The sequence below is a fragment of the Flaviflexus huanghaiensis genome (assembly GCF_014118685.1).
Classification (GTDB): Bacteria; Actinomycetota; Actinomycetes; order Actinomycetales; family Actinomycetaceae; genus Flaviflexus; species Flaviflexus huanghaiensis.
This window is the reverse complement of record NZ_JACFAK010000002.1, coordinates 57,091-114,606: the sequence shown is the minus strand read 5'-3', so window position 1 is coordinate 114,606 and position 57,516 is coordinate 57,091. Positions and strand designations below refer to the sequence as shown.

Genomic DNA, 57,516 nt, shown 5'->3' with positions numbered 1-57,516 from the left:
CCTGTCGAGGGCTTCTTCGCGGCCACGCTCACGGGCACGGTGACCGGCTCTTTCGACGGCTGGCGAAACGAGCTTATCTCTCCAGCCACAGCCCTTCTCATTGATGCTGCCCTCACCTGGGGTCCTCTGGCCGAGGACGGTCCAGCACTCGTTGTCACCGACGTCGACTCGACCTTCATTACCGCCGAGGTCATCGAACTGCTCGCCAGGCATGCGGGCCGTGAAGAAGAGGTTGCCGCGATCACCGACCGCGCCATGAGAGGCGAGCTAGACTTCGCGGAATCGTTGCAAGAGCGCGTCGCCACCCTCAGAGGGCTACCCGTCTCTGTCATTGACGATGTTGCCGGGGACATTGAGATGACACCGGGTGCTGAGCGTCTCGTCGCACTTGCTCGTGCGAATGGTTCTGCCTTCTGTCTCGTTTCAGGCGGGTTCACGAAGATACTCGATCCGCTCGCCACGAGCGTCGGCATCGACCGGTGGATCGCCAACGAACTCGAGGTTGACGGCGACGTCCTCACGGGGCGCACCATCGGCCCTATCGTCGGCCGTGAGGCGAAGGCCCATCAGGTCACGGCATGGGCAAAGGAGCTCGGGGTACCTCTTGAGCGCACTGTCTGCGTGGGCGACGGCGCCAACGACCTTGCCATGCTCGCCATCGCTGGTCTCGGAGTTGCATTCCAAGCGAAACCTGTCGTCCGCGAGCAGGCCGATACGACCGTCTCCTTTAACCGGCTCGACGCTGTAGGTGCCCTCCTCGGGTGGGCGTGACCATTCTCCGCGGTGAGAAGCGCGCAGGAAGTTATGGTGTCGGGTAGGTGCACACGAGGTGTGATTGAGCCTCATCACACCCCTCAGAGCCCGGTACCGTCAGGATCGGAGGACGTCGACGATGTCGCCGGGGCCCGACCAGCCGTCGAGTTCAAGGATGATAGCGGTCGCCGTCGGCACGCCGACACGGACCTCGTGAACCCGCGGTGACGACGATCCGAGTATCGCAGCCGTGTGGGAGATCGTCGGCTCATGGCCGATGATGAGGACGTCATGTGTCGATTCGGGTAACCCCCGCATCATGTCGATGATCGTCTCGTGCGAGCCGAAGTAGATCTCCTTGTCAAAGGTCACCTCTGGAACGGTTATGCGGAGGTTCTCAAACGTCTCCCTCGCCCGCGCCGCATCCGATACCAGGGCCAGCTGAAAGCCGTAGTCCGCGAGCTGGCTACCACGCTCGCGCGCCTGGCGGCGGCCGGCTTCCGTCAGCGGTCTGGTGAAGTCAGATGAACCGTCGGCGGCTTCCGCATGGCGCATGAGTACGAGTCGCATGCCATCATTCTAGCGGGGTGGTCCTGTCCCCCGGGTCGGCGGCTCTCGTGCGCCGGCAGCTGATTGGGGAGTAGACGCTCTGGCGATTCGGACACGGTGGCGTAATCTTGGTGCATGCGCAAAAGGGCTGCGAAGATCATCTCCGTGACGTCGGTGCGGCGTGCCCTTGACGAAGACATTAAGGGCCGGAGTCAGCGCTATCTATTCTCCATGATTGTCCGCACCATCTTCTTCATCCTCGTCATCATCGTCCCCTCGTGGCCACTGAAAATCGTCTTCGGCATTTTCGCGGTTATCATCCCTGCCGTCGCCGTTCTCGTCGCTAACGCTGGCCGCGAGAAGGGCCCTGCTCCCATCAGGGTCGAGCAACACGGCGCCATCGAACGCTACGAGGGCCCTACCCTCGGCGAGGGAGAGTTCCTGCGCTGATGGGGGCATATTCATTCCTTGCTCAGCCGCGCTGGATCGGGCTCATCGTCCTCATGATCATTGCCTCGGCGGTCAGCGTCATGCTCGGGGAATGGCAGTACGGCCGCTATGAAGAAAAAGTGGCGGCCGCAGAACAGCTGACGAACACGTGGGACAACGCCGCCGTCAGCCTCGATGACATCACCGATAGCAACGATGAGTGGCAGCTGACGGAGCTGACCGGCGAGTTCGTCGAGGGCTCCCAGGTGCTCCTGCGAGGGAGATCGGTTAACAGCTTGCCAGCTCTCCACGTCATCGCGCTTATGACAACCGAACAGAACGGCGATCCCCTCACTGTCATTGTCGACCGCGGCTGGGTCTACCAGGATCAGGCCGAAGGTGACGGCGAAAACGAAGGATACGTGCCCGAGCCGCCGTCAGGGGTTGTGACGATCGACGCCCGCATGAGGCCACCAGAGGATGCGTTCGACCGCGATCCGCCCGAAGGCTACATCTACACCCTCAACCCGGGGCAGGTGCTCGCCGGGATTCCCACTGAGGTGACCGCTGGCCTACCGGAGGTGTTTGCCGGTCGGTTCGTCATGGTCGAGGATCAGCCCGGAGGTGATGTTGACGGGGCGCCTCGTCCCTACCCGAAGCCGTCAACGTCGCTCGGTAGCCACCTGGCATACACGTGGGAGTGGCGATTCTTCGCGGTCGCGGCCCTTGCGGTGGTTCCGATCCTCGCCCGCCGCGAGGCGGAGGATAATGCGTGGGTCGTCGACGGAGTCGACCTTCGGAGCCTCGACCTCTCCGATGAGGAGAAGCTCGATCTGGGACTTGTCAAGAAGAAACAGACGTCTCGCAGGTCCCGGCCGACGGATGAAGATGTCGAGGATGACATCCTCGATCAGGCGAGCGCGATCAGCTCCAAATAGTCATCGGACCACAGGTCCTCATCTCCGTCTGGAAGCAGGAGTACCCGCTCCGGGTTGAGCGCCTCGACAGCGCCTTCGTCGTGGCTGACGAGAACGACTGCCCCCTCGTATGAACGCAGGGCACGGAGGATCTCTTCACGGGAGGCCGGGTCAAGGTTGTTCGTCGGTTCGTCGAGCAGGAGCACGTTCGCGGCCGAGACGACAAGGGTGGCAAGCGCTAGGCGCGTCTTCTCACCGCCGGATAATACTCCCGCCGGTTTGTCTGCATCATCTCCGGAGAAGAGAAAGGACCCGAGAACGTTGCGGACGTTCGTGTCGTCCAGGTCGGGCGCCGCTCGCCGCATGTTCTCGTACACGGTCCAGTCCGTGTTGATTGTCTCGTGCTCCTGTGCGTAATACCCGATCTTCAGCCCATGGCCGGGATGGACGACGCCCGTGTCGGGCTGCTCGATGCTCGCGAGAATTCGCAGCAAAGTCGTCTTACCCGCGCCGTTGAGGCCAAGGATGACAACTTTAGAGCCGCGATCGATTGCGAGGTCGACACCGGTGAACACTTCGAGCGACCCATACGTCTTCGAGAGATCGTGCCCCGTCAGTGGTGTCTTCCCGCAGGGAGCCGGATCCGGGAACCGCAGGTTCGCGACCCGGTCCGCGGTACGGACATCCTCCAGCCCTTCCAGCATTCGCTGGGCACGGCGCGCCATGTTTTGAGCCGCGACGGCTTTCGTCGCTTTTGCCCTCATCTTGTCTGCCTGCGCCATGAGTGAGGATGCCTTCTTCTCAGCGTTCGCGCGCTCACGCCGACGTCGCTTCTCATCAGTCTCACGCTGGGTGAGGTAGCTCTTCCACCCCATCGAATACACATCGAGAACGGCCCTGTTCGCGTCGAGGTGCCAGACCGTGTTGACCGTGTCCTCGAGCAGGTCAACCGAGTGAGAAATGACGACAAAGCCGCCCGAATATGAGCGCAGGTAGTCACGTAGCCACACGATCGAATCGTGATCAAGATGGTTCGTCGGCTCATCAAGGAGGAGCGTGTCGGCCTGCGAAAAAAGGATACGGGCAAGCTCAACTCGCCGGCGTTGACCACCGGATAGGGTCTCGAGGGGCTGCTCGATAACGCGGGAGGGTAAACCGAGGGCATCCATGATCGTCGCGGCCTGCGAGTTTGCCGCCCATCCGCCCGCCGCGGTGAATTCGGCGTCGAGTCGAACGTAGCGCTCCATCGCCTTCTGCTGCCTCGCACCGGTCGATGTTCCCATCTCGATTTCGGCCTTGCGGATCCGGCGTATCGTGTCGTCGATACCACGAGCAGACAACACGCGGTCGCGGGCGAGCACCGAGAGATCACCCGTGCGGGGGTCCTGCGGAAGGTACCCGGTCTCGCCAGAGCGCGTGATCTGCCCCGAATGTTCGATGACATCAGAGGTCACGCCCTCCCCCGCGAGTAGGCGGGTCAGTGTTGTCTTCCCAGCACCGTTACGGCCGACGAGGCCGATCCGCATGCCCTTATCGATGCGGAAGTTCGCATCCCGTAGAAGTTCGCGGGTGCCGATGCGCATGGAGACGTTCTGGCCGTTGATCACCGAAACAGTCTACCCGCGGCTCTACCTCTCGGGCACGTGGCCTTGCACTCGACGGCTGACGCCCACCGCAACGCATGAGGCGCACCCGGTGACGCCATGGTTCCCCGACCATCGCAACCGTGCCAATCTAGGGGCCGCGTCGGCCGTGACTTCATGCGCCTCGGCGAACAGCACCGCCGCGTGTCGTGATCCGATAGCCGTGGCGATCGAGCGCAAGGCCGCAACTAGTGAAGGTCGCGTTCGAATCGCCGGCTAGCGCCAATCCAAACCGATCGCTGACAGTGCGACTGCGGAAAGGTCCCAACGCCAGCGCCACTTCGAGCGAGGCATTGACATCGTGCTCGCTCGGAGAAGGCAGGGCCGCACATCGTCGGCTGGGCGCGATGACCACGGCACGGCATCGGTCGTGTTGGTGACGTACGAAGAAGGACATGAGGCGGGGACCAGTTCAGTGCCCCGGCCTCATGTCCTTTGAGGTTGAGTTAGGCGCCGGCCTTTACAAGGGAGCGGAGGACGTACTGGAGGATTCCGCCGTGGCGGAAGTACTCAGCCTCGCCGGGTGTGTCGATCCTGACGCACGCCTCGAAGACGACCTCGTCGCCGTTCTCCTTCACGGCGGTAACGGTGACGGTCCTCGGTGTGGTGCCCTCGTTAAGTGCCGCGATTCCGGAGACCGAGAACGTCTCGGTACCGTCCAGGCCGAGCGTGTCGGCGGTCTCTCCCGCAGGGTATTCGAGAGGAAGGACTCCCATGCCGATGAGATTGGAGCGGTGGATGCGCTCGAAGGATTCCGTGATGACGGCCTTGACGCCAAGGAGCGCGGTGCCCTTTGCTGCCCAGTCGCGGGACGAGCCGGAGCCGTATTCCTTACCACCGAGGACGACGAGGGGGATGCCGGCCTCCTCGTAGGCCATGGCGGCATCGAAGATCGACTCCTGCTCACCGGTGAGAAGGTTCTTCGTATATCCGCCTTCGACATTGTCAAGCATTTGGTTGCGCAGTCGGATGTTTGCGAAGGTGCCGCGGATCATGACCTCGTGGTTACCGCGGCGAGAGCCGTAGGAGTTGAAGTCCCTGCGTTCGATGCCGTGCTCGGTCAGGTATTTTCCCGCCGGGGAATCGGCCTTGATTGCACCTGCGGGGGAAATGTGGTCGGTCGTGACAGAGTCGCCGAGCTTGGCAAGCACACGAGCACCCTCGATGTCCTCGACCGGCTGCGGTTCTGCCGTCATCCCGTCAAAGAACGGAGCCTTGCGGACGTAGGTCGAGTCCTCATCCCATTCGAACGTGTTTCCCTCTGGTGTCGTCAGCGAACGCCAGCGCTTACCCCCTTCAAAAACGGAGGCATAGTTCCGGGTGAACATGTCGGAGCCGAGAGTCGACTCGATGACCTCTTCGACCTCGTGCTGAGACGGCCAGATGTCGGCGAGGTATACGTCGTGACCGAGCTGATCCTGGCCAAGCGGTTCTGTCTCGAAGTCGAAATCCATTGTGCCCGCAAGAGCGTAGGCGATGACGAGCGGTGGGGACGCGAGGTAGTTCATTTTCACGTCGGGGTTGATCCGGCCCTCAAAGTTGCGGTTGCCAGACAAAACGGAGACGACCGTGAGATCCTCGTCGTTGACGACGCGGGAAATGTCCTCCGGGAGCGGGCCGGAGTTGCCGATGCAGGTTGTACAACCGTAGCCGACAAGGTGGAAGCCGAGTGCCTCGAGGGAAGGCCACAGGCCCGCCTTCTCGTAGTAGTCAGTCACAACCTTGGAGCCCGGAGCCATCGACGTCTTGACCCACGGCTTCGACTTCAGTCCAAGATCCGCAGCCTTCTTCGCGAGCAACGCCGCCGCCATCATGACCGACGGGTTGGAGGTGTTCGTGCACGAGGTGATCGACGCGATGACAACATCGCCATGATCGAGCTTTGTTTCCGTCCCATCCGGCATCGTGATCGGCACCGTGCGGTGCGGTCGGTCCCCGGCGGTCTCCGGCTCGACTGGCGCATTTGCCTGCGTATCGTCAAGGCTGTTGACGGCAATCGGGTCTGAGGCGTCCATCGTCATCTCGACCGCACGGTCGAGCTCGGTCTGCTCGAGTCCCTTACCCGAGACATACTCGGGCAAAGTGCCCGCAAACGCGGCTTTCGATTCAGACAACGGAACGCGGTCCTGCGGTCGCTTCGGACCCGCAATCGACGGCACGACCGTCGAGAGGTCGAGTTCGAGGTATTCGGAGTAGCGCGGCTCGGCGGCCGGATCGTGCCACAGGCCCTGCTCCATGGAGTACGCCTTCGTCAGGGCGATCTGGTCCTCCGTGCGGCCGGTGAGCCGCATGTAATCGAGGGTGACATCGTCGATCGGGAAGATCGCAGCGGTGCACCCAAACTCGGGCGACATGTTGCCAATCGTCGCACGGTTCGCGAGCGGGACCTCGGCCACACCCTCGCCATAGAATTCAACAAATTTGCCGACAACCCCATGCTCGCGGAGCATCTCCGTAATGGTGAGGACAACGTCGGTGGCGGTCGTGCCGGCCGGGATTTCGCCCTTGAGCTTGAAGCCGGCAACACGTGGGATCAGCATGGAAATGGGCTGGCCAAGCATGGCAGCTTCAGCCTCGATGCCACCGACGCCCCAACCGAGGACGCCAAGGCCATTGACCATTGTCGTGTGTGAGTCGGTGCCGACACAGGTGTCGGGGTACGCGAGAAGCGCACCAGTGTCCTCCGCCGTCATCGTCACGCGGGCGAGATATTCGATGTTGACCTGGTGGACAATGCCGGTCCCCGGGGGGACGACCTTGAAGTTCTTAAACGCACCCTGGCCCCAGCGGAGGAACTGATACCGCTCACCGTTGCGCTCGTACTCGCGCTCGATGTTGATGTCGAGTGCCTGGCTCGTGCCGTAGGCATCGATCTGTACCGAGTGGTCAATGACAAGCTCGGCGGGGTTGAGTGGGTTGATCGCCTCCGGATTACCACCGAGCTCGGCCACGGCCTCGCGCATCGTCGCGAGGTCGACAACGCACGGCACGCCGGTGAAGTCCTGCATGACGACCCTGGCCGGGGTGAACTGGATTTCCTTGTCCGGCTCCGCGTCCGGATCCCATGAGGCGAGAGCGTTGATGTGCTCCTTCGTCACGTTCGCACCGTCCTCGGTGCGCAGCAGGTTCTCGCCCAGAATCTTCAGGCTGAAAGGTAGCTGCTCCATGCCGGGAACCGCGTCCAGTCGATAGATCTCGTACCTCTGATCCCCGACCTCCAGGGTTGATTTCGCTTGGAAGCTGTCGACGCTCACGTTTCACTCCTCAATTCCATTCGGCCCACGGACCGCGAATATCTCGATTTCAAGATATCTTATTGGCGCACCTCGATCAACTGAGTGCACATGTCACCAGTGTATGCGGCGGGTCGGCAAAGGGTGTCGATATCAGCTGAGAATGGTCACGACTTCCATATGAGTCGTGTGCGGGAACAGATCAAAAGCAGCGAGCGACATGACCGATCGGCCGTTTTCCACCATCGTCCGCACATCCCGCGCCATCGCCGCCGGATCGCACGAGACGAGTGCAATTGCCTGGGCACCGGAGGCGGCGAGCGCAGCCGCGCCGGGAATGCCGAGCCCTGTCCGCGGTGGGTCGGCGATGACGACGTCAGCACCTTCCGAGCCGCGAGCGAGCAGAGCTGGAACGATCGACGCCTTCGTGATCTCGGCCTTCGGTGCATTCCTCTGCGCGTCACGCACAGCACCTGCCGTGCCCTCCCACATGCGGACAGCCTTCGCGCGGTCGGTCAGCGGGAGTGTGAACAGTCCCGCGCCCCCGTAGAACTCGGCGACCCGATCACTCTTTCGCAGGCGCGTCCCCTTGAGGACCGCGTCAAGGAGGGTGACGGGTGCCTTCTCGTGTGTCTGCCAGAAACCGGTCGCGGTCACCTCCCACGAATAGCCGGCGGCCCGCTCAATGACACGGGGTCCCGTTTTTGATCCCGGGGCTCGATACACGTCCTTGCCGACCGCGACAACGGGGCCTTGGCCGGTGGGCGCGACTAACCGCACCCTATCCCCCGGCCGCCACGTATTGGACCACTCGTCCTGGGCTGCGAGGATCTCGTTGATTGCGGGGGCCGCGAGCGGCATGCGGTCGATCGGGACGAGAGTGTCGCTTCCTCGCCTGTGCATGGCGAGCCTTCCCTCGTCGTCGACGTCGACGTCGAGCCGCGTTCGGGTCCCGAGCCCTGGCCCGACCTCACGAACCCGGATGCCCAGCCCAGCGTCTTTCAGGTGTCCGTCGAGAGGTCCGCCGAGGTGCCCGATGGCGTCCTCGAGAACCGCTGTCTTCCACGCGAGCTGCGCTGAGCGTTTGAGGTAGCCGAGCTCAGCGCCGCCAGCAACATCCCACACGTGCGGTACTCGGTCGGGGGAAGGTTCGATGACATCGGTGACTGTCCCCGTCCACGGCTTGGCCGTCTCGTCGACGTCGACCTCGACGGTCTCGCCGGGTGCCGCGCCCTCGACGAGGATCACCCTGCCGTCGACTCGAGCGATTGTGTACCCGCCGTGTACGGGGCTGCCTGCCTGTAGTCTCACTGTTCTTCGATGTCCTCGATCTGGTAGGGAACCTCGGCGACGATAACGCCAGGTTCAAGCTTGAGTTCTGACAGCAGAGCCGGCGTCGAGTGGCTGACAAAAAAGCGTTGCCACGGCGCAGACGATGACACGACTCTCGGAGAGTAAATGATGACGATATCGCGCGGCGACGACCGTCGCAGGCTCTGCACGTGCTCGATGACGGGCCTGCGAGCCGCCCCGCGGGGCGTGCCGAGGATCGTCAGCTCAACCGGAAGGTCTGCCGCCATCCAGTCCTTTGTCAGCCTATCGGTGGCGACGGGGTCGACGTCAACGACAAGGCCCGTCATGGTCGAGGGGCGGGTTGCTCGCACGAAGGTAATCGCCTGAAGGGTGGGACGGTCGAGACGCTCAACGAGGACGATAGCGTGGACGCGGGTTGGCAGGGACCGGCCAGCTGACAGATCGTCCGCAGCGAGCGTTGCTCCAACTCGGCCCATGCCCCGGCGCAGGACGAGCAGAGCGATTGAGGGAATGGCGAGCGCAAGTGCGCCGACCAGTGTGAAGTGAGGTTCGACGGACACGGAAAGCGCGAGGATGGCGGTCGCAATCGCACCGAGCAGAAGCCCCGCGATTCGCGACTTCCCGGCATCCACCCGCTCCGTGAGCTCGGTCGACTGCCGTCGTATGGTGCGCGATCGGACAACGAGCGCAGACATTGTCAGCAGCATCGACACGGACATGATCGTCACGACAATCGTCGCTCCGCCGAGCGGGGAGCGTGCCAAAACCACGGCGACGGCTCCGGCGCCGGCGAGAGTGGCAACGACGGCTCGTCGGGCCCCGTAGGCATCCGCCGCCGCGATATGACGAGGCAAAATTCCGTCCGCCGCGAGCTGCCTAATGAGCTGGGAAACCTGGATAAAGGTTGCCAGGGCGACCGCCGCACCCGCGACAGCGAAGGCGACACCGATGATCGTGACGACGATGCCCGGGAAGAACACTTCGGCGAGTGCGAGGACCGAGGGCGATGTCGTCGCCGGGGGGAGGTGGGTGATATGGCTGAGATAGAGCAGGGCCGCGATGGCCACGAGGACGGGGAGGATCGCGGTGAGGAGCCGCCGGGATGTAATCCGACGGCCGCCCGTCTCTCCGAACGACCGCTCTGTTGCGAGTCCCAGGACTGCTGCCGGGAACAGCGCGCCGAGGACCGCCTCCCCGAGTGGCCACGGTATGCCGGCAGTCGGTTCTGCAACGGTCGTCTCTGGAATCGTCGTCAGGCCCCCCGCCAGCTCGATGACGAGCCCGCCGACAATGATGACGGCGATGGCGAGCGCCGCTGGCGCGAGCGCACCAATGATGACCCGAGCACTTGGCTGGCGACCAATCATTGTCGGCACAGCGAAGATGAGAACGGCGGCCGCCTGAATAAGAGGCAGAACGGTGCTGGTCGGACCGATGAGCGGGGTGAGGGAGCTGACAGCGAAACCTGCCGCGATCGCAACAATCATGACGTAGGAGATGAGCTTCGCTGCGGCGGTGATCGCCGAGAACGGCTCCGAGATGTAGCGGGCAACGAGCTGATGGTCGGCCGTGCGTGGAACGATGCGGGACAGCATCCGGTACCCGAGGCCGACGGCGACAAGCACGCCGGCACCTATCGCGAGAGAGATCCCGTACTCGCTGTCGAGGCGCGCTCCGCCCCCCGCCTGGATGATCGTCTGCGGGGTGTGGAGAAGGACAAGTAGTGCGAGGCTTGCAGCACCGGCAAGCCTCAGGCTTCGACTGGTCGCGGTCATGATGGATTCAGGCTACGCCACGGCGCGGTTTCCGGTAGCGTGACGTACCGTGCACTACGTCATTATGGGCTGCGGTCGGGTTGGCGCCTCGCTCGCAGCAGAACTGTCTGATCGCGGCCATTCTGTCGCCATTATCGACCAGAATCCAGCCGCGTTCTCGCGCCTGCCCGATACATTCGAAGGTCAGCAGGTGACCGGTGTCGGATTCGATAGAGAAGCGCTTGAGCAGGCGGGGATTGAGCAAGCGGCAGGGTTCGCCGCCGTCTCATCCGGCGATAATTCGAACATCATCGCCGCCCGTGTCGTTCGCGAAACCTTCGGGGTCTCCAACGTTGTCGCCCGCATTTACGACCCCCAGCGGGCGGCCATCTACGAACGGTTCGGGGTGCCGACTGTTCCGACCGTGTCGTGGACGACGGACCAAGTTCTCAGGCGAATCATTCCCCTTCCTCCGCAGGTTGAGATGCGTAGCTCGGCGGCTGATCTCGGAGTCTATTTCGTTCAGGTCGGAACTCCGTGGCTCGGCCGCTCCGTCGCAGAGATCGAGATGCACCTGCCGCTCAGAGTCGCGTTCCTCGTCCGCGGCGGGGAGGGCGTTCTCCCCCGCGACACAACCGTCATCCAGAAAGGCGATCAGGTGCGGGTCATCGCATCACCGGCCAGCATGTCCCTCATCGAGTCCGTCCTCGCCGAGGGTCCGAAGGAGCGAGACGAATGAAGGTCATCATCGCAGGTGCAGGATCCGTTGGACGGTCGATCGCCCGTGAGCTGTCCGGCATGAGTCACGACGTGACCCTCATTGACAAGGAACCGACCGCGATGCGGGTTGCCACCGTTCCCAACGTTGAATGGCAGTTGGCGGACGCGTGCGATCCAAACGCGCTTCTCGTGGCAGGAATCGACGACTGCGACATTGTTGTTGCAGCCACTGGCGACGATAAGTCGAACCTCGTAATCTCAATGCTGTCGAAACTCGTCTACGGGGTTCCCCGAGTCATCTCCAGGGTCAATAACCCACGCAACGAGTGGCTGTTCGACGAAAGCTGGGGCGTCGACGTTCCGGTATCAACTCCCAGAATTATGACGTCACTCGTCCAGGAAGCGCTGTCAGAGGGCGACCTCGTTCGCATGACCCGCTTCCATCGCTCCGGGGCCTCCATGTTCCAAACCCATCTGCCACAGTCCGCTCCGGTCGTCGGCATGACGGTCGGTGAGATCGTCCTCCCGCCCGGAGCCGTGCTCACCGCAATTGTCCGGGATGGAATTCCACTCAACGCCGAGCGTGACCTCACGATCGAGACTGGCGACCAGGTTCTCATCATCCTGTCCGATGAGGCGGAGAAAGACATCGACCTTATCGGAGAGCTCATGGGTGCCGGCTCGCACGGCGACGAGCTCTCAACATAACGTCGCCCGGGTGGCGACGGTGCCGTCAGGTTTGTCGGTCCTCATCGTCAGGACCGACAACAATCTGGGCTGAGGGCTCGCGGCACAGCATCCACGTCAACCATGCGATAAGAGCGAAAAGGAACGGGCCCATGATGACGCGGGCAACGCCAAGTGCGCCGACCTGATCGCCCGCGAGGTAGAGGGGTAGCTGGACGGCGAGCCGGGCGGCAAACAGGCCCACCCACAGCCAGGTCGCCGTGTAATAGCGGCGCCTGCGGGGCCGTTGGCTCGGATCGGTCCGCCACGTCTGCTTGTCACCACGCAGTAAAGCTACAGCGACACCGATCAAGGGCCATCGGACGATGATCGACGTCAGGAGGACCGTGAGGTAGGCGCCGTTGGTCCACAACCCGATAGCGAAGTAGTTGGCGGCCTCGCCGCTCCGCCACGCCCATACGGCTGAAATGGCGACTCCGAAGGCGCCGCCAAGCGCGGGGCTGAGATCAATGCGCTGAACAATGCGGGCGATGATCGACAGGGCAACGATGCTGATGGCCGTGATGACCGCAGGCACCGTCTCACCAGTCATGGTGAAGACGATGACGAAGAGGAGAGAGGGAAGAACAGTTTCTGTCAGGCCGCGGATCCCGCCCACAGCCTGCCAGACGGAAAAGTCCTCGGCTACAACGGCCGCAAGGCCCTTTCGATCAGCGATCTCCTCGAGACGCTCTCTGTCATCCTGCTGGTCGCTCATCGGTTTCCGCCTCCAGCCAGTAACGTGGGTTGTACATGCGCGACGGGGCTGACAATCGGCCCCGGGCAGTGATGTGGCGGCCGACCTGGAATCCTGGAAGCGACCGGCTACCGACGAAGATGAGCTCCATCGCGCCCTCACTGTTTTCGACCTGGACTTTGAACGTGGGGTGAGCGCCCACCCCCGGCAGGGTGAGTGCGTGAATTCGGCCGGTGAATTCGGCCTGTCCTCGTGTCACCGTAGTTCGGGCAACTCCGGCCCGGACGATTTGCGAGCTACAGGTTTTCCAAGCTTTTCATCGACCTGGGCCCGCGCGGAATCCGGCATCGAGAGCTCGATGATATCGCGCACGGGGTGCGGGTCGCCGCCCCGATCGACAACAACCTTCGTGAGGAAATCGTAGAGAGCCTGCCGCGCCTGCTGATCGGTGACAGCCTGCCCGGCGATCTCGGCTCGCAGCATCCAGCGCGGCCCGTCGACTCCAACAACGCGCACGTGGCGGGTCTCGTTGACCTCAGGCTTCGGAATGAGGGCCTCGACTTCAGGTCCGAAGGGACCCTCCCGGAGGCTTGCAGTGCCGCCCCCGTCCTTGATCGAGTTCACCATCTCGTCACGAACATCCGGCCAGAGGGTGTCCGACTTCGGAGCCGCGAGAACAGTGAGTGTCATCGAAGAGCCGACCATCTGGACGAGCGCGCCGATCGCGGCACGGGTCGCCCGGTTGATCGTGAACTGCACACGGACGCCAGCCTCGCGCGGCAGGTGGAGAACCCCAAGATCGAGCATCCCGTCGACCTTCGCATCGGCAATATCGAACGGTCCCTCAGTCTTCGGCTCCGTCGCTTCCTGCTCAATTGATTCCTGCGTCTCGCTGACCGATTCGGTCTTATTCTTGCGCGAGAAAAGTGCCACTGTGTCGTGCCTTTCGAAGATGAACGATACAACCCTACCAAGCAGAATCGTTTGTTGGACGGCCGCGAAGGTGGGATGCTGAGAACGTGACGGACTATTCAGAGAGACTGACGCCAAAGGGAACGGTTTTGCTTGGCGCGGGAGTGTTCGGTGCGACCGTCGGGCTCCTCGGCTTAGCGTTCTCCTTGACGGCAACCCTCATTGCGATCGCCGTTCTCGGAATCGGCATTCCGCTCGTGCTCTGGGCGCTTTCGCCAGTGGTCCGCGTGACCGAAGCGGGGGCCGGTCCCACCGGCGTCGAGCTGCGGTGCGGTAGCGCTCACATCGACCTCGCCTACCTCGGTGAAGCAAAGACGCTGTCAGAATCTGAGTTCCACGCGAGGATCGGTATCGAGGCTTCCGAGCGCGACTTTGTGTGCTTCTCCCCGTGGGTGCACACTGCCGTCGCCGTTCAGAACACCGATGAGACGGATCCCATAGCAAACTGGGTGGTCTGCAGCCGGCATCCGGAACGCTTGATCGACGCTCTTAGGAGGCGCACTCCGAGCAGATAAGCAGGCCGTCCTTCTCGTATGCGAGCTGGGAGCGGTGGTGCACGAGGAAGCATTCGGAGCAGGTGAACTCGTCAGCCTGGGCTGGCAGGACGGAGACGGTGAGCTCGACATTCGACAGGTCAGCACCCGGAAGCTCGTACGAATCCGCGGCTTCAGCCTCATCGACGTCGACCGAACCGGACTGATGGTCAGCCCGCCTTGTCTTCAGATGCTCGAGGGAATCCTCTTCGATATCTTCGTCGCGCTTGCGCGGTGCATCGTAATCAGTCGCCATTATCTACTTCCATAAAGAGAGGCCGCCGGACGATTCGGGGCGCATGTGCTATCGCCGCGATCCAGGGCATTATGCAACTGTCACCCGCCGCGCGTCAAGCGCCCCCGATACAATGGTGAACACTCCGGGTCTGATGTCGGCTTTTACACCCCCAAGCTGGCACCCTTGGAGGTGATGTCATCTAGGAGGACGCACATGCTCGAGCTCGAGTTCCTCGGGATACAGCCCGACGGAAACCACATGACGCTGAACGACTCGGAGGGCAACCGGTACTCACTGCCAATCACCGACGAGCTCCGAGCCGCCCTGCGCCGCGACCGCATGACGAACCCGACGGAAGAGCCTCGTCCGATGTCCCCGAAGGACATTCAGGCTCACTTCCGGGCTGGCCGCTCCCTCGAGGAGCTATCGGAGATGGCGACGATGCCAGCTTCGCAGCTCTCACCGTATGAATATCCGATCCTCGCCGAACGCGAATATACAGCGAATCAGGCACGCTCCTACAGGATCGGTCACGAGATCGGCTCTCTCACTGTCGATGAGCTTGTGACGTCCCGGCTGAAGTCCCGGGATGTCTCCCCCTCCGACATCGCATGGTCTGCCATTCGAAGGCCTGGCAAGCCCTGGACTCTCACGGCGACCTACACGGTCGCGGGTCGTGAGACGACAGCGGAATGGACGATCAGCCAGGAGACGAGCTCTCTCATCGCGATCAACGATGAGGCTAGGTGGCTGTCTGAGACGGAAATCCCTGTGAAGGATTCTCCTTGGCGCCCGCTCGCAGCGGCACGAGCACACGAAGAGGCGGAGGAGGACAAGAGTTCCGAAATTGTCTCCATGCTCGACACGCTCTCGGCTCGGCGGGGTACGAAGCAACCGATGGTTATCGATGACGATGACGCCTATCCGCCGGCCGCTCACCCACCAGCGTCCCGCCCCGATGAGGCGACAGACGCAACCGTGCTCTCTTTACCGCCACGTCCTGATCGTTCTGTCCGCGCAGCGGAGTCCGGTGCTGAGGACCCCTCCGAGGCCGCTTCGGTCTCCCCGGACGAGGACAGCCCACAGGATCAACCCGCGAATGAGATGCCAGCTGAAGAACACGGTGTCAGCGCGAGTAAAGAATCTGACCCGGGCGAGACGAATGTGGATGACGGCGGCGACGATGCCCTGTTCTCAGATACGGGCAAAAAACGAGCGCGGCGCAGGCGCTCTGGCGACAGACCTGCGATGCCGTCCTGGGACGAGATCGTCTTCGGCCATCCCAAGGAATAGCGGCGAGAGACCTTCAGCCGAGGGGCAGGGCGTCCTCTGAGTAGGGTGGGGCCTCAGCGGACGTGGCTGTCATCGACGCCATATGGTGCTTACGGCAGAGGACTTCGTAGCTCACGACATCGTCTGTGCCAACATCCCCGACAACGATCTGTTCGCCTTCGGTCACCATGACGCCGTTAACCGTGCGGGCGTTGTGAGTCGCGCGAGCCCCACACCAGCAGAGGGCTTCGACCTGGAGCCTCTCAACCCTGTCTGCCAGTTCGATCATCCGCGCCGATCCGGGAAAGAGGTTCGCACGGAAGTCGGTCGTGATCCCGAAGCCGAACACGTCGATGCCGATCTCGTCGACGATCCTGGCCAGCTGTTCGACCTGGTCCACGGAGTAGAACTGGACCTCGTCGCAGACGATGAAATCAACCTTCTCTCCCGCCATGCGCCGCTTCGTTATAAGTGCCCAAATGTCGGTATCCTCTTCAACCTCGATGGCGGCCGCGTCAAGCCCGAGCCGGGATGACAGTCTGCCCTCGCCCGCCCTGTCGTTGCGGGAGAAGATGAGTCCCTCGAGGCCCCGGGCCTTTCTGTTGTAGGCCAACTGAAGTGCGAGCGTCGACTTGCCGCAGTCCATCGTTCCCGAGAAAAAGACGAGCTCGCTCACGACGTCACCTCGATCAGGCAGGGCACACACATCTCCTCATCCGTGAGCGAGCCGTGGAGGCCGACCATTCTTAGCGCACCTGCGCTCATGAATCGTGAGTCGCCGATTCCGAGCCGACCGTTCGCAAAGGCGACGACGTCACCAATAGCCGAGGCGGTCTGGTCCGTCACGTCACCGAGCAAGCCCGATGATATCCACTCTGCTTTCGTGTACACGAGTGCCCGGTCCCCCAGATAGTCGCGCCAGCGGGCCGCGAGAGCGTCGGGCTCCCGGCTGTAGATTTGGGCGGCACGTTCCTCTCCGGCGACGAGGTCGACGCCCTCGGATAGTTGCGGCACCTGTGCGATGTCGATCCTCTCCTCGACGTCGATCATGCCGTGATCTGCGGTGACGACCATGAGAGTGTCGGGCGGGGCGAGGCGGGCGAGGCGCGAAAGCTCCGCATCGAGCAGTTCGAGTTCCGCCGTCCAGGCCTCCGACTGCCATCCACGATTGTGTCCGACATGGTCGAGCTCGCCCCAGTATAGGTAAACGAAATCGGTGCGCTCGAGCGCGGCGAGCGCGGCGTCGACGCGCTCGGCAAGCGACTCACCGACGACGGGTAGGCCACCCCTCCAGGCGGCGTTCGTCAGTCCCGAACCGAGGAATTTCGAGGGTTGGACAACGGCCAACTCCCGTCCATGACGATCAAGCCGCTCGCCGATCGTCGGTTGCCTCTGCCAGTCCTCGGCGCGTAAGTCTGTGTTCCAGGAGATGAGGCTAAAGGGCTCGCCGGTATTGGGGTCGCGTAACGAATATCCGGCCATAGCTGTCTGTCCAGGCGCCAGGCCGGTGCCAAGACCTGTCACGGCGGCTGCCGTTGTTGAGGGCGAGACCGTGCTGATTGGGTCCGGCCGGTGTGCCAAGCGGCGGCGAAGGAAGGGCGCGTGGCCTGACCGCGACGCGAGGTTGTCATGGCCAAGCCCGTCGACGAGGACGACGATGAAGCGGCGGGCTTCGGGAAGGTCAAGCCGGTTCATCGAACCGCGCGTGTCGAGCCCCTCGAGCTCGCAGCCGAGTGCGCCGACAGCTCCGGCGAGAACGTCCGTCAGTGTCGAGGTCATGCCGGCAATCTTAGCGGGTGATCGTGTCCACTCTCGCGCGGCGCCTGTACAGAACCCACCGCGGGTCGTGGGAGAATACCCAAATGGCACGAACCAGGAACACTCCCGCGCACGAGGCGATCGCCGAGAACATCGTCGATATCGACGTGTCGGACGAGATGAAGGGGTCATTCCTCGAGTACGCGTATTCGGTGATCTACTCGCGCGCACTGCCGGACGCGCGCGATGGACTCAAGCCCGTTCAGCGCCGCATTCTTTACCAAATGGGAGAAATGGGGTTGCGACCGGACCGCGGTCACGTCAAGTCCTCCCGCGTTGTTGGCGAAGTCATGGGCAAGCTCCACCCGCACGGTGACTCGGCGATCTACGAGGCCATGGTGCGCCTTGCCCAGCCGTTCACGCAACGCCTGCCCCTCGTCGATGGGCACGGCAACTTTGGGTCCCTTGACGACGGACCCGCCGCTTCGCGCTACACCGAAGTACGCCTGACGACTGCGGCGCTTGCCATGATCAAGGACCTCGACGAGGACACCGTCGACATGGTCCCGAATTACGACAACTCCTACCTCCAACCGGAGGTCCTTCCCGCGGCAATCCCGAGCCTTCTCGTCAACGGGACGACGGGCATCGCCGTCGGCATGGCGACGAACATGCCTCCCCACAACCTCGGCGAGGTTATCGCGGGTGCTCGCTATATGCTTGCCCACCCGGACGCGGCCCTTGACGACATCATGCGCTTTATCCCCGGGCCCGACCTTCCGGAGGGCGGCAAGATTGTCGGCCTCACGGGAGTGCGCGATGCATATGCGAACGGCCGCGGCATATTCCGCACGAGAGCCACCGCCCGGATCGAGAATGTCACGGCACGAAAGAAGGCAATCGTTGTCACCGAGTTGCCTTACCAAGTCGGCGCTGAGAAGGTCATCGAGAAGATCAAGGCCGCTGTTCAAGCGAAGAGGATCCAGGGCATCACGGCCGTCCAGAATCTGACGGACCGGCACCACGGGCTACGGCTTGTCATCGAGCTGAAGAACACGGTCAACCCTGAAGCTGTCCTTGCGAAGCTCTACAAACTCACGCCGATGGAGGACACGTTCGGCATCAACAACGTCGCTCTCGTCGATGGAAAGCCCCAGACCCTCGGACTCGTTCCACTTCTCAAAGTCTTCCTCGACCACCGGATTGACGTCACCCGGCGGCGCAGTGAGTTCCGGTTGGGCAGGGCGAAGGACCGTCTGCACCTCGTCGAGGGCCTCCTCATTGCCATCCTCGACATCGATGAGGTCATCGCCGTTATTCGAAGCTCTGACGACACGGCTGCGGCCCGCAGCCGGCTCATGACTGTGTTCGACCTGTCTGAACTCCAGGCCGATTACATTCTTGAGCTTCGGTTGCGCCGTCTAACGAAGTTTTCCAGGCTCGAGCTCGAAGCCGAGAAGGACGAACTTCTCGCGACGATCACCGACCTCGAGGAGATCCTGTCCTCAGAGGAGCGCCTCCAGCAGCTCGTGTCGAGCGAACTCGCCGACGTGGCAACACAGTTCGCAACACCCCGCCGCACGATCCTGCTCGAATCTGATGGCAGGGAGCAGACACCGATTGAGGACGTCGAGGTTAACGACGAGCCGTGCTATGTCATGCTGTCAGCCACCGGTCTCGTCGCCCGCTCAGCAGAGTCTCCACGGCGCGAGAGCAGACAGTCGCACGACGCAATATCGTCTGTCATCGCAGCCACGACTCGTTCACAGATTGGTGTCGTGACTGCGACGGGCGACGTCCACAGGCTTGAGGTTGTCGACACACCCGCCCTGCCTCCCGGGTCAGACTCCCTCGCTGGCGGTGTTCCGCTCCGAGAGCTCATGCCCGTCGGGACCGAGCCAGTTGGACTGATCTCTCTCGACGAGGACGCTGCCCCAATCGCGGTCGCCACCTCACTCGGCAGGATCAAGCGGGTGACGCCCGTCCACCCCAAGATGGAGACGTGGTCGATCATCACGCTCACCGACGGAGATACCGTTGTCGGCGTGGGACATGCGGGCGATGACACCCAGCTCGTCCTCGTCGCCTCGGACGGATATTTGCTCCGCTTCAGCGCGGGCCTCGCGCGGCCACAGGGCCGCACGGGCCAGGGGGTTGCGGGCATCAAGCTTGCCGAAAATGCAGTCGTCCGCGCCCTCGGCATTGTCCCGGAGGACCGCGTCTCAGAAGCCGAGGTCGTGACGGTCACCGGGTCGTTCGACGCACTGCCTGGCACTCAGACCGGCTCTGTCAAGGTGACACCTCTCGACCGGTTCCCGGTCAAGGGGCGTGCGACGCTCGGTGTCCGCTGTCATCGCTTTCTCCGCGGTGAAGACATGCTGGCCCTCGCCTGGGTCGGCATCGGCCCACGGGCCATTGGCACCGGCGGACAGCCGATTGACCTGCCGGACACGAACGAGAAGCGCGACGCCTCAGGAACTGCGCTGACGACCATCATCGGCGGCATCGGCTGAGGATGCTCTCCGGTCGGTGACGTTGCCTCATCGCGTCCTCCACGACCATCGTGGACATGACGCCCGACCATTGTGACCATTATCGCACTTCTGCCATAGTGGGAGCATGACTTCGATTCTGTGGGACATGGGTGGGACGCTGTTCGACACGTACCCGTACGTCGATTCGGCCTTTCAGCGCGTGACAGCCGACGGCGGGCACGAGGTCGCCGCCGACGAGATCGGCAAGCTCACCCGAGTGAGCCGTACTCATGCCATCGACGAGCTCTCGAGGCGCACAGGCATCCCGGTCGCCGCGTTCGAGGACTCCTACGAGCTCGTGAAGAAGGGCTGGGTGTCTGACCCTGCCCCACTCATGGATGGTGCTGAGGAGCTCGTTCAGGCCTGCCGTCACGGCCGAGGGAAGAACATCATTGTCACCCACCGCGACCGCGATTCGGCGGAACAGCTCGTCGCAAGCGCGAATGTCACGTTCGATGACATCATTTCGACCTCGGACGGGTATCCCCGCAAACCCGATCCTGCGATGATCATCGCGGCCCTCGAGCGCAACAGCCTCCTGCCAGAGGACTGCATTGCCATCGGCGACCGGGAGATCGACTGCGAGGCGGCGCTCGCTGCCGGAGTCACGCCCGTCCTTCTTGTGAGCGACGCCGTCACGGGCACCGAATCGGAGTACCGAACAGTCAAGCGGCTGGTTGAGCTCTTGCCGCTCTTTTCGCTCGATGTCCAAACTCCCGCGAATCCCTGGTCGGAGCGCGGCTAGCGGGTGTTGGGACGGGTCTATGCCCCGGTGGAAAACACTCTCTTCGCATAGAGCGTCGTGCTACGAATCGGTTCGTAGCCGAAATGGGTGAAGAGATCGAGCATCGGCGACTGCCCCTCCGCGTCGACGCTGATATCCATGCCGGCATACTCCATCCCCGACTCCTCATAGGAATCGGCGGCAGTGTTGAGCAGGCTCGTGGCGAGATGAAGGCCGCGATAATCGGGCAGGACGACAAGCTCCTCCGTGTAGCCTTCTGACCAACCAAACGCAGACCAGTCCTGCTCGTACCGGTGCGAGAGCAGGTAGGCTGCGAGTTTCGCTCGATCGGAGCGGCCATCGACGATGACGAATGACCACTCGGGCACGAAGAACTGGCTGTCCAAAGCATCGCTGAGACCCGACAGTGTCTCCCGATAGGTTGCGCCAACCTCGGTGTCCTTGACGTCGCTCCACGGAAGGATCCTAAAAAATGACGGCAGGTCCATCGGGGCACGCGGTTCTGACAGGGCGCGGCGAAGTTGAACATAACCGCCACTGGGCATGCGTTCAGCACGTTCGAGGAGGTCAATGAGGCTGTCGCGCCCCTCGTCAACGTGGATCTCCATCATCGCGTCCGGCTGTCCCATAGCGAGCCGCCGCGCGGCATCATCGAAGAAATCTACGACCTGGCGGCCAAGGCCGTAGCCCCGGAAATCGGGGTGGGTGCCGCCTGAACACCGTAGCGGTCCACCGTCACGCGGGACTCTCACAACGCCGTAACCGGCAAGCACCCCGTCAATGACAAGTCCGAGCGACTCGGTCTCCAGGCCGGAATCGAAATAGTCCTCGAGCTCGGAGGGCAGGGTCCGGAAGGGCGCACGGTCATGTCGCTCAATTGCTTCGACGAGTGACATGAGCTCCGGAAGCCGGTCACGGGTGAGTTCGATCCGCATCACATCTCGATCGCGTAGACGATGTCGGAAGAGCGGGCGTAGAAATCCCAGCGTTCGAGCCACGACCTCGATTTGTCGTTCATCTTCGAATCGATCGTCGTGCCCGTCAGGGTGATGTTCGCCGCGAGACAGTCGGCTAGGTGCCGTGCCATGAGAGCATCGGCGATACCCTGGCCGCGCCAGCCGCGCTCGATGGCGAGAAACTCAATCCACGACTCCGGGGCCTCACGCTGCTCGATACGTGCGAGAAGAAAACCGACGACGATCTTCTCCTCGTCGGCAACGGCGACGTGGGAGATTCGTGGGTCGACTTCGCGACAGATGCGGGAGAAATCGTCCGCCGGGATCAGGCGTCCGCCAAGGCTGAGCGATCTGCTTCGGTTAAAGACGGTGCGTACGTCTTCGCCGATCGCGGGGTCGAACGGGATGAGAGAGACACCGGCTGCAGCGAGCTTGGCTCGCGCCACGTCTTCCGCTGCTGTCACCGTCTCGGTCGTGCGCACGAGATAGTCGAGCGTCCGATTCGGGCTGAAACCGGCCGCGGCGAGGAGTCTGCGCCGCTCGGTTAGGTGGGCGACAACGCGGGACTCGATCGACACCGGTAGGTCCCGACCATCCTGGGTGATGAGCTGCCGTGCTCGGCCGTCCTGCCAGTCGATGAGAGCACGACCGATGCCGCGGCCGCGCCACAGCGGATCGACGAACGCCTCGAGTATGCACACGTGTTCCGTATCAACCCCAGCGAGAAGGACGACGCTACCGACTGCCCGTAGCTCACCGGTCGAGTCCCGCCCTCCCAGCACGTCGTATCGATGGGCGGTGGGCGCGAGCCCAAGCATGGGCGCAACAACCTCTGGGCGGCGCACGGCTGACGGCCTGTCAGCTGGACGGCACCGCAGATCGAGGCGCATGACATCATCGAAATCCTCGCCGTCCAGGAGGTGCCACGACAAGCCCAGGTGGGAACCCGGGAACTCGAGGTGATCTGGGACACGAAGACGCTGCTCAAGCGAGCCAGCGCGTGCGGTCACGCCGTTCGATTCCATGCGCGCCATTCTAGCAGTCAGGCGTCGATGCGAGCGCGATCGACCTCTTCGGAGCCCTCGACGATAAACTCCTTACGCGGAGCGACGTCGTTGCCCATAAGTAACTCGAAGACGGTCTCTGCCTCACGCAACGCCTCCTCATCCGCCATCGACACGCGCCGCAGTGTCCGATGGGCAGGGTCCATGGTCGTCTCGGCGAGCTGATCTGCGTCCATCTCCCCCAGACCCTTGTACCGCTGGATCGGCTCCTTATAGCGTCTCCCCTGCTTGTCGAGCTTCCTCAGCAGGGCGGTGAGCTCGGCCTCCGAGTACGTGTAGTGGACGTCATTTTTCGCTTTGCCGCGACCGACGACATCGACCCGGTGAAGCGGCGGAACTGCAGCGTAGACGCGACCTGCCTCGACAAATGGGCGCATGTAGCGGAAGAACAGGGTGAGCAGGAGCGTCCGGATGTGGGCGCCGTCAACGTCCGCGTCAGTCATGAGGATGACCTTGCCGTAGCGAGCAGCCTCGACATCAAAGGTGCGTCCCGAACCTGCCCCAACGACCTGGATGATCGAGGAAACCTCCTGGTTTTTCAGGATGTCGGCAGGTGAAGCCTTCTGGACGTTGAGTATTTTGCCACGAATCGGCAGGAGTGCCTGGAACTCCGAATTCCGCGCGAGCTTCGCGGTACCAAGAGCTGAATCGCCCTCGACAATAAAAAGCTCAGTGTTTGCGACATCTTCGGAGCGGCAGTCGGACAGCTTCGCCGGCATCGTCGACGTCTCGAGGGCGTTCTTCCGCCTCGAGATCTCCTTGTGCATCCGTGCCGTGACCCGCGCCCTCATCTCGGCGACGATCTTCTCGAGTAGGCGGCCCGTCTCGTCACGCTGGGCGCGCTTTGTCGATCCGAGTATCTCGATGAGCGCATCGCCGACGACGCGGTTGACGATGCCGCGCACCGGTCCGGTGCCGAGAATTTCCTTCGTCTGACCCTCGAACTGTGGCTCCGGGAGAGACACCGTGACAACGGCCGTCAAGCCGGCCATGATGTCTTCTTTTTCGATCTTCGGATCCTTGGCCGTGATCTTGAGCCGCCGAGCATTCGACTCGATCAGCTTCCGCAACGCACGCGTCAGGCCCGCCTCAAAGCCCTGGAGATGGGTGCCACCAACGGGGGTGGCAATGATGTTGACGAACGACCGAACGGTCGTGTCATAGCCCTGACCCCAGGCGAGCGCCACGTCGACGCGACATGTCCGTTCTGTCTCGACAGGAACAAGGTGACCCGTTTTCTTGTCGAGCGTTTGGACCATCTCCGTGAAGGTACCGGTCCCGACGATGTGGTACGTCTTCGTGATCGCCGCATCGGACGCCAGGTCGTCAACGAAGTCGACAACGCCGCCGTCATGTCTAAACGTTTCCTCGGTCGCTTCACCCGCCCGCTCGTCACGAATGATCATCGTGAGGCCGGGCACGAGGAAGGTCGTCTGCTTCGCGCGGTCAATAATGGCGTCAAGCGCCATCGCCGTTGTCGCGGGGAAGATCTGGGAGTCGGGCCAGAACCTCACCCTCGTGCCCGTCTTCTTTTTCGCGATCTTGCCCTTGACCTCGAGGAAGGAGTTTGTCACGAAGGGGGTGAAAGGATTGTCCGGTGCCGGGGTCTTGCCGTCCTTGTACTGGCCGGGCTCGCCCCTGCGGAATGTCATCCGATGAATCTTGCCATCGCGGTCAACCTCGACGTCGAGGCGGTGCGAGAGAGCATTGACAACAGATGCACCGACCCCGTGAAGGCCGCCAGATGCTGCGTAGCTGCCACCGCCGAACTTGCCGCCCGCATGAAGCTTTGTGTAGACAACCTCGACACCTGACAGTCCCACGCCCGGAACCTCGTCGACGGGGATTCCACGGCCATTGTCCTCGACGAGAACCGAGCCATCGGATAAGAGGGTGACGGCTATGCGGTCGGCGTGACCATCGAGCGCCTCGTCGACGGCGTTATCGATGATCTCCCACAGGCAGTGGAGGAGACCTCTCGAGTCTGTCGAGCCGATGTACATGCCGGGTCGCTTCCGGACCGCCTCAAGACCCTCAAGGACGGACAGATGACGCGCGGTATATTCAGACACTGTTCGATAGTAGGCGAGAGCACGGCGAATACCGGCAATCACCCCGCCAATGTGAAAAAGTACGGACCGATCTCAGATCGGTCCGTACTCGTCAGTCGTTCGGGCGAAGCTCAGCTCGCGCTCTCCTCGGTAAGACGGTGGCGCTCATCATGAATGTGCTTCGCGGTCGGAGCCAACTTCTCGAGGTGCCGATTCGCATGGTGCCCGCAGAAGAGCAGGGAGCCCGATTCGAGCTCAACCCTGACGTACGCCCTGGCACCGCACGCGTCGCAACGATCGCTGGCGGTCAGCTGTGCTGGTTCTACTGCTGTTGTACTCACATCATCATACAACCACAGTTCTTCCGGATTTAATCCCTTCGTCCACGCCCGTTCGCTTGGGGCCAACTTTATGCCCCAGCCATGGCATAGGTTATTACCGGTTCCGCAGCCTGGTACTGACCGGGTTGCGGACTCACAGGTTGACGACGTCATGGGAGAGAATCAGCACGTGGAATTTGCGGTGATAGATGTCGAAACGACCGGGCTCGCAGCCTGGAAGAATCGCGTCATCGACATCGGCATCGTTATTCTCCGGAGCGACGGAAGCCGCAAAGCGAACTGGTCAACTCTCATCAACCCCGGCAGGCCGGTCGGGTCGACCCTCATCCACGGCATTACTGATGCCGATGTGGCGGACGCTCCGGCGTTCTCCGATGCTCTTCCCACCATCGTCCAGCATCTCGCGGGCCGGATCATCGTCGGCCACAACGTTTCCTTCGATCTCGAGTTTTTGAACGCGGAGTTTAAACGCTCCCTCTACCCCGTTGTCATTCCGCGGGATGCTGCCGTGTGCACGATGGACCAGTCGCGCATCTACCTGCCGGAGGGCCGCCACTCGCTTGGAGCGTGCCTTGACCGAGCTGGCATCGACATGCCCGTCCGACACCGCGGACTCGACGACGCGGGTTGTTCCGCGGCACTGCTCAGCACCTATCTCACAGCCGAGGCGGATGGGCGCCGCACCTCTCATGAGGCGAGTGACCGCAGTGGCCACACGGTCCTGCCAGCAGAATGGGAACGCGCCGCTGGCGCGGCGCGTTCGATGACGTGGCTGGAGATCGCAGATCTCAGCGGACTCTAGTCGAGGTAGTCCCGCAGAACCTGAGAACGGGACGGATGCCGGAGCTTTGACATCGTCTTCGACTCGATCTGACGGATCCTCTCGCGGGTCACACCATACTTCTTACCGATCTCATCGAGTGTCTTCGGCTGGCCATCGTTGATGCCGAACCGCATCGTGATGACGCCAGCCTCACGCTCAGACAGAGTGTCGAGCACCTGATGGATCTGTTCCTGCAGAAGGATGTGCGCGACACGATCAGTCGGGACAACCGCCTCGGAATCCTCGATAAGGTCGCCAAACTCCGAGTCCCCATCTTCGCCAAGCGGGGTGTGGAGAGATATCGGTTCACGACCATATTTCTGGACCTCGATCACCTTCTCCTCGGTCATATCGAGTTCCTTGGCGAGTTGCTCTGTCGACGGCTCGTGGCCAAGATCCTGGAGCATCTGCCGCTGGACGCGGGCGAGCTTGTTGATGACCTCGACCATGTGGACGGGAATCCTGATCGTGCGGGCCTGGTCCGCCATTGCACGCGTGATCGCCTGACGGATCCACCACGTTGCGTACGTCGAGAACTTGAAGCCCTTCGTATAGTCGAATTTCTCCACGGCACGGACGAGACCAAGGTTGCCTTCCTGAATGAGATCGAGGAAGAGCATTCCGCGTCCGGTATAGCGTTTTGCGAGCGACACAACGAGCCGGAGGTTGGCCTCCAGAAGGTGGTTCTTGGCAAGCTGCCCGTCACGAACCATCCACTTAAGTCGACGCTCGTATGCCTTGTCCTTAATCTTCTCCCGGTCCTCCGTGAGAATGTAATTCGCGTAAAGTCCGACCTCGATCCGGCGCGCCAGCTCGACCTCTTCTTCGGCAGTGAGAAGCGCAACCTTGCCGATCTGTTTGAGGTAATCCTTGACGGGGTCCGCAGTCGCACCGGCAACGTGGATCCGCTGGGCGGGTTCGTCACCAGCATCGGAGTCCTTGACGACAAACTGCCCCGGACGCTCTTCTGCGTGCCGCATACGGCGGGCGGTCGGAGCATCCTCCTTTGCGTCCTCCTCGACCTCTTCGTCCTCATCCTCGTCGACTTCGACGTCGTCCTCGTCTTCGTCGAGATCGACCTCAACATCCTCGGCGACGACCTCTTCGTCGACGATTTCCGGGGTCGCAGCCGAGTCGAGCTCTTCGGCAGTCTCCGCGGTCGGCTGGACCACGTCGTCACCCGTCGGCTTGACGCGCGACGTCTTGGCGGCAGGCTTCGCCGCCGGAGCCTTCTTCGCTGGTGCAGAGGAGTCCGACTTCGCCTTCACAGCCGCGGGCTTGGCGGCGGTGCTCTTCGTGGCGGTCTTCTTCGCCGTTGTCTTTGCCGCAGGCTTCGCCGCGGTGCTCTTCGCAGAAGAGGTCTTAGCCGCGGGCTTGGCCGCCGTGCTCTTCGAAGCAGTCTTCGCGGCGGCGCTAGCCGCGGTAGTGTTTTTCGCCGCTGTGCTCTTGGCGGTCGTCTTCTTAGCCGTCGTGCTCTTCTTGGCACGGCCTGTTTTGACATCCTCCTTTACGTCGGTGGACGGGGTGGTCGAGGTTGTCGCTTCAGACACTGATTACCTTCCAGAATTCGCTCGCGGTCCTCGGACAGAGACGGACCTGTACAGAGATAACGCCCACGGGGCATGATTTGTTCCCATACCGAGGCGATCCGGTATGGGAACAGTCATGTTTCTCGCTTGCTGTGGCTACTGCTCGCGGTAGCTCTCGATAGGAGGGCAGGCGCACACGAGATTTCGGTCTCCGTAAGGGCCGTCGATCCGACGCACTGGCGGCCAATACTTCCCCGCGGTAGCTGCGGACAGTCTCGCGGGATTGGTGAGAACCTCGTCGGTTAGCGCAGGGTAGACCGCCGTCGCTCGTGAGTACGGGTGCGACCATTCTCCAACGAGCGCCGATGCTGCCGTGTGTGGCGCGTTGACGAGTGGATTGTCGTCGGGCGGCCAGACACCTTCGTAGACGCTTCGAGCCTCGTCGTGAATCTGCAGCAGCGCGTCGCACAGACGGTCAATTTCGCCGAGATCCTCCGACTCGGTCGGCTCGATCATGAGAGTTCCGGCGACCGGGAACGACATCGTCGGGGCATGAAAGCCGTAGTCGATCAGGCGCTTCGCGACATCGTCAACACTGATGCCGGTCTCCTCACGAAGCGGACGAAGGTCGATGATGCACTCGTGGCCCACAAGTCCGCCTGGCCCGCGATAGAGAACGGGCAGAACTTTGTCGACTCGCGTGGCAATGTAGTTCGCGGCGAGTACCGCAGACTGTGTCGCCATGCGAAGCCCCTCCCCTCCCATGAGGAGAATGTAGGCGAACGAGATGGGGAGGATCCCTGCAGAGCCGTAGGGTGCCTGAGAGACCGCCCCGGCGCCTGGGAATTTCGCCGCGGCACTGCCAGTCGTGTGATTGTCGGTCAATGGGTGGGAGGGCAGGAAAGGAGCGAGGTGCGATCTCGCCGCCACCGGGCCAACACCTGGTCCGCCGCCCCCGTGCGGGATTGCGAAGGTCTTGTGAAGGTTGAGATGGGAGACGTCCCCGCCGAACTCACCCGGCCGAGCGACGCCGACAAGGGCGTTGAGGTTTGCTCCATCGATGTAGACCTGACCACCGGCGGCATGGACGCGGGAGCACACGTCGCCCACCGAGTCCTCATAAATGCCGTGAGTCGACGGATAGGTAATCATGATCGCCCCGAGCACATCGCGATGCTCCGCGATCTTCGCCTCCAGATCACCCATGTCAATCGAGCCGTCCGCTGCGGTACCGACAACGACAACACGGAAGCCTGCGAGAACTGCTGATGCGGCGTTCGTGCCATGGGCCGAGGCCGGAATGAGACACACAGTCCGCTTCTTGTCCCCTCGGGACACGTGATACCCGCGTATGGCGAGGAGGCCAGCAAGTTCGCCCTGAGACCCTGCATTTGGTTGGAGGCTGACCGCGTCGTAACCCGTCACGGCAGCCAGCCACGCCTCGAGTTCCTCGATAAGTTCGAGGTACCCGAGCCGGTCCATTGCAGGTGCGAATGGATGGATAGAGGCGAACCCGTGCCATGTGATCGGTGTCATTTCGATCGCCGAGTTCAATTTCATTGTGCAGGAGCCGAGGGGGATCATGCCGCGGTCCAGCGCGTAGTCCTTGTCCGCCAGCGACTTGAGATAGCGCATAAGGAGAGTCTCGGTGCGGTAGCGGTGGAAGGTCGGATGGGTAAGGTACTCATCCTTCCGCTCGAGGGAGGCAGGATAGCCGGCGTCGATCCCTGTCTTGTCCGCCTCCGTCCCGCTTCCCTCAAGGGCCCTCACGATTCGGTCAACAACGTCGGCCGACGTTCTCTCGTCGCACGACAGCCGAATCGTCGACTCGTCGACTTTCCAGCCGGTGATATTCTCCGTCAGTAGGTGCCTGAGCGCCCGATCGGCTCCTCCCGGGATCTCCAGCTCGATCGTGTCGAAGAATGATGTCGACGTCACGGGCACGCCGATTTGGGACAGTCTCTCAGCAAGGCTGACAGCGTGGTTGTGAATGCGTTGGGCGATGCGGTGAAGCCCATCGGGACCGTGATAGACCGCGTATGTCGACGCCATGACTGCGAGCAACACCTGGGCCGTACAAATGTTGGAGGTCGCCTTCTCACGGCGGATGTGCTGTTCTCTCGTCTGCAGCGCGAGTCGGTAGGCGACGGCGCCGTCGGCGTCTTTCGACACACCGACGAGCCTGCCGGGCAGCTGCCTCTTGTGAGCGTCTTTGACTGCGAGATAGCCGGCGTGCGGTCCGCCGCCCGCCATCGGCACGCCAAAGCGCTGTGTCGTCCCCGCGACGATGTCGGCGCCCCAGCTGCCAGGACTGGCGAGCAAAGCGAGCGCCATGAGATCCGCGGCGACGATGACAAGGGCACCGGCCTCGCGGGCTCTGCCGGTGATTGTCTCGAGCTCGTGAAGCTCTGGCAGGTGACCCGATGCAGCGGGGTATTGAAGAATGATGGCGGCGACGTCGCTATCGATCTGTCGGAAGTCCGATTCAACAAGCTCGATGTCGAGCGCGTCGGCGCGGGTGTCGACGACAGCTCGTGTCGCATCGAACACGTCCTCGCTCATAAGAACCTTGTTGCGGGCCTTCTTGACCCGGCGAGCAAGTAGCATCGCTTCCGCCACGGCGGTCGCTTCGTCGAGCATCGATGAGTTGGCGATATCCATCCCCGTGAGGTCGGTGACCATGGTCTGGAAATTGACGAGCGCCTCGAGCCTGCCCTGGCTAATCTCGGGCTGATACGGCGTGTACGCCGTGTACCAGGAAGGGTTTTCCAGGACGTTGCGGCGAATCGCGGCCGGGGTGACCGTGTCGTAATAGCCCTGGCCAATCATCGAAGTTCGGACTGTGTTCTTGTCGGCCAACGTAGCTAGCCGTTCGAGCACCTCCTGCTCGGAGCGTGCGGCGGGGAGTCCTTCGATTGACTCTCGCGTGAGGCTCGCAGGGAGGGCGGCCTCCATAAGTTCGTCGAGGCTCTTCACTCCGACGCGCTCGAGCATCGCTGCACGATCCTCGCCCCACGCGCCAATGTGACGAGGGAGGAAACTCGTCATTGCTGATCCGCCAGGAACGCTTCGTAGGCGGATCCATCCATGAGCCCGTCGGTGACCGCCGTGGTGTCGATCTCATAGAGCCAGCCCTCACCGTGCGGATCATCGGTCACGAGTTTGGGATCGTCGATCACAGCCTCGTTGACAGCGACCACGGTTCCGGAGGCGGGTGCCACAAGGTCAGAGACCGACTTAACTGACTCGATCTCTCCACAGGCGACCCCGGCTGTGACAGTGGAACCCACCTCGGGAAGCTCGACGTAGACGGCCTCATCAAGGGACGTCGCGGCGAAACTCGTAATGCCGACACGAGCCGGCGTCCCCTCCATCAGCCATTCATGGTCCGGGCTGTATGTGCGGTCATTTGGGTACACAGATGCACCTTTCATCGTTGTTCTCAGTTCCAGAAGCGTGGCGTCCGGATGGTCTCAGTGGCTGGCCTTATAAAAGGGTAGCGGCACAATTGTCATGGTCTGACTCTTTCCGCGAACGTCGACGGACACCTCGGTCCCCTCGTCCAAACCGACAGTGAGGATCGCGAGCGCGATCGGATGACCGAGCGTAGGCGAGAGGATGCCGGACGTAATGGAGCCGAGCGACTCTCCGTCGAGACTGACGGCGGATCCCGCGCGAGCTGCGCGCCGACCTTCTCCTGCAAGACCGTACAGCGTGGTGGAGGGCTCGTGAGCCCGCAACGCCTCAGCGCCGACGAAATCGTGGTCGAGTTTGACGACCCGGCCCTGACCGGTTTCCGCCGGGGTGCTGTCCTCCGTGAGTTCATGGCCGTACAGGGGCATGCCAGCTTCAAGGCGGAGCGTGTCGCGCGAGGACAGTCCGCACGGAACCATGCCGTGCGGCTCCCCGGCCTCTGAGAGGCGTTCCCAGAGGGAGATCGCGTCGTTCGCGTCGGCCATGATCTCGTATCCTCGCTCACCGGTGTAGCCGGTTCGGGCGACATGGACTGGCGTGCCGCCGATGGTGAAGCGGGCGTGGCGGTAGTAACCGAGCGAGTCGAACTCTTCACGATGCTCAGGGTCGATGACCGAGCCAACCACCTCGCGGCTGGCCGGTCCCTGAACCGCGATAAGGCACCTAGCTGTCGTGTTGTCCTGGATCGCGGCTCTCGCACTGACCTGCGCTGACCTCTTCGTCAGCTCATCGCCGACACGCAACCGGTTAGCTCCGTTCGCGATCACGAGATAGTCGATCTCGTCGGTGCGATAGACGATGAGATCGTCAATGATTCCACCGCGCTCGTTGACCATGAGTGAGTAGCGAGCCCGGCCGACTGGCATCGTTGACACCACTCCGACCAGCGCATAGTCGAGCAGGCTTCCTGCATCCGGACCTTCAACCCTGATCTGGCCCATGTGCGACAGGTCGAAAATGCCGGCCCGCTCGCGCACCGCGGTGTGCTCTTCGCGATCGGACGAGTAGCGCAGGGGCATAGCCCACCCAGCGAAGTCGGTCATTGTCGCGCGGAGTCGCTCGTGTACCGGGAGCAGTGCAGTCTCGTTCAGAGTCATGCGGCCATTATTCCCCTCTTCGTGCTTCGGTGCGATAAGAACATGGAAGTGGACCGGTCTTCGGACTGGCGAGGTGGGCCGTCAAAGCTGTGCCAGGAATGTGCCCTACCTCATCCAGTGGGGAACGATTCCGCGCAGGAGGGCAGTCCACACAAGCGCCGATAGGCGGCTCCGCTGCCGTGTCGACCGTGCTCGGTAGTACAGGTGCGTCGCGAGCCGGGGATATCCTGCCCACCACGACAGGTAAGACGCGCAGGCAAGGGCGTGGACGGTGTCCGGCTCCCCTACCCTGTCGGCCAGTACATCGTAGGCCGCGTTGATTCGGGCAGGCGCAGGAGCTGTCTTCGGAGGTACGAAGCGCTCGCCGGGCGCGAGCCGATCCCGGCCCTCCTCTCCGATTGCCCAGACGATGACGGCGTCGCGCACGGACCCAGCCTGAAGCGACAGGGCGGTCGGTCGGAAAGGTGCGGGTGCGCCGTAAAGGCGGGCATTGAGAGCTTCGAGCCACTCACCGCTCGCCTCGTCTGCGAGTGCGGGATCAAAGTGGCCGGCGAACCGTCCCGCAGCGCCAGCGAAGGCCGAGATAAGCGCGTCGAGTTGATCGTTCGGCATGGGGTCGGTTTCGGGTTCGTCGAGCCAGCCGTGCTGGCTGTAGATCCGGAACCTCACACCGCCTCTCGCGATGACGGTGTCCCACGCTCCGCTGCCGTGGCGAAGGTTCTCACCGAGCCTGTCGATCATGTGTGCTGCCGCGGTGACGTCCTCATCCCCCTCGGGGAACATGAGTGCGATGGCGGTGCCGGGCTCGGCCGCGTCGACTGCGGACGGGTCAATACGGTCGAGCGGGTGGACAGAGACATCGGCGATTCCATCCGAATCGGCTCGGACGATAACCGTCCTTCCGTCAGGTGTGTAGTCGGTTGCCTCCATCGCGGCGTGCGCGAGCGTGGAGAGTGGGATGATGCTGTGCTGTGCGGTGCTCATAGCACTGAATACAACACCTCCCACCATCCAAGAATGGCCCGCGGAACGTGTCCTGTGGACGGCGCGATGGCCGTGTTGCTCTGGGCAATGCCGATACAGTGGAACCATGTACGACTCGCTCACGCGCCGCATCTCCGACGCAACTCTCGACGCACTCAACTCCTACGGATTCCCCGGGGAAGATCCCGAACTCCTGTCGACCTTCATCGATCCGACGAGGTCGCTCCTGGCTGGCGGCAAGCGAGTCCGCGGCATCCTGTCCGTCGCCGGGGCGATGTGTGCGAGCGGGGCCGAGCCACGTACCGACGCGATCGAGGTTGCGGCCGCGATCGAACTCTTCCAAGGCGCAGCACTCGTCCACGACGACATCATGGATGACTCTCCGACCCGCCGAGGCCAACCTGCCGTCCACGTCCAGTTCGCGAACGATTTCGAATCCTCAGATCTCGTCGGTGACGCCGGACGCTACGGTCGTGACGCCGGGATTTGCTCCGGCGATTTCCTTCTCGCGCTCGCGGGCTCGCACATGGCGGTGCATGCGTCCGCCTCCGCTAATCGGCGCTTCCACGCCATGTGTGCAGAGGTGGCCTACGGTCAGTTCCTCGACATCAGGGCCGAGAACATCGACCTTCTCGCCCTCTTGGACAGCCCGGACCCCGCGGCCGCACTTCTACGCGCGCGCGACAACGCATTTACGGTCCTCAGGCACAAGTCAGCGCACTATTCTGTACGCGATCCGCTCCTCATCGGCGCTGATGCCGCGGGGGCGAGCGCCGAGCTCCTCGACCTTCTCACTCGAATCGGGTCACCGTTGGGAGAAGCATTCCAGCTTCGAGATGACGCTCTCGGCGTCGCTGGCGACCCGTCCCAGACTGGCAAGCCGACAGGTGGGGACCTGCGTGAGGGAAAGCGGACCGTCCTCATTCTTACCGCCCTGGCGCGGCTCGCAGGCACCGACGAGGCGCGGTGGATCGCCGAGTCGCTCGGGCAGGATCTGACAGAGGAGGAGTCCCGCGCCATCACCGCCGCCACAGTCGAGTGCGGGGCGTGGGCCGAGCACGAGGCTCTCATCTCTCAGCGCGAAACGGAGGCGGAGGCCGCATGGGCGGACCTTCCCGCCGGTCCCGGGCGGGACGCGCTCGGAGAGCTCATGACGAGGCTTACCGGCCGCACCCACTGAAGCTACCCCGAGTGTCGGGGCGTTGCTACGTGATGACGTCCGGCGCTCAGGCCTCGACGTCTGTCAGAATGCGAGCCCGGACGCGATTCTGCGCACGGCTCTGTGCTTTCCGGAGCGTAGCGCTGCCATTGGCGTTTCACCGAGTTCGGGTTCCTCTCGGTGTAGCCACTCGTGCGCTTCGTCATCGCTGAATCCGGCATCGGCCAACAGAATGAGAGTGCCGCGGAGATTTCCGAGCACCTGCCACGTCCCGTCACTTTCGACGAGTTGGTCGCGCGTGATGACGAGCGGACCCTCGGGGCGCGTGGCGAGAAGCCTCCGGTCTGAAATGAGGGTACGGACGTCGCGGAGTCGGATGCCGAGAGCCTCGGCGACCTCGGGAAGGGACATCTGGTCAGGAAGTGGAGAAAGCTCAACAGGATAGTAGATGCAATTCGCCAATTCCGGTAGCAACACGCCGCAGATCACGGTAGTGTCACATCTGAAACAACTGTCACAGCTTTATCACGTTGCGCAACATCCACATCACGCACGCTGATGGCACTCACCATGCTTCGGAGGATCCATGACGTATTCGCGACGCTCAATTGGCGTCACAGTGGCCGCTACTGCGGCCCTCGGAGCCCTCGCTCCTCATCCGGCCACAGCGGCAGAGCTGCCCGCAGTACCCGCCCTCAAGCTGCCATCGGCTTCCTACCAAGTGACCACAGGCGACTCCGTTTGGGTCATTGCCCAGCGCTTCGGGGTTTCGGTCAGTTCAATCATTGAGGCCAACGGGCTCGGTAGCGCAGCCACGGTGTATCCCGGTCAGAGGCTCGAGATCCCGACGACAAGGGTGCCGGCAGTTCCTGCCTCGCCTACGGATGCGGCTGGCACCTACACCGTCAAGAGGGGTGACACTCTGTCGGGCATTGCTCTGCGTAACGGAACAACGGTCGCGGCGATTGTCGCCGCGAACGGCTTGCGGGACGCCAACGTCATCTACCCGGGCCAGAAGCTCACTCTGCGAGATTCTGCTATGTCTCCCGTTCCCGCACCGAGGCCAGCCGCCCCAGCCCCGAAACCCGCCACCCCAGCACCGGCTACGGCGACGGCCGCAACCGGGACCTACACAGTCCAGCGCGGAGACACCCTCTCCGGCATCGCCGCACGCAACGGCACAACCGTCACCGCACTTGTCGCCGCCAACGGCCTACGCAACGCTAACGTCATCTACCCCGGACAGGTGCTCACCCTCGGCGGCACCTCCGCACCCGCACCAAAGCCAGCCGCCCCGGCCCCGAAACCCGCCACCCCAGCACCGGCTGCGCCGACGGCCGCAACCGGGACCTACACAGTCCAGCGCGGAGACACCCTCTCCGGCATCGCCGCACGCAACGGCACAACCGTCGCCGCACTTGTCTCGGCCAACGGCCTACGCAACGCTAACGTCATCTACCCCGGACAGGTGCTCACCCTCGGCGGCACCTCCGCACCCGCACCGAAGCCAGCCGCTCCGGCCCCGAAACCCGCCACTCCGGCTCCGACTGCGTCGACGAGGACGCACACGGTCGTGCGCGGAGATACGCTGTCGGGCATTGCCGCGAAGTACGGAACGACGGTGTCGGCAATCATGTCGGCATCGGCGCTGTCCTCGACGGTTATCTACCCCGGTCAGGTTCTCACTGTCGCCGGAACGGCCGCGCCGGCGCCAGCCCCGAGCGGTCAGCAGAATCTCGTTCCCAACACGTTCCTCCACTACACGTATCCCGACGCGACCGTTCGCTCGGCTAACGAGAACAAGGCGTATCTCAACTCGATCGCAGTCCCCTCGCGAACCGAAACCCAGGCAATGGTTCGTCAGATCGCCATCCAGTACGGCGTCGACCCCGCGCTGGCACAGGCGCACGCATTCCGCGAGTCCGGCTTCGATGCTCGGGCGGTCTCCCCCGCGAACGCAATCGGGACAATGCAGGTCATCCCCTCCTCGGGAAAGTGGGCGTCGGATCTCATCGGCCGCGACCTCAACTTGCTCAATCCGAGGGACAACATCATTGCGGGCGTTGTCATCATCCGCCAGTTGCAGCGGAGTGCCTCGTCCCTCGATGAGGGCATCGCCGCCTACTACCAGGGACTCGGCGGAGTCCGAAGGAACGGAATGTACCCCGACACGGTTCAGTACGTTCAGCGAGTCAAAGCATCAATGGCCCAGTTCCGCTGATGAGCTTCGCTCCCCAGCACCGCTTCACGTGGGTGCTGGGGAGCATCGTCTAGGCTTGAATTCGTGAATTCAGTGCCTGATCCGCTTCTCGGTGCCGTCATCGACGAGCGATATCTCATCCGTGCCCGCATTGCCCGCGGCGGCATGGCTACCGTCTATCGCGGTACGGACCAGCGGCTTCATCGCGATGTCGCGATCAAGATCATGCACCCACACCTCGCGGACCAAGACGAATTTGTTGAACGGTTCCACCGCGAGGCACTCGCCACGGCGGGACTCTCCCACCCCCACGCCGTCGCTGTCTATGACGAGGGCGCCTTCACGTCCGACTCGTCCTCGCAGACGGCCTATCTTGTCATGGAGTACATCTCCGGTCCCGACCTGCGCACCGAACTCAGCCGCCGTGGTTCTTTCCCGCTTGGGGTTGCGCTCGAGATTGTGGCACAGGTTCTGTCAGCACTCGGTACAGCCCACCGATCTGGCCTCGTCCATCGAGACGTCAAACCAGAAAACGTCCTGCTCGTCGACGGCGAGCAGCTGACCGCGAAAGTCACAGACTTCGGGCTTGCTCGGGCGGTGGCTGCGGCCAGCTCGACGCGGGCTGGCACAGTGCTAGGGACTGTCGCCTATCTCGCTCCGGAGGTACTTCAGGAGCAGGCGACAGCTCGGTCCGACATCTATTCGGCTGGGATCATGCTCTATGAGCTCATCGCCGGAGAAGCACCCTTCAGTGCCGACACTCCGATTGCCCTCGCATACAAGCATGTCAACGACCCCATGCCGCGTCTATCGACAATAGCGCCGTGGATCCCCGCCTCCGTTGACTCTCTTGTCGGCGTTCTCACTGCGAAGGATCCCAAACACCGCCCTGCTGATGGGATTGAGGCGCGGGACCGAGTGCAGGAGGTCCTTGCGAACCTTGATGACATTGTCGCGAAGCGCCGAATCGCGGTCACTCCGACGTCGTTCCATGAACGCACCGATGATGATGCTGAGGCGTCTGTCCCGAACGACACGAGAGCCTTCACGCCTGCCCACCGGACAGCACAGCTCACCGCTCCCCCGGTACTGAGCCGAGGCCAGGAGATTGCCCGCCAGCGCTCAGACGCGAACCGGACGCCATCGTCGACATCGTCAAAAGTGTGGCGCTGGATCATCACGCTGCTCCTCATCGCTGCAACCGCCGCCGGCATCGTCTGGTATTTCACCGCCGGGCCAGGGATGAGGATCAGCCTGCCAGATGTGACAGGCCGCGACGAAGCGGCAGCGGTGACGATCATCGAAGAGGTCAACCTCGTCCCGGAGCTCGAATACGAGTATTCCGACGATGTTCCACAAGGCCGGGTCATCGCCACGGACCCAGCCATCCCCGCTCAACTGTCACGGGATGAGGGAGTCACACTGACGATCTCACTCGGTGTCGAACAGGTGAGCGTGCCGCCAGTTGTCGGTTTACCGCTCGGAACTGCCGAACAGCAGCTTCGCGATGCTCGGCTCGTGCCCGAGGTTGAGGAGGAGTATTCGGCTTCGGTTCCCGCCGGTAGCGTCATCGCCCAATCGGTTCCTCCCGCCACCGAGGTCGACCACTCCACACCAGTGACGATCGTCGTCTCCCTCGGCAGGGAGCCGGTCGAGGCAGTGGATGTGCGCGGACTGTCCTTCGCAGATGCGGCTGCGGAGCTCGAGAGCGCCGGCATCGTCGTCGAACGGGCCGAAGCCTATTCAGACACAGTGGAGGGGGGTGCGGTCATCTCCCAATCGGATATTGGCACCGTCTACCGCGGTGACACGGTGACCATCACCGTGTCCCTAGGACCGGAACTACTCCAAGTACCCGACGTGTTTGGACTACAAAAGGGTGAGGCAGCCGGCATACTCGAGGACGCCGGTTTCACCGTCGAGTTCGAGAACTTCCTCGGCGGCATTTTTGGGACTGTCCGCGACCAGTCGATCCCGGCCGGAGAGATGCATCCAGCGGGCACAGTCGTCGTCCTCACCATCGTCTGACGACGCGGGCTATGTCCCGCTCTCGCTGGACGTCGGGGTCCTTCACGTCGACGTGGAGGACGCACAAACAGGGCGGGGCGGGCCGGCAACGCACCGACCCGCCCCTCAAAAAACTGACTAATCGGAGCGCAGACCGCTGGTCCTCGCGCGCAGCATCTGCGAGACAAGGAACGCGAGCTCGAGCGACTGGCCGTGATTGAGCCGCGGGTCGACGAGCGTCTCGTACCGCTGGGAGAGGATCTCCTCCGACAGCTCCTCAGAACCGCCGAGAACCTCCGTGACTGAGTCGCCCGTCAGCTCGATGTGGAGGCCGCCGGGGATCGTGCCGAGGCTGTTGTGGACCTCGAAGAACCCACGCACCTCGTCGACGACGTCGTCCATCCGGCGAGTCTTGTACCCGTTGGTCGCCGTGATCGTGTTCCCGTGCATCGGATCCGTCACCCACGTGACCGGACGACCGTCAGCGCTCACGCCCTCAACGAGAGCAGGGAGAAGCTCGCGCACCTTCGACGAACCAAGACGAGTGATGAACGTGAGGCGACCCTCCTCGCCCTCCGGATTGAGCTTGTCCAGAAGTCGGAGCGCGTCCTCGACGGTACTTGTCGGCCCGAGCTTGACCCCGATCGGATTCCGGACCCGGGACAGCATGTCGACGTGGGCACCATCTGCCTCCCGCGTCCGCTCACCAATCCACACGAAGTGGGCCGATGTGTTGTACGGGGCCGACGTCCGCTGGTCGATGCGGGTCATCGCGTTCTCGTACTCGAGGAGCAGGCTCTCATGGGAGGAGTACATGTCGACCGTGCGCACCGCGGGCGAGTCAATGCCAGCGGCCTTCATGAAGCGCAGAGCCCAATCGATGTCAGCCGCGATTGTCTCGTACTTCTTGTACGCGGGGTTCTCGGTGAAGCCCTTGTTCCACGCGTGCACCTCGGACATGTCGGCAAAACCGCCGCCCGTAAACGCGCGGATTAGATTGAGGGTCGTCGCTGAGCGGTGGTAGGCATCGATCATCCGCTGCGGGTCCGGAATCCGGTCCTCAGGGGTGAACGCGTGGCCATTCACCGCATCTCCCATATAGGCGGGCAGCTCGATGCCATTCCTCGTCTCCATCGGATTCGAGCGCGGCTTCGCATACTGACCTGCCATACGGCCGATTTTGACAATCGGGAGGGCGGCCCCGTACGTGAGGACGATGGACATCTGGAGGATCGTCTGGATCTTCGCACGGATCCTGTTCGCAGAGACAGAGTCGGCGAACGTCTCGGCGCAGTCACCGCCTTGCAGGATGAACGCCTCACCCCGGCCAGCCTTCGCGATCTCCGCTTTGAGGGTATCGGCCTCGCCTGCGAAAACGAGCGGAGGCATCGACCTCAGATAGGTCGCGGCGCGACGCACCTCATGAGGGTCGGGCCACGCTGGCTGGTGTTTCGCGGGGAGGTCGCGCCACCGCTCCAAAGAGCGGTACATTTCGGTTTCACGTTCAGACACAGATCGATCCTAATCCACGGGGCCTGCGCGGCGGGACGTGCCCACCGCGCAGGCCGACACTAGTCGGCCTTGAGAGGCTGGCCTATCGTTGACATGACATCCTCGAACCACGGGACGAACATGTTGAACGCCTTCCCGCCGGCGATGCGGGAGAACGCAATCGCCTTGAGCTTGTTGCCGTCCTCCTCGTCGTGGCCGACGACACCGGAATCGCCCCGCAGGGCGGACTCGACTGCATAGTCGACCATGCCCTTGATGAGACGCAGATCCTCGTTGCGAGCACGAGCGGCGCGCGAGTAGTAGCCGGACTTCTGGACCATGACCTTCTCGGCGCCCAGGCGCTCGGCAAACTTGTCAGCAAACCACTTGCCGGGGTTGATCATATCGAGCTTGACGTGACCAAACGGGTCACGCGGGACCTCTTCACCGGAGGCTTCAAGCTCCTCGACGATTTCGTCGACGCCAGCGCCCTCCGAGAGGAAGATGTTGACGTTACCGAACTCGTCCATGATGCCGCGCAGACGCTCGACCTCGGTTCCGAAGTCGATGTCCATCTCCGGCAGGTAGACGGCGTGGATGTCCCAGCGTTCCTTCATCAACCCTGCAGAAGGCACCCACTCCTGCTGTTCGACCCACTCGCGGTAGTCCGCAGCGGCTCGGGCGGTGAGGTAACCGCAATGGCGGCCCATGACTTCATGGATGATGAGCATGCGGGGGGACGAGCGATGCTCACCAATGATGTTGACGGCATACTCTGCCGCTTCCTCAGCGGCGGTCAGGGCGCCAAGCGACTGGGCGATCGGGATGATGTCATTGTCGATCGTCTTGGGCAGACCGACGACAGTCAGCTCGTACTGGTGCTCGTGCAGGTACGCGGCGAGATCTGCTGCTGTGGTGTTCGTGTCGTCACCGCCGATTGTGTGCAGAACATCGACACCGTCTTGGCGAAGACGCTCGGCCGCGACCTCAAGCGGGTTTTGGCCCTCCTCGACAAGGCCGCGGTTCACGAGATCATCGACGTTCGTGAGTTTGACGCGCGAGTTGCCGATCGGAGAACCACCGAACAGGTGAAGGCGGCTCGCGTTGGCGCGCGCCTCCTCGTCAAATACGATCTTATTGCCGGTGAGGAGTCCGTGATAGCCGTACTGGTAGCCGACGATCTCGATCTCGGGGTCGAGTTCGGTGTAGCGCTCGATGAGCCCGCCAACGGCGGAGGAGAGGCACGGTGCGAAACCACCGGCAGTCAGGATTGCGACACGGTTGAGGGCCATGGTTAACCTTCCAATCGGGACAAGACGAACACCATTCTATCTGCCTTATGATCGAAACCATGGCTCCTCAAGATGAAGATGGACTCGCCGGCGGCACCGACTGGGAGCGCTACGCGGCGGAGATGGGCGACGCGTGGAAGGCTTCGCCGGGGCCGATGTCTGATGAGCCGCGCGAAACAGAGCCTGCAGGTCCACGCGATTGGACTCAGGGAGAGCTCGACGACGAGAAGCCCGAGGCCGCTGACGACGTGCTCGACTCCACATATGAGGCCCAGGACCCACCGTTCGCCACGCGACTGGAGAAGATTCTCCTCGCCGTCGTTGTCATCAGCATCGTCCTCATCATTCTCTCCGAAATTTCCGTCATTACTCTGTCCCCAACCATGTTTATTGTTGTCGTTGTCGCCGCAGGTGCGGCGGCGGTCGCCTGGATCATGTCCTACGCGACCGGTAGCGAGGACGACGACGGGATGCGGGTGTAGTGGCAGGACGGCTTGCCCTTGAGGATGCGAGACGCGCGCCGGAAGGCATCGACGTCCAAATGTCGTTCGCAGATCTCGGCACAGACCTGCGGAACGTCACCTTCGTCGTCGTCGATCTCGAAACGACAGGCGGACGGCCCGGCGCTGAGGAGATCACGGAGATCGGAGCGGTCAAGTCTGTCGGCGGCGAGGTTGTTGGCGAGTTTGCGACCCTCGTTAACCCGAATCAGCCAATCCCTCCCTATATTGCGGTCCTCACCGGGATTACGACCGCAATGGTCATGGAGGCGCCGCGGATCGCGGAGGTTCTGCCCGAGTTTTTCGAGTTTGTTGGGGCTAGCCCCGACACGGTTCTCGTCGCGCACAATGCCCGCTTCGACGTCGGTCATCTCAAGGCGGCTGCCGCCGCCCTCGACCTGCCGTTCCCGCCGGTCATGACACTCGATACGGTCCAACTGGCGCGAAGGACGATTACAAGGGATGAGACGCCAAACTACAAGCTCGCCACCCTCTCCCGAGTCATCGCCACCGAGGTGACACCGACCCACCGCGCTCTGGACGATGCGCGGGCAACCCAGGAGCTCCTGCAGTTCATCCTGGGAAGGCTCGGCCCGCTCGGTGTCAGCCACCTCGAAGACCTCAAGACGGTCAGCGACCCGGTCCCGTATCGGCGCCGACTCAAAGCGAACCTGGCCGACGGACTCCCCCGCACACCCGGGGTGTACCGCTTCATCGGACCTTCCGGTGATGTTCTGTACGTCGGTACGTCAGTCAACGTCTATAAGCGCGTGCGCCAGTACTTCACTGCGGCCGAAAAACGCACCCGCATCGCCGAGATGGTCGACCTCGCCGTCCGAGTCGAGGCGACACCGACAGCGACACGCCTCGAGGCCCAGGCCCATGAGCTACGAGACATTCAGAGGTTCGACCCGCCCTACAACCGGCGCTCCAAGCGGCCCCAGAACCGTCCGTGGCTCGTTCTGACAAACGAGCCTCATCCGCGGCTGTCGATCGTCCGCTCAGTTCCCGCCCACGATCTGCACAATGCGCTCGGGCCATTCACGACGATGAAGGCTGCGAAGAAGGCAAAGGACCTGCTCGAACGCGTGACGAACGTACGCACATGCACGAACCGATTACCGCTTGCCGCCGCGCCGAGGTTCCGTGCCTGTTCACTGTTGGAGATGGGAAGGTGTTCCGCACCCTGCGTGACCGGAGAACCCCAGCGAGCTCTCGAGAGTGCACGCAGAGCCCTGTCCGGGCTCGTCGACGAGGCCGTTGAGCACGCCATGGCGAACCTGCGACTCTTGGCCTCCCGGGAAGAGTTCGAGCGTGCGGCCGATGAACGGGATCGGCTGTCCGCGCTCGTGACGACCGCTGCCCGGAGGGAACGGCTCACCCTGCTCGCGGCAACAGCCGAAATCCGAGCGACGAAGCAGACGGAGCACGGCTGGGAGACAATCGTCGTCCGATGGGGGCGGCTCGTCGGTACGGCTGTCGCGTCCAGCCTTCATGAGGTCGTCGGCGTTGCGGAGGCGCTCGCCGCGACAACTCCAGCGGTGGATGAACCCACGACGGCGTGCGGGGCCGCTCCCGTTGACGAAATGCAGCTACTGTACGACTGGATCTTCTCACCCGGCACCCGCCTGCTCAGCTCGCCCGAGCGGCCGCTGGCGGTGCCGAGACGGTCGGCCCAGCGCCACCGGATCGACGTCGAGCGGGAGCATGTCTCCTCAGCGTGAGGCGTAAGCTTGGAGCATTGAGGAAAGGACTTGTAATGCTCACAGCAATTGTGCTTATCACCGCCGATAGCAGCCGGATCCCGGAGGTCGCCGAGGGTATCACCCAGATCCCGGGCGTCTCCGAGGTGTATTCGGTCACGGGAGATCGTGACCTCGTCGCGATCGTCCGCGTGTCCGACCATGACAAGCTTGCTGATGTCATCGCTGACAAAATGGGCAAGGTCGAGGGCGTCAACGACACGACGACGTACATCGCATTCCGCGCGTACTCCCAGCATGATCTCGAAGCAGCATTCCACATCGGACTCGACTAAGCCCCACCCACCGGGTACGGACTGAGGGTTGGCAGCGGGTGCTACCAACCCTCATAGCGGCCATTCGACCGCGAGCAGTACAGAATTAGGCGCGGGAGAGCCGCACCCAGCGCGTGAGCAGATCAGAGGCCCTGCCTGAATCGATCGTGTCAGCCGCGACGTCGATGCCGCGCAGCAGACGCTCGATGAGCGTGCCGGACGTGGGATCGAGACCGGGCAGACGACCATCCGCCACGAGGGCGCCAGCAGAGTTGAGCAAGACAGCCTCCCTGGCGGCTCCCTTCTCACCTTCGAGAACGCTCCTCGCCACCCGCGCGTTGTATGCGGCATCATCACCGAGAAGATCCTCCACTGTCGTCGGGGTCATGCCAAGCTCGACAACGGCGTCAATCTCCGTGTACGTGACCCCACCATCGCGAACTTCCCACACCTGATTGGCGCTGACAGTGCTGAGCTCGTCCATCGCATTAACTCCCCTGAAAACGAGGGCAGAGTTGCCGCGCTCAGCAAGAACGCCAGCAACGATCGGTGCATGACGGGCGCTGGAGACGCCGATAGCGGCCGCGCGGGGCCGGGCCGGGTTCGTGAGGGGACCGAGAACATTGAAAGCGGTGCCGACTGCAAGCTCGCGACGCGCGACGGCAGCGTGCCGCATCGACGGATGAAAGAGATTGGCGAAGAGGAATGTGATCCCGAGTTCGTGGAAATTGTCGATCACCCGCTCCTTCGGCAGGTTGAGATCGACTCCGAGTGCTTCGAGACAATCGGCCGAGCCGGACGATGATGATGAGGCGCGGTTGCCATGCTTCGCAACCTTGACCCCGGCAGCGGCGATGACGAGAGAGGACATGGTCGAGATGTTGACTGTCTTTAAACGGTCCCCGCCGGTCCCGACGATGTCGAGGGTGTCGCCGTCAATCGAGACGGGGGTCGCGTGAGCAAGCATGGCGTCGGCCAAGCCACGCAACTCATCGACGGTCTCTCCCTTGGTGGCGAGCGCCGTGAGGAAGCCGGCAAGAATGACGGGCGACGTCACTCCAGACATGACCTCGTCCATCGCCCACGCCGTGTCCGACCGTTCGAGATCTTCGTGCCGGATAACGCGCGAAATGAGGTCGGACCAGGTCCGTCCGCTCATCGCGCCTGCACTCCGATGAGCCTCGTCACCTTCTGCTGGATCTCGCGGGGGTTAATCGGGAACGTCGTCGTATCCTCCGCTGTGGACCAGCGGGCGAGCCACTCATCCTGTGGGCGTGCGATGAGGAGAAGGATGGGCGGGCAGTTCTGAACCTCGTCCTTCAGTTGCTTTGCTAGGCCCATGCCGCCGACCTTGGCTGCCTCGCCGTCAAGGATGAGGAGGTCAAAGACTTCTTGCTCGAGCAGGTCGAGGACACCGAATTCTGTTGCCGCCTCAAACCACTCGATCGTCGGCGCCCCCTTGCCGGGCCGGCGGCCCACGGCCGTCCGGACCTCCGCTCTCGTCGCCCGGTCATCGCTGTAGACCATGATCTTTGCGGCAGTCTTCGCCTGCGCGACCTCGGCATCCGCAGATCGTACGAGATCCGACATGCTGTCCTCCATCCAGAACTGGGTAAATACGGGGTCATACTATCGCGACATCGGCACTTTCATGGCCCCCGTCCGGGCCAGACTCCGAGATTCTGCAGCCGCAGTCCGTGCGCGACACACGTCGAGCGGCACCCAGGCACCGGTCTATATCGGTCGTGAACGAGCAAGGGAATCCACCGGTTCGTCGCCGAATCGCTCGTCAGGAGGATCGGAATAATGGGACAAATCACCCAGATCTAGGACCTTCAGCCTAGAAAAAGCAGACGTTACGCGCTTTTTGAGACATAATGTCTACTGTGAGTACAGCAACCTCGGCTGCCCCTCGTGCGCCACAGATTACGCGTCCCAATACCCTGTCCGTGGGTATCATCGTTTGGCTGTCCAGCGAGCTCATGTTCTTCGCCGGGCTTTTCGCCATGTACTTCACGCACCGGTCCGTCGCGGGCCAGGCGGTGTGGAGCGAAGCGGCCGAAGCCCTTAACGTTCCATTCGCCGCGATTAACACCCTCATCCTCATGACATCGTCGATCACGTGTCAGTTCGGTGTGTGGAAGGCAGAGAAGCTCATCGCACGTCGTGACGGCAGCCTGCTCAACGTGCGGCGGTGGGGAATGACCGAGTGGTACATGCTGACCTTTATCCTCGGCGCTATCTTCGTTTCGCTCCAGATTTTCGAGTACGCCGAGCTCGTCTCGCACGGAGTGACAATTTCTTCTGGATCCTACGGCTCCGTCTTCTACATCACGACCGGTTTCCACGCGATCCACGTCGCTGGCGGCCTCGTCGCCTTCCTCCTCATCATCGGACGTTCTCGACTAACGAAGAGGTTCGGGCACCAGGAGGCCTCGACCGCCGTCGTGACCTCGTACTACTGGCACTTCGTCGATGTCATTTGGATCGCACTCTTCTTCATCATCTACATCCTCAAATGATGCTCCCCGTCCACCTCACTCCACAGATCAAGCGAGGCCACGTTGTTCACCGCTAAAGCCAGACGAAGCCGGTACGCCCCGGTCATCCTTCTCCTCTTGGCGCTCTTCGTCACGGCCGGCGCCTACGCCCTTATGTCGCCGGGAACCGCGACCGCTACTGCCGGCTCATCGAATGTGCAGGAAGGCGAGGCCCTTTTCGAGTCGAATTGCTCAACGTGCCACGGCGTCGATGGTGCGGGCACCGATATCGCCCCAGCCTTGACCGGCGTTGGAGCTGCGTCCGTACACTTCCAGATGATTACCGGCCGCATGCCCATGGCGAGCAATTCCCCCCAGGCTGAGGCTAAGCCCCCGCAGTTCACGGAAGATCAGATCATGGATGTCGCCGCGTACGTCGCGACGCTCGGCCCCGGGCCAGCGATTCCGACCCCGGACATGGTCGACCCCGCGGGCGGCGATCCCGCGTCGGGTATGGAACTGTTCCGCACAAACTGCTCGATGTGCCACAACGCTGTCGGCGCTGGCGGTGCTCTGTCGGGGGGCAAGGTAGCGCCTTCTCTCATGGACTCGACGCCGGTTGAAATCTACGAAGCCATGGTGACTGGCCCGCAGTCGATGCCGGTGTTCAACGACTCGAACATCACCCCGCAGGGCAAGCAAGACATCATCGCCTACATCAACTACCAGCAGGAAGCTGAGTCGGTCGGCGGCAATAACCTGGGCTCGATCGGCCCGGTCGTCGAGGGCATGTGGATTTGGATCATCGGTATCGGCGGTCTCTGTGTCATCGCCGTATGGATTGGAGCGAAGAAGTCTTGAATAAGGACATCCAGCCAGCAACATCCGTGAACAATCTTCCGCAGGAGCGGTTCGAGAACCCGGGTCTGGCCCCGCATGTGCCGCGCAAGAACGAGTCTGACCCGAAACTGAAAAGGCGCGACTCGCTCATCGTCACGGCGGTTTTCGGACTGTCGGCTCTTGCCTCGCTCGCGGCAGTCGTCCTCTACTTCGTCCTACCCGACTACACGACGCTCGGCAACATCAGGCTCGGCAACCTCGTGCTCGGACTCGGACTCGCCATCGGCTTTGGCGGCATCGGTTTCGCGGCCATTTACTGGGCGAAGTCGCTCATGAACGATGAAGAGATGGTCGAGAAGCGCGCGACGTCGCGCACGTCGTCCGAGGAGCAGGCTCAGGCGGCCGCGATCATGCGCCAGGGAATCGCCGATTCCGGTGTCGCCCGCCGCCCATTTATCACCGCCGCACTCGGCGGTGCGCTCGCGCTTGTTCCGCTCCCCTTTCTCGTTCCCCTCATCGGTAACCTCGGCGAGAGCGGTGGCTGGGACATCAGCAAGCTCAAGCACACGATGTGGGAGCGTGGCCGCCGCCTCATGACTGACGGCCCGCACGACATGTCGCGGCCAATCAAGATGGAAGATGTGACGATCGGGTCGGTTTTCCACGTCATTCCCGAGGGTCTCAACGACCTCTCCCACGCCGAAGGGTACGCCGAGGAAAAGGCGAAGGCAGTCGTCCTTCTCATCCGGCTTGACGAGAAAGATCTCAAGGAGCCCGAGAACTCGCTGGATGGCATCGTCGCCTTCTCAAAGATCTGCACCCATGTCGGGTGCCCGGTGGCGCTCTACGAACAGCAGACGCACCATCTGCTATGCCCGTGCCATCAGTCAACATTCGACGTATCGGACGGAGCGAAGGTCGTCTTCGGTCCCGCGAAGCGGCCGTTGCCGCAGCTACCGATCACGGTCGACGACGAGGGTTACATCATTGCGGACGGCGACTTCCCCGAGCCCGTCGGCCCGAGCTACTGGGAGCGTAAGAAGTGACGACACCAAAGTACACGCAGGCCCCGAAGAAGAGCGGCGGGGCGTACAACTACGTCGATGAACGCGTTGGGCTCTCGGGCGTGGTCAAGGGATTCGCACGCAAGATTTTCCCAGACCACTGGTCATTCCTGCTCGGCGAGATCGCTCTCTACTCATTTATCACGCTCATCCTCACCGGCATCTTCCTCGCCATGTTCTTCGTGCCGTCGATGGGTACTGTCACGTACCCTGCAGATGCTCTCCCGGTGACGGAGCAGGGCAACGAGATGTCCGAGGCATACGCCTCCACCCTGCGGATCTCATTCGAGGTTAAGGGCGGGCTTCTCATGCGGCAGATGCACCACTGGGCAGCTCTGCTGTTCATGGCCGCGATCGTCGCCCACATGTTCCGCGTCTTTTTCACGGGCGCCTTCCGCAAGCCACGTGAACTCAACTGGTTGGTCGGCTTCACGCTCCTCATCCTTGGCCTGCTCGCCGGTTTCACCGGCTACTCCCTTCCGGATGACGTGCTCTCCGGTAACGGCCTCCGCATCGCCGATGGTGTGGCGAAGTCAATCCCTGTGCTCGGCACCTGGGTCTCCTATGCGCTGTTCGGCGGGGAGTTCCCCGGCACAGAGATCATTCCCCGGCTTTTCACACTCCACATTCTCGTCGTACCGGGTCTCATCCTCGCCCTTGTCGGACTCCATCTGCTCATGGTCGTCGTCCACAAGCACACCCAGTACCCCGGCCCCGGGCGCAAGCAGAACAATGTCGTTGGGTTCCCGGTGTTTCCCGTCTACGCGGCGAAGGCCGGCGGCTTCTTCTTCATCGTGTTCGGCTTGATCGCTCTTCTCGGGGCGACGCTATCGATCAATAACGTGTGGAGTTACGGCTCTTACGATCCATCACCGGTCTCCGCCGGTTCTCAGCCTGACTGGTACATGCTGTTCCTTGACGGCGCGTTGCGCCTCATGCCCGGCTGGGAATTTGTGCTCTTCGGATTCACCTTCCCGATGTCGATCCTTATCCCTGGTGTCGTCGTCCCCGGCATCCTGTTCACGACGCTGGCGATCTACCCGTTCATCGAGGCCTACGCGACCGGTGACAAGCGCGAACACCACATCCTCGATAGGCCGCGCAATGTCCCGGTCCGCACCGCGATCGGCGCTGTCCTCATCGTTCAGTTCATCATCCTTGTCATCACCGGGTCGAACGACATCATCGCAACGCACTTCGAGTTGTCAATCAACGGCATCACGTGGGTGTTACGGATCCTCTTCCTCATTGCACCTTTCATCACGTTCTGGGTCACGAAGAGAATATGCCTGTCTCTTCAGCGCCGAGACCGAGAGCTTGCTCTTCACGGTCATCCGACCGGTAAAGTCATCCAGACCGAGGACGGCGCGTTCCACTCCGTGCACCGTCCCCTCGACAACTACGAGCTATGGACTCTCGTCCAGCACGACGCTCACCGTCCCATCGAGGCCGGAGCGGAAGTCGACCCTGACGGTCTGCCGAGGAAGGAATACAAGAGCCTCAAACGTCGCTCGGCGATATCCCGCTTCTTCTTTGAAGATCGCGTCGAACCGGTGACGAAGAGTGAACTGGCCGCCGCCCAGGCATCGCGCCACCAGCTGGGGCACGGCGCCGATCGCACGGGAGGCTCGGTCGCGCAACTCGAGCGCACCCGCAAACACCAGATTCGACCGTGATTTCGCCATGAGCGGGTTCGGTAGAACCGCGACCGTTCATGAGAGAGACTGAGACAACATTGATCCCCGTTACAGGGATCGGAACATGGAGGATATTCAATGGCACAGTACACACTGCCCGAACTCGATTACGATTACGGTGCGCTCGAGCCCCACATCTCCGGCAAGATCATGGAGCTTCATCACAGCAAGCATCACAATACGTACGTGACCGGGGCGAATAAGGCGCTTGAGAACATCGCCGCAGCGAGGGAGGCGGGTGACTTCGGGACACTCAACCAGTTCCAGAGAGACCTCACCTTCAACCTCGGTGGCCACATCAACCACTCCATTTTCTGGAAGAACCTTTCTCCGGACGGCGGAGGACAGCCCGAAGGTGAACTCATGGAGGCGATCAAGGATGCGTTCGGCTCCTTCGACACCTTCGTCAGCCAGTTCACCGCTGTCGCCACCGGTATTCAGGGCTCCGGCTGGTCCGTGCTCGCTTACGACTCGGTCGCAGGCAAGCTCACGACCTTCCAGCTGTACGACCAGGCGAACAACGTACCCGTCGGCACGCTTCCGCTCCTCATGCTCGACATGTGGGAGCACGCCTTCTACCTCGATTACCTCAACGTCAAGGCGGACTACGTCAAGGCGTTCTGGAACATCGTCAACTGGCAGAACGTCGCTGCTCGCCTCGACGACGCCAAGAAGGCCGTCATCGTCAAGTAGTAGCGCTGGCGTTGCGCAGTGGGTGGTCGACTCCTGTCGGCCACCCATTCTGTTGCCCACCCCAGGAGCACACAGGGCGACATCATTCTCCTCCGTGCACAGGATGCTGCTCATGAGCGCTACGACGGCCAAATCCCGGGTAGGTTCATCCGAAGATGTCCCGAGGTAAGGAGCGCGCCTTGTCGACCAGCTGGAAAGGGATTGAGCCCCATACTCACAGGCGATTCAGCCGACGGGTGCCAATGCGTGCCGTTATCGCCGGGTCGCTTGTGACTGTAGCCGGTGTCCTAGGCTTCGCAGGCGGCACGCATGGCGATGCTGACGTCACACCCGCATCCGAGACGCCATCTCAGTCTCGGACGGACGCTCCACGCGCGGTTGCCGCACCAATCGACCCAGCACCGGCGCTGCCCTCTCCCCCGGTGCCGTCTTACACTCGTGCGCCGGTCACACGGTCCGCCGTGACCACGGGTCTGCACACACTACTCGTCGAGGAAATGGCGGCGCTGGGTCTCCGCTCCACAACGATCGACGAATCCGTAGCTGGCGTCGCCGAGTGCATGGTCGACAGCTTCTTCGACGAGGTGTCGGCCGAAACTCTCAACGCGATCGCGTCCGGTGATTCTGGCGCGGATATCAGTGACTACGAGGCAATCGTCGCAGCCGTCGACGAATGCTCGGATACCCCCGATTGAACGCCGACAGCAGTGGATGACGGGATTCCGTCCGTCGAGCTTCGAATCGGGGAAACAGCGGGCAGAACCACCCTTCACAAGGGCAGGACATGTTGGCACTACTGTGTTAGGTTGTCGTGCAAACCACGTCATTCACGTAATGACACGGGCCGGTTGGCCTACACCCCATGTGAAGGCGGAAACGATGACAAACGACAGACATACGCCCTGGGACCCTGAGCACTCCGGCGAGTCTGCCGGAGGACCAACCGGACAGACGCCAGGTCCGGGACAGGACGGGTTCCAGCAGGACGGAACGCAGCACCCCGGCTATCACAATCAGCCTCCCTACGCACGTGATCCGCAACAACCTCCGCACGCTCAAGGCCACGGCGCCCCCTATGGCGGGCCTGGTGGTGCTGGCTACGGTCAGCCGCCATATGATCCATACGGTGGCGGCCCCGATTATCGCGACCCGAAAGGGCAAGGCAGTAGGGCGCCGTTGTGGATCGCGCTGGGTGTCCTCGTCGTCCTCGTCATCGGCGCCCTCATCTACTTCCTCACACGGGGCGACGACGACAGTGAAGATGCCAGACCACAACCGAGCCCGACAGCTATCGACAATGACTCAAATGGTGAAAATGGAGGGCGGGAGGCAGACAACGATCCCGAGGAGTTCGGCGACCCGAACGCCGATCCGGCCACATTCAGAAGCGGTATGGAAGACATACTCGCCGAGAGCGGCCTCGACCGCGAAGCTGCCGAAGAGCAGGGCATCACCCCAGAACAGTGGGACGCCTATCTGACCTGCGTGACAGAAGAAGCCATCCAGCGCCTGCGACCCGAAGCGATTGACTCCATTTCCAACGGAATTGATGTCTACGATGACCACTCCGTGACCGAGCTCGAGGACATTGCCATGCAGTGCGGCGAAGAGGCGGGAACTTTGTGAGCCCGGCGGGGTACTGCCCGCCCGTGACAGTTATCCAGTACGAAGTCATAGAGAATTCTGGGAAGCGGCTAACTTCCGCCACTTATATCTGGAAGAGGCCACTCACTTAAGCGTAGAGTCATAGGTGTTAAGCAACGTACATTAGTGTTACACATCGTATGAAGGAGGTTGTGGTCACAATGGCACACGACGAAAAGAAGCATTACGACGAAACGATGGCCCACGAGACAGGCACGGAGGAGGATGTTGACCTCGTCGGCGGTGAGGACACGCGTCGAGCCGCTCCCCGCCACGCAGAGACGCACGTCGAGGACAACGCACCCTACAATCCGCTGTCACCTCACGCGGACGATCCGGCCTTCGAGCCGGCTCCGCCAAGGGACGATGAGACTCCCGGCTTCGGCGGCGAATACGATCAAACCCCCTACATCGCCCGCCAGGGCAAAGAGGAAGAGCTTCCCGAGGGAAAGGGCGAATATAACCAGGAGCCCTATATTGAACGTCAGGCTGCACGCCAGCCCGACGTCCCTGGGGTTCGCGATGGTCGTGAACACGGCGAGCGCGGTACGCGCGGCCCGAACGTGCACGATAAATAGGACAAGCACGACTCGTGATCTAATTGGTCCCATGAGGGACAGATCGTGCGAATGAACACGAGAGAAGTCCGCGGCGTCATCATGACCGCCGCGGCTTCTCTTGTCCTGACCGCAAGCATGGTAGTTTACATCGTCGCTGGCGTCGGTTCCGGTGAGATAAGCAGAGACGCCTACCGTCAGGCACTCACAGCGAAGCTCCCCCACGATGGGAGGCTGGCAGCCCCCGACAATGCCACGGACGCCGAACAAGACTTCTACCTCACGTGCCTAATCAACGGGACATACTCACACGTGACGGTCGCGGCTCGAGAGATCGTCGTCCAGTCGGACAATATCAAGACGATGCATGACTCAGACCTAGCCACGTTAGTCGCTCGCGCGGAAACGTGCAGGAACGACGTCGTTCGTGCACGCGACGCTGCCGCTACTCGGTAACTCGCTGACGGCAGTCCGCGCACGCTCGATTGCCTTTACTTACTGTTTGCTCCGGAGCTCGCGGCACTCGGCAATGCTGGTTGCCGCACAATTGCTTCCTCGCACACGTCAGAAACCGCTGATAACAGATTTCCCCGGCCATACTGGCCGGGGAAACAGTCTGACACAGTCTCAGTGGGCGTAGACACCCCTGTTGTTTTCGAAGGCATAACCCACGACGGCAAAAGCGCCGAACACGAGTCCGAGGCCGAACATCCACCAACCGACTGCAAAGCCTGCCGCGATGATGGTGACGGCAACTCCCGCAATGAAGGGCCACCAAGAGTGGGGAGTGAACTCGCCGACTTCACCGGCGGACTGACGAATATCGGCCTCGTTATCATCCGAGGCCCTGAAGTCGATTCGGCGCGACGTGAGCCACAGGTAGCCGGTGACGAAGAAGAACATAAAGGCAAGGCCAACGAGAGCCATCGTCCCGATTGGTTCCGCATTCGTGACGAAGACGTAAACCAATGCGACGAGGACGAAGAAAGCGCCTGGGACCGCAAAGAACAGGGTCTCGATCACAAGCGGCTTGCGCTCCTGCTCAGGTTTTGTATCGTTCATGACCATGACTTAATTCTCCTTAACCGACAGGTCGGTTTCTGCAGCCGGATCAACCCGGTCCATCGCGGCAACCTCGGGGTGATGGAGATCGAACGCGGGCCGGACAGACCTGATTCTCGGAAGCTCGGTGAAGTTGTGGGGCGGGATCGGTGAGGCTGTCGCCCATTCGAGTGATCCGCCAAAGCCCCACGGATCGTCAGGCAACTGCGCCGGCTTGGGAGCCGTTGAGGTCTTGAGGACGTTCCAGAGGAAGAACAGGGTCGAGATCGCGAGGATTGTCGCGCCGATCGTCGACACCTGGTTGTACAGCTGAAAGCCATCTTCCGGCATGTAGTCCGGAATTCTGCGCTGCATGCCCTGGACGCCGAGCCAGTGCTGAATCATGAACGTCACATGGAATCCGATGAAGGTCAGCCAGAAGTGGATCTTACCGATCCGCTCATCGAGCATGCGGCCCGTGAACTTGGGCCACCAGAAGTAGAAGCCCGCATACATGGCGAACACGACCGTGCCGAACACGACGTAGTGGAAGTGCGCGACGACGAAGTAGGAGTCGTGGACGTGGAAGTCCATCGCCGGCGCAGACAGGATGACGCCGGTGATACCTCCGAGAACGAACGTCAGGAGGAAGCCAATCGACCACAGCATCGGGGTTTCGAACGTGAGCTTCCCGCGCCACATCGTGCCAATCCAGTTGAAGAACTTCACGCCCGTGGGGACTGCGATCGCCATTGTCAGGAGCGAGAAGAAGTCGAGCATGACCCCGCCGGTGGTAAACATGTGGTGCGCCCACACGGTCACCGAGAGAGCCGCAATGGCGATTGTCGCAAAGACGAGACCCTTGTATCCGAAAATCGGCTTGCGGGAGAAGACCGGAATGATCTCGGAAATGATGCCGAAGAACGGCAATGCGATGACGTAGACCTCGGGATGGCCGAAGAACCAGAACAGGTGCTGCCAGAGCATCGCACCACCCGCTTCGGGGTTGTAGATCTGACCACCGAGGACTCGGTCGACCGCGAGACCAAAGAGCGCAGAGGCAAGGACAGGGAACGCCATGAGCACGAGGACAGAGGTGATAAGGACGTTCCAGGTGAACAGCGGCATGCGGAACATTGTCATGCCCGGCGCCCTCATCGTGATGATCGTCGCGATGAAGTTGACTGAGCCAAAGATTGTTCCAAAGCCCGTCATGATGAGGCCCATGATCCATAGGTCCCCACCGAGTCCCGGAGAGAACGCGTTTGTCGACAAGGGCACGTAGGCCGTCCATCCGAACGATGCCGCCCCCTTCGGCGTGAGGAAACCTGCGATCGTCACGAGCCCGCCGAGGGAGAACAGCCAGAAGCTGAACATGTTGAGCCTCGGGAAGGCGACGTCAGGAGCACCGATATGGACGGGCACGAGCACATTGCCGAATGCTGTGAACAGCGGCGTGGCGAAGAGGAACAACATGATTGTTCCGTGCATCGTGAAAAACTGGTTGTACTGCTCTTTCGATTGCAGCAACATCCCGGGAGACCACAGTTCGGCGCGGATAATAAGTGCGAGGACGCCGCCAATGAGGAAGAAGGCGAACGCGCTGATGAGGTACATGTATCCGATCGTTTTATGATCGGTGGATGTCATCCAGTCGATGACCTTCCGGCCGAGCGACTGCTTCTCGGGCCCTAGCCCGGGAACGAAATCACCCTCGATGATGCGGGGATCTACATCAGTCGATGCCATTGCTGGACTCCCTTACCTGGTACTGCCTGTTGTATTCGTCGCCGCGGGTACCGATGTTTCCGGCCTCGCGCAGTTTTTCCATTTCGGCGTCGTATGTGTCACGGTCGACTACCGCGACGTTAAAGACCATTTCCGCGTGGTATTCACCGCACAGTTCCGCACACTTACCGGAATAGACACCCTCTTCCTGGGGAGTCACCTGGAAGGTGTTGACCTGGCCCGGCATCATATCGATTTTGTAGAGGAACGCGGGGATCCAGAACGAGTGGATGACGTCGCGGGACTTGATCGTGAACTCGACGGTCTCATCGACAGGAAGATAAAGCGTCGGTAGCGTTTCCTGGGCACCGACCTCGTCGCCAATGAACGAAATGCGGTCTCCGGAGTAGTAAACGTCGTCAGAGGTGTAGTTGAAGTCCCAACTCCACTGCTTGCCGTAAACCTCGACCTCGAGGTCCGGCTCGGCGTTCATGTCGTTCATTTCCGCTGTAGCTCGTGTGGAGAACACGAAGAGAAAGCCGACCATGATAATCGGAACGACGGTGTACATGATTTCGAGCGGCACGTGGTAGCGCAGCTGGATCGGTAGCTCGTTGTCGTTCTTGCGCTTGCGGTAGGCGATGACCGACCAGAGGACCAGCGCCCAGACGAGCGCCGCAACACCGACCGCGGCGATCCATGCGCCGTTCCAGAGGTCGATGAGTTGCCCTGACCGATCTGTCATGTCCCTCGTCGAGGGCAGGAATCCGACATCGATGCCCTTACCGGGATTGCTCGGCGTCTCCATCGAACAGCCAGCGGCAAGTGCGACGAGGGCGGCGAGCGCGCCTGCGCTCTTGAGACCGCGTCGCCGATGCTGTATTTCACGCACGGTGGTGTACCTTCCTTCAACGTTCCCGACCCTCGCCGCAATGACGGACTCGGGACTATCGTCCTAGCACCCTACTCTACATAGTTTTTGCCGAGATTAACCCCCTGAGACGCGAGAAATCGGCAAAACCTCCAGACAAAACGGACGATTCCCCACAACCATCGAGGTTGCAGGGAATCTGGGCGGTCAGGCCGCGTCCGCGAGTTGTGGGTGCTACTCCTCGTCTGCTGGCGGCGCGAGCTGGCCGACAATATCGACGAGCGCAGCGAGCGCGGGAGTCTCACCATTACCGGGTACAAGTAGGAGCACGCGGGAGCCGACAGGTAGGCCTTCGAGATGATCGAAGACCGAGCCAGAGCCGATGGTCGTGTTCTGCACGCCGCCGAAGTCGACCGACGACTCGTTCTGCGAGTTATCCCATGTCGCGGCAGAGTATTGGAAGTACACGGTCGTTCCGAGGCCACCGACAACGTCGCCGTCAGATTCTGCCACGACGATTGAGGTCTCGTCTTCAGGCTCGTCTGCACCGTCGCGCACCGTGATGGAGGCGGGCTCTCCGAGGGCTCCGTCAATTTCGACAGGGAGATCCTCGATTGCTGTCTTCTCGGCCGCTTCGGGGTCCCCGGCCGCGTCAGGGGCGATCGTGTCGATGATGTCGACGACGAAGACAATCGTGTCATCCTCGCCGATCCCGGCGGACGCGTTTCCGCCCATCGGGCCGTAACCGAGTTCCGAGGGCACGGAAACGATGACGCGCGAGCCGACCTTCTGGCCTGCGAGGCCATCGCGCCAGCCCTGAACAACACCACTAAGGGGGAAGGACATTGGCTGACCGCGCTCGTAGGACGAGTCGAAGGTGGCGTCGCTGCCCCACACCATGCCGGCGTAGTCGACGATCACCATGTCCTCGCGTGTCACCGCGGTTCCACTACCCTCGTCAACAACAGCTACCTGGAGCACATCGGGCTCAGATGCTCCCTCGAAATCAAGGGTGACAATCCCGTCTTCCTCCACGACCGTCGGCATCCCTTCCGCAGAGATGACGGCGTCGACCTGATCCTCATCCGGGGTCGGGGTGTCCGTCGTCTCGTCGGCGGTTGTCTGCGTC

The 57,516-nt window shown here is 62.2% G+C and carries 54 protein-coding genes (2 of these 54 cut by a window edge); 25 read left to right on the top strand and 29 right to left on the bottom strand.

Translation table 11 applies throughout. From position 1 onward, the window contains the following. Positions 1-771, top strand: the 3' portion of a protein-coding gene (gene serB, locus H7E91_RS02210) for a phosphoserine phosphatase SerB (protein ID WP_338401704.1). The gene continues 132 nt to the left of window position 1, outside the view; the window shows 771 of its 903 coding nt (coding positions 133-903); the start codon falls outside the window, past its left edge; its stop codon occupies positions 769-771. A gap of 99 nt (positions 772-870) precedes the next feature. Here the strand turns inward: serB and H7E91_RS02205 are convergent, their stop codons facing one another. Continuing rightward, positions 871-1,323, bottom strand: a complete 453-nt coding sequence (locus H7E91_RS02205; RefSeq protein ID WP_182353446.1) for a SixA phosphatase family protein — start codon at positions 1,321-1,323, stop codon at positions 871-873. A 114-nt stretch (positions 1,324-1,437) separates the two neighbouring features. Here H7E91_RS02205 and H7E91_RS02200 point away from each other — a divergent pair, with 114 nt between their 5' ends. Together H7E91_RS02200 and H7E91_RS02195 are read left to right on the top strand one after the other, a co-directional pair. After that, the gene (locus H7E91_RS02200) at positions 1,438-1,752 is read left to right on the top strand and encodes a DUF3099 domain-containing protein (protein WP_182353445.1); all 315 of its coding nucleotides are present in this window, start codon (positions 1,438-1,440) and stop codon (positions 1,750-1,752) included. After that, the gene (locus tag H7E91_RS02195) at positions 1,752-2,669 is read left to right on the top strand and encodes an SURF1 family protein (protein ID WP_182353444.1); all 918 of its coding nucleotides are present in this window, start codon (positions 1,752-1,754) and stop codon (positions 2,667-2,669) included. The genes H7E91_RS02200 and H7E91_RS02195 overlap by 1 nt, the downstream gene beginning before the upstream one ends. On the opposite strand, the gene abc-f is transcribed toward H7E91_RS02195, so the two are convergent. The 4 genes from abc-f to H7E91_RS02175 all read right to left on the bottom strand — a co-directional run bounded on the left by abc-f (position 2,642) and on the right by H7E91_RS02175 (position 10,613). After that, on the bottom strand, positions 2,642-4,255 hold the full coding sequence (gene abc-f / locus H7E91_RS02190) for a ribosomal protection-like ABC-F family protein (RefSeq protein ID WP_182353443.1): 1,614 nt from the start codon (positions 4,253-4,255) through the stop codon (positions 2,642-2,644). The genes H7E91_RS02195 and abc-f overlap by 28 nt on opposite strands. Positions 4,256-4,737: 482 nt before the next feature. Beyond that, positions 4,738-7,545, bottom strand: coding sequence for an aconitate hydratase AcnA (gene acnA / locus H7E91_RS02185; protein WP_182353442.1), 2,808 nt, complete (start codon positions 7,543-7,545; stop codon positions 4,738-4,740). A 132-nt stretch (positions 7,546-7,677) separates the two neighbouring features. Next, positions 7,678-8,835, bottom strand: a complete 1,158-nt coding sequence (locus H7E91_RS12070; protein WP_182353441.1) for a TRAM domain-containing protein — start codon at positions 8,833-8,835, stop codon at positions 7,678-7,680. Then, entirely contained in the window at positions 8,832-10,613 is a 1,782-nt protein-coding gene (locus H7E91_RS02175; RefSeq protein WP_182353440.1) for an APC family permease, read from the bottom strand. The genes H7E91_RS12070 and H7E91_RS02175 overlap by 4 nt, the downstream gene beginning before the upstream one ends. Before the next feature lie 49 nt (positions 10,614-10,662). Between H7E91_RS02175 and H7E91_RS02170 the strand changes: the two genes are divergently transcribed. Both H7E91_RS02170 and H7E91_RS02165 read left to right on the top strand, forming a co-directional pair. After that, on the top strand, positions 10,663-11,331 hold the full coding sequence (locus H7E91_RS02170) for an NAD-binding protein (protein ID WP_182353439.1): 669 nt from the start codon (positions 10,663-10,665) through the stop codon (positions 11,329-11,331). Continuing rightward, positions 11,328-12,020: a potassium channel family protein gene (locus tag H7E91_RS02165; protein WP_182353438.1), complete on the top strand. Its 693-nt coding sequence runs from the start codon at positions 11,328-11,330 to the stop codon at positions 12,018-12,020. Before H7E91_RS02170 ends, H7E91_RS02165 begins: the two co-directional genes overlap by 4 nt. 25 nt (positions 12,021-12,045) lie before the next feature. On the opposite strand, the gene H7E91_RS02160 is transcribed toward H7E91_RS02165, so the two are convergent. The 3 genes from H7E91_RS02160 to H7E91_RS02150 are packed head-to-tail and all read right to left on the bottom strand — an operon-like array spanning position 12,046 to position 13,668. Next, complete coding sequence (locus H7E91_RS02160; protein ID WP_182353437.1) at positions 12,046-12,756, bottom strand: DUF3159 domain-containing protein; 711 nt, start codon at positions 12,754-12,756, stop codon at positions 12,046-12,048. Next, positions 12,737-12,994, bottom strand: a complete 258-nt coding sequence (locus H7E91_RS02155; protein WP_182353436.1) for an OB-fold nucleic acid binding domain-containing protein — start codon at positions 12,992-12,994, stop codon at positions 12,737-12,739. The genes H7E91_RS02160 and H7E91_RS02155 overlap by 20 nt, the downstream gene beginning before the upstream one ends. Then, a complete protein-coding gene (locus H7E91_RS02150; RefSeq protein WP_182353435.1) occupies positions 12,991-13,668 on the bottom strand; it encodes a DUF3710 domain-containing protein in 678 nt (225 codons plus the stop codon). Before H7E91_RS02150 ends, H7E91_RS02155 begins: the two co-directional genes overlap by 4 nt. 86 nt (positions 13,669-13,754) lie before the next feature. Between H7E91_RS02150 and H7E91_RS02145 the strand changes: the two genes are divergently transcribed. Next, positions 13,755-14,222, top strand: coding sequence for a DUF3093 family protein (locus H7E91_RS02145; RefSeq protein ID WP_182353434.1), 468 nt, complete (start codon positions 13,755-13,757; stop codon positions 14,220-14,222). Here H7E91_RS02145 and H7E91_RS02140 read toward each other — a convergent pair. Next, positions 14,197-14,496, bottom strand: a complete 300-nt coding sequence (locus H7E91_RS02140) for a DUF4193 domain-containing protein (RefSeq protein WP_182353433.1) — start codon at positions 14,494-14,496, stop codon at positions 14,197-14,199. The genes H7E91_RS02145 and H7E91_RS02140 overlap by 26 nt on opposite strands. 195 nt (positions 14,497-14,691) lie before the next feature. Here H7E91_RS02140 and sepH point away from each other — a divergent pair, with 195 nt between their 5' ends. Next, the gene (gene sepH / locus H7E91_RS02135) at positions 14,692-15,771 is read left to right on the top strand and encodes a septation protein SepH (RefSeq protein ID WP_182353432.1); all 1,080 of its coding nucleotides are present in this window, start codon (positions 14,692-14,694) and stop codon (positions 15,769-15,771) included. 13 nt (positions 15,772-15,784) lie between these two features. Here sepH and H7E91_RS02130 read toward each other — a convergent pair whose 3' ends face one another. Both H7E91_RS02130 and H7E91_RS02125 read right to left on the bottom strand, forming a co-directional pair. After that, positions 15,785-16,426, bottom strand: coding sequence for a thymidine kinase (locus H7E91_RS02130; RefSeq protein WP_182353431.1), 642 nt, complete (start codon positions 16,424-16,426; stop codon positions 15,785-15,787). Next, positions 16,423-17,529: an alkaline phosphatase family protein gene (locus tag H7E91_RS02125; protein WP_182353430.1), complete on the bottom strand. Its 1,107-nt coding sequence runs from the start codon at positions 17,527-17,529 to the stop codon at positions 16,423-16,425. The genes H7E91_RS02130 and H7E91_RS02125 overlap by 4 nt, the downstream gene beginning before the upstream one ends. A gap of 83 nt (positions 17,530-17,612) precedes the next feature. On the opposite strand from H7E91_RS02125, the gene H7E91_RS02120 reads away from it, so the two are divergent. After that, the gene (locus tag H7E91_RS02120; protein WP_182353429.1) at positions 17,613-20,021 is read left to right on the top strand and encodes a DNA gyrase/topoisomerase IV subunit A; all 2,409 of its coding nucleotides are present in this window, start codon (positions 17,613-17,615) and stop codon (positions 20,019-20,021) included. A gap of 106 nt (positions 20,022-20,127) precedes the next feature. Then, the gene (locus H7E91_RS02115; protein WP_182353428.1) at positions 20,128-20,787 is read left to right on the top strand and encodes an HAD-IA family hydrolase; all 660 of its coding nucleotides are present in this window, start codon (positions 20,128-20,130) and stop codon (positions 20,785-20,787) included. Between the two features lie 17 nt (positions 20,788-20,804). Here H7E91_RS02115 and H7E91_RS02110 read toward each other — a convergent pair whose 3' ends face one another. The 4 genes from H7E91_RS02110 to H7E91_RS12195 form a co-directional block, all read right to left on the bottom strand. After that, complete coding sequence (locus H7E91_RS02110; RefSeq protein ID WP_182353427.1) at positions 20,805-21,722, bottom strand: GNAT family N-acetyltransferase; 918 nt, start codon at positions 21,720-21,722, stop codon at positions 20,805-20,807. Then, positions 21,722-22,768 carry a GNAT family N-acetyltransferase gene (locus H7E91_RS02105; RefSeq protein WP_182353426.1) on the bottom strand — a complete coding sequence of 349 codons (1,047 nt, stop codon included), beginning with the start codon at positions 22,766-22,768 and terminating at the stop codon, positions 21,722-21,724. The genes H7E91_RS02110 and H7E91_RS02105 overlap by 1 nt, the downstream gene beginning before the upstream one ends. A 17-nt stretch (positions 22,769-22,785) precedes the next feature. Further along, positions 22,786-24,879 (bottom strand): DNA gyrase subunit B, encoded by a 2,094-nt coding sequence (locus H7E91_RS02100; RefSeq protein WP_182353425.1) that lies wholly within the window; start codon positions 24,877-24,879, stop codon positions 22,786-22,788. Between the two features lie 110 nt (positions 24,880-24,989). Next, a complete protein-coding gene (locus H7E91_RS12195; protein ID WP_422111027.1) occupies positions 24,990-25,352 on the bottom strand; it encodes a DUF7455 domain-containing protein in 363 nt (120 codons plus the stop codon). Between the two features lie 16 nt (positions 25,353-25,368). On the opposite strand from H7E91_RS12195, the gene H7E91_RS02090 reads away from it, so the two are divergent. Next, entirely contained in the window at positions 25,369-26,001 is a 633-nt protein-coding gene (locus H7E91_RS02090) for an exonuclease domain-containing protein (RefSeq protein WP_182353423.1), read from the top strand. On the opposite strand, the gene H7E91_RS02085 is transcribed toward H7E91_RS02090, so the two are convergent. From H7E91_RS02085 to H7E91_RS02065, 5 genes are all read right to left on the bottom strand, one after another. After that, positions 25,998-27,572, bottom strand: a complete 1,575-nt coding sequence (locus H7E91_RS02085; protein ID WP_182353422.1) for an RNA polymerase sigma factor — start codon at positions 27,570-27,572, stop codon at positions 25,998-26,000. The two genes, H7E91_RS02090 and H7E91_RS02085, sit on opposite strands and share 4 nt — an antisense overlap. Positions 27,573-27,707: 135 nt before the next feature. Then, positions 27,708-30,599, bottom strand: a complete 2,892-nt coding sequence (gene gcvP, locus H7E91_RS02080) for an aminomethyl-transferring glycine dehydrogenase (protein WP_182353421.1) — start codon at positions 30,597-30,599, stop codon at positions 27,708-27,710. Continuing rightward, entirely contained in the window at positions 30,596-30,985 is a 390-nt protein-coding gene (gene gcvH / locus H7E91_RS02075) for a glycine cleavage system protein GcvH (RefSeq protein WP_182353420.1), read from the bottom strand. Before gcvH ends, gcvP begins: the two co-directional genes overlap by 4 nt. A gap of 39 nt (positions 30,986-31,024) precedes the next feature. Next, on the bottom strand, positions 31,025-32,122 hold the full coding sequence (gcvT, locus tag H7E91_RS02070; RefSeq protein ID WP_182353419.1) for a glycine cleavage system aminomethyltransferase GcvT: 1,098 nt from the start codon (positions 32,120-32,122) through the stop codon (positions 31,025-31,027). A gap of 105 nt (positions 32,123-32,227) precedes the next feature. Continuing rightward, positions 32,228-33,106 (bottom strand): hypothetical protein, encoded by an 879-nt coding sequence (locus H7E91_RS02065; RefSeq protein WP_182353418.1) that lies wholly within the window; start codon positions 33,104-33,106, stop codon positions 32,228-32,230. Between the two features lie 106 nt (positions 33,107-33,212). Here H7E91_RS02065 and H7E91_RS02060 point away from each other — a divergent pair, with 106 nt between their 5' ends. Then, a complete protein-coding gene (locus tag H7E91_RS02060; RefSeq protein WP_182353417.1) occupies positions 33,213-34,286 on the top strand; it encodes a polyprenyl synthetase family protein in 1,074 nt (357 codons plus the stop codon). 63 nt (positions 34,287-34,349) lie between these two features. Here the strand turns inward: H7E91_RS02060 and H7E91_RS02055 are convergent, their stop codons facing one another. Next, positions 34,350-34,676 (bottom strand): Rv2175c family DNA-binding protein, encoded by a 327-nt coding sequence (locus H7E91_RS02055; protein ID WP_182353416.1) that lies wholly within the window; start codon positions 34,674-34,676, stop codon positions 34,350-34,352. A 175-nt stretch (positions 34,677-34,851) separates the two neighbouring features. On the opposite strand from H7E91_RS02055, the gene H7E91_RS02050 reads away from it, so the two are divergent. Both H7E91_RS02050 and pknB read left to right on the top strand, forming a co-directional pair. Then, positions 34,852-36,486, top strand: a complete 1,635-nt coding sequence (locus H7E91_RS02050) for a LysM peptidoglycan-binding domain-containing protein (protein WP_182353415.1) — start codon at positions 34,852-34,854, stop codon at positions 36,484-36,486. A 63-nt stretch (positions 36,487-36,549) separates the two neighbouring features. Continuing rightward, positions 36,550-38,493 carry a Stk1 family PASTA domain-containing Ser/Thr kinase gene (gene pknB / locus H7E91_RS02045; protein WP_182353414.1) on the top strand — a complete coding sequence of 648 codons (1,944 nt, stop codon included), beginning with the start codon at positions 36,550-36,552 and terminating at the stop codon, positions 38,491-38,493. A gap of 117 nt (positions 38,494-38,610) precedes the next feature. Here pknB and H7E91_RS02040 read toward each other — a convergent pair whose 3' ends face one another. Beyond that, positions 38,611-39,963 (bottom strand): class II 3-deoxy-7-phosphoheptulonate synthase, encoded by a 1,353-nt coding sequence (locus H7E91_RS02040; RefSeq protein WP_182353593.1) that lies wholly within the window; start codon positions 39,961-39,963, stop codon positions 38,611-38,613. A gap of 80 nt (positions 39,964-40,043) precedes the next feature. Beyond that, entirely contained in the window at positions 40,044-41,255 is a 1,212-nt protein-coding gene (locus H7E91_RS02035) for a pyrophosphate--fructose-6-phosphate 1-phosphotransferase (RefSeq protein WP_182353413.1), read from the bottom strand. Positions 41,256-41,314: 59 nt separating this feature from the next. Between H7E91_RS02035 and H7E91_RS02030 the strand changes: the two genes are divergently transcribed. From H7E91_RS02030 to H7E91_RS02020, 3 genes are read left to right on the top strand one after another with little or no spacing between them, the layout of a single operon-like run. Continuing rightward, positions 41,315-41,737, top strand: a complete 423-nt coding sequence (locus tag H7E91_RS02030) for a hypothetical protein (RefSeq protein WP_182353412.1) — start codon at positions 41,315-41,317, stop codon at positions 41,735-41,737. After that, entirely contained in the window at positions 41,737-43,479 is a 1,743-nt protein-coding gene (locus H7E91_RS02025) for a DEDD exonuclease domain-containing protein (protein WP_182353411.1), read from the top strand. The genes H7E91_RS02030 and H7E91_RS02025 overlap by 1 nt, the downstream gene beginning before the upstream one ends. Positions 43,480-43,514: 35 nt before the next feature. Next, positions 43,515-43,793, top strand: coding sequence for an Lrp/AsnC family transcriptional regulator (locus H7E91_RS02020; protein ID WP_182353410.1), 279 nt, complete (start codon positions 43,515-43,517; stop codon positions 43,791-43,793). 85 nt (positions 43,794-43,878) lie between these two features. Here H7E91_RS02020 and trpD read toward each other — a convergent pair whose 3' ends face one another. Together trpD and H7E91_RS02010 are read right to left on the bottom strand one after the other, a co-directional pair. Continuing rightward, positions 43,879-44,931, bottom strand: a complete 1,053-nt coding sequence (trpD, locus tag H7E91_RS02015; RefSeq protein ID WP_182353409.1) for an anthranilate phosphoribosyltransferase — start codon at positions 44,929-44,931, stop codon at positions 43,879-43,881. Next, positions 44,928-45,362, bottom strand: coding sequence for a PleD family two-component system response regulator (locus H7E91_RS02010; RefSeq protein ID WP_182353408.1), 435 nt, complete (start codon positions 45,360-45,362; stop codon positions 44,928-44,930). Before H7E91_RS02010 ends, trpD begins: the two co-directional genes overlap by 4 nt. 287 nt (positions 45,363-45,649) lie before the next feature. On the opposite strand from H7E91_RS02010, the gene ctaE reads away from it, so the two are divergent. From ctaE to H7E91_RS01965, 9 genes are all read left to right on the top strand, one after another. After that, a complete protein-coding gene (ctaE, locus tag H7E91_RS02005) occupies positions 45,650-46,294 on the top strand; it encodes an aa3-type cytochrome oxidase subunit III (RefSeq protein WP_182353407.1) in 645 nt (214 codons plus the stop codon). A gap of 42 nt (positions 46,295-46,336) precedes the next feature. After that, positions 46,337-47,113 carry a cytochrome bc1 complex diheme cytochrome c subunit gene (gene qcrC, locus H7E91_RS02000; protein WP_241698308.1) on the top strand — a complete coding sequence of 259 codons (777 nt, stop codon included), beginning with the start codon at positions 46,337-46,339 and terminating at the stop codon, positions 47,111-47,113. Continuing rightward, positions 47,110-48,138, top strand: a complete 1,029-nt coding sequence (qcrA, locus tag H7E91_RS01995) for a cytochrome bc1 complex Rieske iron-sulfur subunit (protein ID WP_206680330.1) — start codon at positions 47,110-47,112, stop codon at positions 48,136-48,138. The genes qcrC and qcrA overlap by 4 nt, the downstream gene beginning before the upstream one ends. Then, positions 48,135-49,832, top strand: coding sequence for a cytochrome bc1 complex cytochrome b subunit (gene qcrB, locus H7E91_RS01990; RefSeq protein ID WP_182353405.1), 1,698 nt, complete (start codon positions 48,135-48,137; stop codon positions 49,830-49,832). Before qcrA ends, qcrB begins: the two co-directional genes overlap by 4 nt. Positions 49,833-49,931: 99 nt before the next feature. After that, the gene (locus H7E91_RS01985; protein ID WP_182353404.1) at positions 49,932-50,546 is read left to right on the top strand and encodes a superoxide dismutase; all 615 of its coding nucleotides are present in this window, start codon (positions 49,932-49,934) and stop codon (positions 50,544-50,546) included. Between the two features lie 242 nt (positions 50,547-50,788). Continuing rightward, positions 50,789-51,241 carry a hypothetical protein gene (locus H7E91_RS01980; RefSeq protein ID WP_182353403.1) on the top strand — a complete coding sequence of 151 codons (453 nt, stop codon included), beginning with the start codon at positions 50,789-50,791 and terminating at the stop codon, positions 51,239-51,241. A 184-nt stretch (positions 51,242-51,425) separates the two neighbouring features. After that, positions 51,426-52,172: a flagellar basal body-associated FliL family protein gene (locus H7E91_RS01975; protein WP_182353402.1), complete on the top strand. Its 747-nt coding sequence runs from the start codon at positions 51,426-51,428 to the stop codon at positions 52,170-52,172. Between the two features lie 179 nt (positions 52,173-52,351). Then, positions 52,352-52,768 (top strand): hypothetical protein, encoded by a 417-nt coding sequence (locus H7E91_RS01970; RefSeq protein WP_182353401.1) that lies wholly within the window; start codon positions 52,352-52,354, stop codon positions 52,766-52,768. A gap of 51 nt (positions 52,769-52,819) precedes the next feature. Further along, positions 52,820-53,203: a hypothetical protein gene (locus H7E91_RS01965; protein WP_182353400.1), complete on the top strand. Its 384-nt coding sequence runs from the start codon at positions 52,820-52,822 to the stop codon at positions 53,201-53,203. A gap of 171 nt (positions 53,204-53,374) precedes the next feature. On the opposite strand, the gene ctaF is transcribed toward H7E91_RS01965, so the two are convergent. The 4 genes from ctaF to H7E91_RS01945 form a co-directional block, all read right to left on the bottom strand. After that, complete coding sequence (ctaF, locus tag H7E91_RS01960) at positions 53,375-53,815, bottom strand: aa3-type cytochrome oxidase subunit IV (protein WP_182353399.1); 441 nt, start codon at positions 53,813-53,815, stop codon at positions 53,375-53,377. Positions 53,816-53,818: 3 nt separating this feature from the next. Further along, positions 53,819-55,537 carry an aa3-type cytochrome oxidase subunit I gene (gene ctaD / locus H7E91_RS01955; RefSeq protein WP_182353398.1) on the bottom strand — a complete coding sequence of 573 codons (1,719 nt, stop codon included), beginning with the start codon at positions 55,535-55,537 and terminating at the stop codon, positions 53,819-53,821. After that, a complete protein-coding gene (ctaC, locus tag H7E91_RS01950; RefSeq protein ID WP_206680329.1) occupies positions 55,524-56,408 on the bottom strand; it encodes an aa3-type cytochrome oxidase subunit II in 885 nt (294 codons plus the stop codon). Before ctaC ends, ctaD begins: the two co-directional genes overlap by 14 nt. A 213-nt stretch (positions 56,409-56,621) precedes the next feature. Continuing rightward, positions 56,622-57,516, bottom strand: the 3' portion of a protein-coding gene (locus tag H7E91_RS01945; RefSeq protein ID WP_182353397.1) for an FKBP-type peptidyl-prolyl cis-trans isomerase. It continues 98 nt past the right edge of the window; 895 of the gene's 993 nt are visible here — the last part of the coding sequence; its start codon lies off the right edge, out of view — the gene reads right to left on this strand; its stop codon occupies positions 56,622-56,624.

Bases quoted from the DNA above. Each gene is read 5' to 3' on its own strand.
- H7E91_RS02205 (WP_182353446.1), bottom strand. From the start codon at position 1,323: ATGCGACTCGTACTCATGCGCCATGCGGAAGCCGCCGACGGTTCATCT.
- H7E91_RS02200 (WP_182353445.1), top strand. From the start codon at position 1,438: ATGCGCAAAAGGGCTGCGAAGATCATCTCCGTGACGTCGGTGCGGCGT.
- H7E91_RS02195 (WP_182353444.1), top strand. From the start codon at position 1,752: ATGGGGGCATATTCATTCCTTGCTCAGCCGCGCTGGATCGGGCTCATC.
- H7E91_RS02175 (WP_182353440.1), bottom strand. From the start codon at position 10,613: ATGACCGCGACCAGTCGAAGCCTGAGGCTTGCCGGTGCTGCAAGCCTC.
- H7E91_RS02165 (WP_182353438.1), top strand. From the start codon at position 11,328: ATGAAGGTCATCATCGCAGGTGCAGGATCCGTTGGACGGTCGATCGCC.
- H7E91_RS02160 (WP_182353437.1), bottom strand. From the start codon at position 12,756: ATGAGCGACCAGCAGGATGACAGAGAGCGTCTCGAGGAGATCGCTGAT.
- H7E91_RS02140 (WP_182353433.1), bottom strand. From the start codon at position 14,496: ATGGCGACTGATTACGATGCACCGCGCAAGCGCGACGAAGATATCGAA.
- sepH (WP_182353432.1), top strand. From the start codon at position 14,692: ATGCTCGAGCTCGAGTTCCTCGGGATACAGCCCGACGGAAACCACATG.
- H7E91_RS02125 (WP_182353430.1), bottom strand. From the start codon at position 17,529: ATGACCTCGACACTGACGGACGTTCTCGCCGGAGCTGTCGGCGCACTC.
- H7E91_RS02120 (WP_182353429.1), top strand. From the start codon at position 17,613: ATGGCACGAACCAGGAACACTCCCGCGCACGAGGCGATCGCCGAGAAC.
- H7E91_RS02115 (WP_182353428.1), top strand. From the start codon at position 20,128: ATGACTTCGATTCTGTGGGACATGGGTGGGACGCTGTTCGACACGTAC.
- H7E91_RS02110 (WP_182353427.1), bottom strand. From the start codon at position 21,722: ATGCGGATCGAACTCACCCGTGACCGGCTTCCGGAGCTCATGTCACTC.
- H7E91_RS02105 (WP_182353426.1), bottom strand. From the start codon at position 22,768: ATGGAATCGAACGGCGTGACCGCACGCGCTGGCTCGCTTGAGCAGCGT.
- H7E91_RS12195 (WP_422111027.1), bottom strand. From the start codon at position 25,352: ATGACGTCGTCAACCTGTGAGTCCGCAACCCGGTCAGTACCAGGCTGC.
- gcvP (WP_182353421.1), bottom strand. From the start codon at position 30,599: ATGACGAGTTTCCTCCCTCGTCACATTGGCGCGTGGGGCGAGGATCGT.
- gcvH (WP_182353420.1), bottom strand. From the start codon at position 30,985: ATGAAAGGTGCATCTGTGTACCCAAATGACCGCACATACAGCCCGGAC.
- gcvT (WP_182353419.1), bottom strand. From the start codon at position 32,122: ATGACTCTGAACGAGACTGCACTGCTCCCGGTACACGAGCGACTCCGC.
- H7E91_RS02065 (WP_182353418.1), bottom strand. From the start codon at position 33,106: ATGAGCACCGCACAGCACAGCATCATCCCACTCTCCACGCTCGCGCAC.
- H7E91_RS02060 (WP_182353417.1), top strand. From the start codon at position 33,213: ATGTACGACTCGCTCACGCGCCGCATCTCCGACGCAACTCTCGACGCA.
- H7E91_RS02055 (WP_182353416.1), bottom strand. From the start codon at position 34,676: ATGTCCCTTCCCGAGGTCGCCGAGGCTCTCGGCATCCGACTCCGCGAC.
- H7E91_RS02050 (WP_182353415.1), top strand. From the start codon at position 34,852: ATGACGTATTCGCGACGCTCAATTGGCGTCACAGTGGCCGCTACTGCG.
- H7E91_RS02040 (WP_182353593.1), bottom strand. From the start codon at position 39,963: ATGTACCGCTCTTTGGAGCGGTGGCGCGACCTCCCCGCGAAACACCAG.
- H7E91_RS02035 (WP_182353413.1), bottom strand. From the start codon at position 41,255: ATGGCCCTCAACCGTGTCGCAATCCTGACTGCCGGTGGTTTCGCACCG.
- H7E91_RS02030 (WP_182353412.1), top strand. From the start codon at position 41,315: ATGGCTCCTCAAGATGAAGATGGACTCGCCGGCGGCACCGACTGGGAG.
- H7E91_RS02020 (WP_182353410.1), top strand. From the start codon at position 43,515: ATGCTCACAGCAATTGTGCTTATCACCGCCGATAGCAGCCGGATCCCG.
- trpD (WP_182353409.1), bottom strand. From the start codon at position 44,931: ATGAGCGGACGGACCTGGTCCGACCTCATTTCGCGCGTTATCCGGCAC.
- H7E91_RS02010 (WP_182353408.1), bottom strand. From the start codon at position 45,362: ATGTCGGATCTCGTACGATCTGCGGATGCCGAGGTCGCGCAGGCGAAG.
- ctaE (WP_182353407.1), top strand. From the start codon at position 45,650: ATGTCTACTGTGAGTACAGCAACCTCGGCTGCCCCTCGTGCGCCACAG.
- H7E91_RS01985 (WP_182353404.1), top strand. From the start codon at position 49,932: ATGGCACAGTACACACTGCCCGAACTCGATTACGATTACGGTGCGCTC.
- H7E91_RS01980 (WP_182353403.1), top strand. From the start codon at position 50,789: ATGCGTGCCGTTATCGCCGGGTCGCTTGTGACTGTAGCCGGTGTCCTA.
- H7E91_RS01975 (WP_182353402.1), top strand. From the start codon at position 51,426: ATGACAAACGACAGACATACGCCCTGGGACCCTGAGCACTCCGGCGAG.
- H7E91_RS01970 (WP_182353401.1), top strand. From the start codon at position 52,352: ATGGCACACGACGAAAAGAAGCATTACGACGAAACGATGGCCCACGAG.
- H7E91_RS01965 (WP_182353400.1), top strand. From the start codon at position 52,820: ATGAACACGAGAGAAGTCCGCGGCGTCATCATGACCGCCGCGGCTTCT.
- ctaF (WP_182353399.1), bottom strand. From the start codon at position 53,815: ATGGTCATGAACGATACAAAACCTGAGCAGGAGCGCAAGCCGCTTGTG.
- ctaD (WP_182353398.1), bottom strand. From the start codon at position 55,537: ATGGCATCGACTGATGTAGATCCCCGCATCATCGAGGGTGATTTCGTT.